The 57,671-nt window shown below is 68.1% G+C and carries 50 protein-coding genes and 1 pseudogene (2 of these 51 running past the window's edge); 22 read left to right on the forward strand and 29 right to left on the reverse strand.

Annotated elements, in window-relative coordinates:
- The 7 genes from gyrA to dnaA form a co-directional block, all read right to left on the reverse strand.
- Positions 1–2,088 carry the 5' portion of a DNA gyrase subunit A gene (gene gyrA / locus OG574_RS24305; protein WP_326774937.1) on the reverse strand. The gene continues 540 nt to the left of window position 1, outside the view, so the window shows 2,088 of its 2,628 coding nt (coding positions 1–2,088); it begins with the start codon at positions 2,086–2,088; the stop codon falls past the left edge of the window.
- Positions 2,089–2,130: 42 nt separating this feature from the next.
- Positions 2,131–4,227, reverse strand: coding sequence for a DNA topoisomerase (ATP-hydrolyzing) subunit B (gene gyrB, locus OG574_RS24310; RefSeq protein WP_326774938.1), 2,097 nt, complete (start codon positions 4,225–4,227; stop codon positions 2,131–2,133).
- A 274-nt stretch (positions 4,228–4,501) separates the two neighbouring features.
- Positions 4,502–5,044 (reverse strand): DUF721 domain-containing protein, encoded by a 543-nt coding sequence (locus tag OG574_RS24315; protein ID WP_326774939.1) that lies wholly within the window; start codon positions 5,042–5,044, stop codon positions 4,502–4,504.
- A complete protein-coding gene (gene recF, locus OG574_RS24320; protein ID WP_326774940.1) occupies positions 5,041–6,165 on the reverse strand; it encodes a DNA replication/repair protein RecF in 1,125 nt (374 codons plus the stop codon). Before recF ends, OG574_RS24315 begins: the two co-directional genes overlap by 4 nt.
- Positions 6,166–6,266: 101 nt before the next feature.
- A complete protein-coding gene (gene gnd / locus OG574_RS24325) occupies positions 6,267–7,142 on the reverse strand; it encodes a phosphogluconate dehydrogenase (NAD(+)-dependent, decarboxylating) (RefSeq protein WP_100597233.1) in 876 nt (291 codons plus the stop codon).
- A 177-nt stretch (positions 7,143–7,319) separates the two neighbouring features.
- Entirely contained in the window at positions 7,320–8,450 is a 1,131-nt protein-coding gene (dnaN, locus tag OG574_RS24330) for a DNA polymerase III subunit beta (protein ID WP_116512073.1), read from the reverse strand.
- A gap of 891 nt (positions 8,451–9,341) precedes the next feature.
- Positions 9,342–11,378 (reverse strand): chromosomal replication initiator protein DnaA, encoded by a 2,037-nt coding sequence (gene dnaA, locus OG574_RS24335; protein WP_326774941.1) that lies wholly within the window; start codon positions 11,376–11,378, stop codon positions 9,342–9,344.
- A gap of 375 nt (positions 11,379–11,753) precedes the next feature.
- Here dnaA and rpmH point away from each other — a divergent pair, with 375 nt between their 5' ends.
- From rpmH to OG574_RS24380, 9 genes are all read left to right on the forward strand, one after another.
- Positions 11,754–11,891 (forward strand): 50S ribosomal protein L34, encoded by a 138-nt coding sequence (rpmH, locus tag OG574_RS24340; protein ID WP_100597229.1) that lies wholly within the window; start codon positions 11,754–11,756, stop codon positions 11,889–11,891.
- Between the two features lie 18 nt (positions 11,892–11,909).
- Positions 11,910–12,281 carry a ribonuclease P protein component gene (gene rnpA / locus OG574_RS24345; protein WP_100597228.1) on the forward strand — a complete coding sequence of 124 codons (372 nt, stop codon included), beginning with the start codon at positions 11,910–11,912 and terminating at the stop codon, positions 12,279–12,281.
- A complete protein-coding gene (yidD, locus tag OG574_RS24350; protein ID WP_100597227.1) occupies positions 12,278–12,637 on the forward strand; it encodes a membrane protein insertion efficiency factor YidD in 360 nt (119 codons plus the stop codon). The genes rnpA and yidD overlap by 4 nt, the downstream gene beginning before the upstream one ends.
- A gap of 3 nt (positions 12,638–12,640) precedes the next feature.
- The gene (yidC, locus tag OG574_RS24355) at positions 12,641–13,930 is read left to right on the forward strand and encodes a membrane protein insertase YidC (RefSeq protein WP_326774942.1); all 1,290 of its coding nucleotides are present in this window, start codon (positions 12,641–12,643) and stop codon (positions 13,928–13,930) included.
- Positions 13,931–13,945: 15 nt separating this feature from the next.
- Positions 13,946–14,461 (forward strand): Jag family protein, encoded by a 516-nt coding sequence (locus OG574_RS24360; RefSeq protein ID WP_100597225.1) that lies wholly within the window; start codon positions 13,946–13,948, stop codon positions 14,459–14,461.
- A gap of 106 nt (positions 14,462–14,567) precedes the next feature.
- Positions 14,568–15,284, forward strand: a complete 717-nt coding sequence (gene rsmG, locus OG574_RS24365) for a 16S rRNA (guanine(527)-N(7))-methyltransferase RsmG (RefSeq protein WP_116512079.1) — start codon at positions 14,568–14,570, stop codon at positions 15,282–15,284.
- Positions 15,285–15,801: 517 nt separating this feature from the next.
- The gene (locus OG574_RS24370; RefSeq protein WP_100597223.1) at positions 15,802–16,878 is read left to right on the forward strand and encodes an AAA family ATPase; all 1,077 of its coding nucleotides are present in this window, start codon (positions 15,802–15,804) and stop codon (positions 16,876–16,878) included.
- On the forward strand, positions 16,875–17,978 hold the full coding sequence (locus OG574_RS24375; protein ID WP_326774943.1) for a ParB/RepB/Spo0J family partition protein: 1,104 nt from the start codon (positions 16,875–16,877) through the stop codon (positions 17,976–17,978). The genes OG574_RS24370 and OG574_RS24375 overlap by 4 nt, the downstream gene beginning before the upstream one ends.
- Positions 17,979–18,299: 321 nt before the next feature.
- Complete coding sequence (locus OG574_RS24380; protein ID WP_326774944.1) at positions 18,300–18,917, forward strand: GNAT family N-acetyltransferase; 618 nt, start codon at positions 18,300–18,302, stop codon at positions 18,915–18,917.
- 107 nt (positions 18,918–19,024) lie between these two features.
- Here OG574_RS24380 and trxA read toward each other — a convergent pair whose 3' ends face one another.
- From trxA to OG574_RS24415, 7 genes are all read right to left on the reverse strand, one after another.
- A complete protein-coding gene (gene trxA / locus OG574_RS24385; protein WP_100597220.1) occupies positions 19,025–19,357 on the reverse strand; it encodes a thioredoxin in 333 nt (110 codons plus the stop codon).
- A 39-nt stretch (positions 19,358–19,396) separates the two neighbouring features.
- Entirely contained in the window at positions 19,397–20,359 is a 963-nt protein-coding gene (gene trxB / locus OG574_RS24390) for a thioredoxin-disulfide reductase (RefSeq protein ID WP_326774945.1), read from the reverse strand.
- A 142-nt stretch (positions 20,360–20,501) separates the two neighbouring features.
- The gene (locus OG574_RS24395; RefSeq protein WP_326774946.1) at positions 20,502–21,458 is read right to left on the reverse strand and encodes an anti-sigma factor family protein; all 957 of its coding nucleotides are present in this window, start codon (positions 21,456–21,458) and stop codon (positions 20,502–20,504) included.
- A complete protein-coding gene (gene sigM, locus OG574_RS24400; protein ID WP_326774947.1) occupies positions 21,455–22,180 on the reverse strand; it encodes an RNA polymerase sigma factor SigM in 726 nt (241 codons plus the stop codon). The genes OG574_RS24395 and sigM overlap by 4 nt, the downstream gene beginning before the upstream one ends.
- Before the next feature lie 28 nt (positions 22,181–22,208).
- On the reverse strand, positions 22,209–23,927 hold the full coding sequence (locus OG574_RS24405; protein ID WP_326774948.1) for a protein kinase family protein: 1,719 nt from the start codon (positions 23,925–23,927) through the stop codon (positions 22,209–22,211).
- A gap of 119 nt (positions 23,928–24,046) precedes the next feature.
- The gene (murJ, locus tag OG574_RS24410) at positions 24,047–26,284 is read right to left on the reverse strand and encodes a murein biosynthesis integral membrane protein MurJ (RefSeq protein ID WP_326774949.1); all 2,238 of its coding nucleotides are present in this window, start codon (positions 26,282–26,284) and stop codon (positions 24,047–24,049) included.
- A 45-nt stretch (positions 26,285–26,329) separates the two neighbouring features.
- Positions 26,330–28,666 (reverse strand): DUF6049 family protein, encoded by a 2,337-nt coding sequence (locus tag OG574_RS24415; protein WP_326774950.1) that lies wholly within the window; start codon positions 28,664–28,666, stop codon positions 26,330–26,332.
- A 193-nt stretch (positions 28,667–28,859) separates the two neighbouring features.
- Between OG574_RS24415 and OG574_RS24420 the strand changes: the two genes are divergently transcribed.
- Positions 28,860–30,311, forward strand: coding sequence for a CCA tRNA nucleotidyltransferase (locus OG574_RS24420; protein ID WP_326774951.1), 1,452 nt, complete (start codon positions 28,860–28,862; stop codon positions 30,309–30,311).
- 104 nt (positions 30,312–30,415) lie between these two features.
- Here OG574_RS24420 and OG574_RS24425 read toward each other — a convergent pair whose 3' ends face one another.
- The 4 genes from OG574_RS24425 to OG574_RS24440 form a co-directional block, all read right to left on the reverse strand.
- Positions 30,416–30,904, reverse strand: a complete 489-nt coding sequence (locus OG574_RS24425) for an LppU/SCO3897 family protein (RefSeq protein WP_326774952.1) — start codon at positions 30,902–30,904, stop codon at positions 30,416–30,418.
- A gap of 114 nt (positions 30,905–31,018) precedes the next feature.
- A complete protein-coding gene (locus tag OG574_RS24430) occupies positions 31,019–32,275 on the reverse strand; it encodes an MFS transporter (protein WP_326774953.1) in 1,257 nt (418 codons plus the stop codon).
- 116 nt (positions 32,276–32,391) lie between these two features.
- Entirely contained in the window at positions 32,392–33,474 is a 1,083-nt protein-coding gene (locus OG574_RS24435; RefSeq protein ID WP_326774954.1) for an inositol-3-phosphate synthase, read from the reverse strand.
- Between the two features lie 43 nt (positions 33,475–33,517).
- Positions 33,518–34,198 carry a PadR family transcriptional regulator gene (locus OG574_RS24440; RefSeq protein WP_326774955.1) on the reverse strand — a complete coding sequence of 227 codons (681 nt, stop codon included), beginning with the start codon at positions 34,196–34,198 and terminating at the stop codon, positions 33,518–33,520.
- Positions 34,199–34,583: 385 nt separating this feature from the next.
- Here OG574_RS24440 and OG574_RS24445 point away from each other — a divergent pair, with 385 nt between their 5' ends.
- Both OG574_RS24445 and OG574_RS24450 read left to right on the forward strand, forming a co-directional pair.
- Positions 34,584–37,319 carry a transglycosylase domain-containing protein gene (locus OG574_RS24445; RefSeq protein ID WP_326774956.1) on the forward strand — a complete coding sequence of 912 codons (2,736 nt, stop codon included), beginning with the start codon at positions 34,584–34,586 and terminating at the stop codon, positions 37,317–37,319.
- 141 nt (positions 37,320–37,460) lie between these two features.
- Positions 37,461–38,972 carry a glycosyltransferase family 87 protein gene (locus OG574_RS24450; RefSeq protein WP_326774957.1) on the forward strand — a complete coding sequence of 504 codons (1,512 nt, stop codon included), beginning with the start codon at positions 37,461–37,463 and terminating at the stop codon, positions 38,970–38,972.
- Between the two features lie 83 nt (positions 38,973–39,055).
- Here the strand turns inward: OG574_RS24450 and OG574_RS24455 are convergent, their stop codons facing one another.
- From OG574_RS24455 to OG574_RS24465, 3 genes are all read right to left on the reverse strand, one after another.
- Entirely contained in the window at positions 39,056–40,087 is a 1,032-nt protein-coding gene (locus OG574_RS24455) for an alanine racemase (RefSeq protein WP_326774958.1), read from the reverse strand.
- Positions 40,088–40,206: 119 nt separating this feature from the next.
- Positions 40,207–41,328 (reverse strand): peptidoglycan bridge formation glycyltransferase FemX, encoded by a 1,122-nt coding sequence (femX, locus tag OG574_RS24460; RefSeq protein ID WP_326774959.1) that lies wholly within the window; start codon positions 41,326–41,328, stop codon positions 40,207–40,209.
- A gap of 116 nt (positions 41,329–41,444) precedes the next feature.
- Complete coding sequence (locus OG574_RS24465) at positions 41,445–41,759, reverse strand: hypothetical protein (protein ID WP_100597204.1); 315 nt, start codon at positions 41,757–41,759, stop codon at positions 41,445–41,447.
- 265 nt (positions 41,760–42,024) lie between these two features.
- Between OG574_RS24465 and rpsF the strand changes: the two genes are divergently transcribed.
- The 4 genes from rpsF to rplI all read left to right on the forward strand — a co-directional run bounded on the left by rpsF (position 42,025) and on the right by rplI (position 43,753).
- Complete coding sequence (gene rpsF, locus OG574_RS24470; protein ID WP_052578287.1) at positions 42,025–42,315, forward strand: 30S ribosomal protein S6; 291 nt, start codon at positions 42,025–42,027, stop codon at positions 42,313–42,315.
- Between the two features lie 75 nt (positions 42,316–42,390).
- Complete coding sequence (locus tag OG574_RS24475; RefSeq protein WP_326774960.1) at positions 42,391–42,993, forward strand: single-stranded DNA-binding protein; 603 nt, start codon at positions 42,391–42,393, stop codon at positions 42,991–42,993.
- Between the two features lie 58 nt (positions 42,994–43,051).
- On the forward strand, positions 43,052–43,288 hold the full coding sequence (rpsR, locus tag OG574_RS24480) for a 30S ribosomal protein S18 (RefSeq protein ID WP_003949403.1): 237 nt from the start codon (positions 43,052–43,054) through the stop codon (positions 43,286–43,288).
- Between the two features lie 18 nt (positions 43,289–43,306).
- Complete coding sequence (rplI, locus tag OG574_RS24485) at positions 43,307–43,753, forward strand: 50S ribosomal protein L9 (protein ID WP_100597202.1); 447 nt, start codon at positions 43,307–43,309, stop codon at positions 43,751–43,753.
- Positions 43,754–43,848: 95 nt separating this feature from the next.
- Here rplI and OG574_RS24490 read toward each other — a convergent pair whose 3' ends face one another.
- A complete protein-coding gene (locus tag OG574_RS24490) occupies positions 43,849–45,186 on the reverse strand; it encodes an MATE family efflux transporter (protein ID WP_326774961.1) in 1,338 nt (445 codons plus the stop codon).
- Between the two features lie 458 nt (positions 45,187–45,644).
- On the opposite strand from OG574_RS24490, the gene dnaB reads away from it, so the two are divergent.
- Complete coding sequence (dnaB, locus tag OG574_RS24495; protein ID WP_266672310.1) at positions 45,645–47,120, forward strand: replicative DNA helicase; 1,476 nt, start codon at positions 45,645–45,647, stop codon at positions 47,118–47,120.
- Positions 47,121–47,232: 112 nt separating this feature from the next.
- The gene (locus tag OG574_RS24500; protein ID WP_326774962.1) at positions 47,233–48,618 is read left to right on the forward strand and encodes a serine hydrolase domain-containing protein; all 1,386 of its coding nucleotides are present in this window, start codon (positions 47,233–47,235) and stop codon (positions 48,616–48,618) included.
- A 120-nt stretch (positions 48,619–48,738) separates the two neighbouring features.
- On the opposite strand, the gene OG574_RS24505 is transcribed toward OG574_RS24500, so the two are convergent.
- On the reverse strand, positions 48,739–49,191 hold the full coding sequence (locus tag OG574_RS24505) for a GNAT family N-acetyltransferase (protein ID WP_326774963.1): 453 nt from the start codon (positions 49,189–49,191) through the stop codon (positions 48,739–48,741).
- 81 nt (positions 49,192–49,272) lie between these two features.
- Positions 49,273–49,731 (reverse strand): MarR family winged helix-turn-helix transcriptional regulator, encoded by a 459-nt coding sequence (locus tag OG574_RS24510; RefSeq protein ID WP_100597198.1) that lies wholly within the window; start codon positions 49,729–49,731, stop codon positions 49,273–49,275.
- Between the two features lie 141 nt (positions 49,732–49,872).
- Between OG574_RS24510 and OG574_RS24515 the strand changes: the two genes are divergently transcribed.
- Positions 49,873–51,087: an MFS transporter gene (locus OG574_RS24515; RefSeq protein ID WP_326774964.1), complete on the forward strand. Its 1,215-nt coding sequence runs from the start codon at positions 49,873–49,875 to the stop codon at positions 51,085–51,087.
- A 93-nt stretch (positions 51,088–51,180) separates the two neighbouring features.
- Positions 51,181–51,603, forward strand: a complete 423-nt coding sequence (locus OG574_RS24520) for a GlcG/HbpS family heme-binding protein (RefSeq protein ID WP_326774965.1) — start codon at positions 51,181–51,183, stop codon at positions 51,601–51,603.
- A 112-nt stretch (positions 51,604–51,715) separates the two neighbouring features.
- Here OG574_RS24520 and OG574_RS24525 read toward each other — a convergent pair whose 3' ends face one another.
- Both OG574_RS24525 and OG574_RS24530 read right to left on the reverse strand, forming a co-directional pair.
- Positions 51,716–52,582, reverse strand: a complete 867-nt coding sequence (locus OG574_RS24525) for a GNAT family N-acetyltransferase (protein ID WP_326774966.1) — start codon at positions 52,580–52,582, stop codon at positions 51,716–51,718.
- A 5-nt stretch (positions 52,583–52,587) separates the two neighbouring features.
- On the reverse strand, positions 52,588–53,121 hold the full coding sequence (locus OG574_RS24530; RefSeq protein WP_326774967.1) for a DUF2269 domain-containing protein: 534 nt from the start codon (positions 53,119–53,121) through the stop codon (positions 52,588–52,590).
- Between the two features lie 77 nt (positions 53,122–53,198).
- Between OG574_RS24530 and OG574_RS24535 the strand changes: the two are divergent.
- Positions 53,199–53,600 (forward strand): annotated as a pseudogene (locus OG574_RS24535) (HAD hydrolase family protein).
- 392 nt (positions 53,601–53,992) lie between these two features.
- Positions 53,993–55,549 (forward strand): globin domain-containing protein, encoded by a 1,557-nt coding sequence (locus OG574_RS24540; protein WP_326774968.1) that lies wholly within the window; start codon positions 53,993–53,995, stop codon positions 55,547–55,549.
- Positions 55,550–55,647: 98 nt separating this feature from the next.
- On the opposite strand, the gene OG574_RS24545 is transcribed toward OG574_RS24540, so the two are convergent.
- From OG574_RS24545 to OG574_RS24555, 3 genes are all read right to left on the reverse strand, one after another.
- Positions 55,648–56,130 carry an NUDIX domain-containing protein gene (locus tag OG574_RS24545; RefSeq protein ID WP_100597192.1) on the reverse strand — a complete coding sequence of 161 codons (483 nt, stop codon included), beginning with the start codon at positions 56,128–56,130 and terminating at the stop codon, positions 55,648–55,650.
- A 115-nt stretch (positions 56,131–56,245) separates the two neighbouring features.
- Positions 56,246–57,151: a LysR family transcriptional regulator gene (locus OG574_RS24550; protein ID WP_326774969.1), complete on the reverse strand. Its 906-nt coding sequence runs from the start codon at positions 57,149–57,151 to the stop codon at positions 56,246–56,248.
- A 234-nt stretch (positions 57,152–57,385) separates the two neighbouring features.
- Positions 57,386–57,671: the 3' portion of a cystathionine gamma-lyase gene (locus OG574_RS24555; protein WP_326774970.1), read on the reverse strand. 851 nt of this gene lie beyond the right edge of the window; the window shows 286 of its 1,137 coding nt (coding positions 852–1,137); its start codon lies off the right edge, out of view; its stop codon occupies positions 57,386–57,388.

Here is a 57,671-nt window from a genome sequence, read left to right on the forward strand (position 1 = left end):
CTTGCTGATGAGCAGCAGGTCGTCCTCGGCGGAGACCAGCTCGGCGCCGATCAGCTCGTCGTCGGAGCCGTCCTCCGTCTCGCGGAGGTTGATGGCGATGACGCCGCCCGAGCGGGGCGAGTCGTAGTCCTTGAGGGGGGTCTTCTTTACGAGGCCGCCCTTTGTGGCGAGGACCAGGTAGGGGGCCGCCTCGTAGTCGCGGATCGCGAGGATCTCGGCGATCGCCTCGTCCGGCTGGAAGGCCAGCAGGTTGGCCACGTGCTGGCCGCGCGCTTCACGGCCGGCGTCCGGGAGCTCGTACGCCTTCGCGCGGTAGACGCGGCCCTTGTTCGTGAAGAACAGCAGCCAGTGGTGCGTCGTCGACACGAAGAAGTGGTCGACGATGTCGTCTTCCTTGAGCTTCGTGCCGCGTACGCCCTTGCCGCCGCGCTTCTGCGAGCGGTAGTCGACCGTCTTGGTGCGCTTGACGTAGCCGCCGCGCGTGATGGTGACGACGATGTCCTCTTCGGCGATCAGGTCCTCAATTGACATGTCGCCGTCGAAGGGCACCAGCTTGGAGCGTCGGTCGTCGCCGAACTTCTCGACGATCGCCGCGAGTTCCTGGCTGATGATCTGACGCTGGCGCTCCGGCGAGGCCAGGATCGCGTTGTACTCGTTGATCTTGATCTGCAGTTCGTCGTGCTCGGCGACGATCTTCTGGCGCTCCAGGGCGGCCAGCCGGCGCAGCTGCATCTCGAGGATCGCGTTGGCCTGGATCTCGTCGATCTCCAGGAGGCCCATCAGGCCCTCGCGGGCGATCTCGACGGTGTCACTGCGCCGGATGAGCGCGATGACCTCGTCGATGGCGTCCAGGGCCTTCAGGAGGCCGCGCAGGATGTGGGCGCGCTCTTCGGCCTTGCGCAGGCGGAACTTCGTACGGCGGACGATGACCTCGACCTGGTGGCTCACCCAGTGACGGATGAAGGCGTCCAGGGAGAGGGTGCGCGGCACGCCGTCGACGAGCGCCAGCATGTTGGCGCCGAAGTTCGTCTGGAGGTCGGTGTGCTTGTAGAGGTTGTTCAGCACGACCTTGGCGACGGCGTCGCGCTTCAGGACGATGACGAGGCGCTGGCCGGTCCGCGACGAGGTCTCGTCGCGGACGTCGGCGATGCCGCCGACGCGGCCGTCCTTCACCAGGTCGGCGATCTTCTGCGCGAGGTTGTCCGGGTTGACCTGGTACGGGAGCTCGGTGACCACCAGGCACTGGCGGTTCTGGATCTCCTCGACCTCGACGACCGCGCGCATCGTGATGGAGCCACGGCCCGTGCGGTACGCCTCCTCGATGCCCTTGCGGCCCACGACCAGGGCGCCGGTCGGGAAGTCCGGGCCCTTGATGCGCTCGATGAGCGCGTCCAGGAGCTCCTCGTGCGTGGCCTCCGGGTTCTCCAGGTACCACTGGGCGCCGGAGGCGACCTCGCGCAGGTTGTGCGGCGGGATGTTGGTGGCCATGCCGACCGCGATGCCCGCGGAGCCGTTGATCAGCAGGTTCGGGAAGCGGGCCGGCAGGACGGTCGGCTCCTGGGAGCGGCCGTCGTAGTTGTCCGTGAAGTCGACGGTCTCCTCGTCGATGTCACGGACCATCTCCATGGACAGCGGCGCCATCTTGCACTCGGTGTAGCGCATGGCGGCGGCGGGGTCGTTGCCCGGGGAGCCGAAGTTTCCGTTCGAGTCCACCAGCGGCATACGCATCGACCACGGCTGGGCCAGGCGGACCAGGGCGTCGTAGATCGAGGAGTCGCCGTGCGGGTGGTAGTTGCCCATGACGTCGCCGACGACGCGGGCGCACTTGTAGAAGCCCTTCTCGGGCCGGTAGCCGCCGTCGTACATCGCGTACAGGACGCGGCGGTGGACGGGCTTGAGGCCGTCCCGGACGTCGGGCAGGGCGCGCGACACGATGACGGACATCGCGTAGTCGAGGTACGAGCGCTGCATCTCGGTCTCGAGCCCGACGGGCTCGATGCGCTGGGCGCCCTCCTCGGGCACCGTTTCGACGCTGACGTTGATCTCGACGCCTTCTTCAGGCGTGGGGGGAGTGTTCTCGTCGGTCATTGCTGGTGAAGATCCTTTCTGATGCGGTCAGCTGAGACCGACTCAGATGTCGAGGAAGCGGACGTCCTTGGCGTTGCGCTGGATGAACGAGCGGCGTGCCTCGACGTCCTCGCCCATCAGGACGGAGAACAGGTCGTCCGCCTGGGCTGCGTCGTCGAGGGTGACCTGGCCGAGCACGCGGTGCTCGATGTCCATCGTGGTGATGCGCAGCTCCTCGGCGTTCATCTCGCCGAGACCCTTGAAGCGCTGGATCGAGTCCTCACGGATCCGCTTGCCCTGCTGGCGGCCGAGCTCCGTCAGGGCGTCGCGCTCACGGTCCGAGTACGCGTACTCGAAGTCCTCACGACCCCACTTGATCTTGTAGAGCGGCGGGCGCGAGAGGAACACGTAGCCGGCCTCGACGAGGGGCCGCAGGAAGCGGAACAGGAAGGTCAGCAGCAGGGTGTTGATGTGCTGACCGTCGACGTCGGCGTCCGCCATCAGAATGATCTTGTGATAGCGGAGCTTCTCGATGTCGAAGTCCTCGTGGACTCCGGTGCCGAAGGCGGAGATCAGCGCCTGGATCTCCTGGTTCTGCAGGATCTTGTCGATCCGCGCCTTCTCGACATTCAGGATCTTGCCTCGGATGGGCAGGATGGCCTGGTACTGCGGGTTACGGCCGGACTTGGCCGAGCCGCCGGCGGAGTCACCCTCGACGATGAAGATCTCGCACTTGGTGGGATCGTTCGACTGGCAGTCGGAGAGCTTGCCCGGCAGGGACGCCGACTCCAGCAGGCCCTTGCGGCGGGTGAGGTCGCGGGCCTTGCGGGCCGCCACGCGCGCGGTGGCAGCCTGGATGCCCTTGCGGATGATGTCCGCGGCCTCGACGGGGTTACGGTCCAGCCAGTCGTTCAGGTGCTCGTAGACCACCTTCTGGACGAAGGTCTTCACCTCGGTGTTGCCCAGCTTGGTCTTGGTCTGGCCCTCGAACTGCGGCTCGCTCAGCTTCACCGAGATGATCGCCGTCAGACCCTCGCGGATGTCGTCACCCGTGAGGTTGTCGTCCTTCTCGCGAAGCAGCTTCTTGTCGCGCGCGTACTTGTTGATCAGCGAGGTCAGCGCGGCGCGGAAGCCCTCTTCGTGGGTGCCGCCCTCGTGCGTGTGGATGATGTTGGCGAAGGAGTACACGCCCTCGGTGTAGCTGCTGTTCCACTGCATCGCGACCTCGAGGGACAGGAGCTTGTCCTTGTCCTCGGCCTCCAGGTCGATGACGGAGGGGTGCACCACGTCTCCCTTGCGGGAGTTGAGGTACTTCACGAAGTCGACGATGCCGCCCTCGTAGTGGTACTCGACGGCCTTGACCTCGGGCTTCTCGTCGGCGCCCGCCTCGTCCGCCCCGGCGACGGCCTTCGCCGACTCACGCTCGTCGGTGAGTTTGATCCTCAAACCCTTGTTGAGGAACGCCATCTCCTGGAAGCGCCGCGACAGCGTCTCGAAGGAGTACTCGGTGGTCTCGAAGATGTCCGGGTCGGCCCAGAAGGTGACCGACGTGCCGTGCTCGTCCGTGGCCTCGTGCTGCACGAGCGGGGCCGTGGGGACGCCCAGCTTGTAGTCCTGGGTCCAGCGGTGGCCGTCGGTCTTGACCTCGACGGCGACCTTCATGGACAGCGCGTTGACGACGGAGACGCCCACGCCGTGCAAACCGCCGGAGACCGCGTAGCCGCCGCCGCCGAACTTGCCGCCCGCGTGCAGCACGGTCAGCACGACCTCGAGGGCGGGCTTGCCCTCGGACGGGACGATGCCCACCGGGATGCCGCGGCCGTTGTCCACGACGCGCACACCACCGTCGTGCAGGATCGTCACGTCGATCGTGTCCGCGTGGCCCGCCAGCGCCTCGTCGACGGAGTTGTCGACGACCTCCTGCACCAGGTGGTGCAGGCCGCGCTCACCGGTCGAGCCGATGTACATGCCGGGCCGCTTGCGGACCGCGTCCAGACCCTCGAGGACTGTGATGGCGCTGGCGTCGTAGGCCGAGGTCACCTCGCCGGAGGACTGACTGGCCTCCGCCGGGGCCTGGCCGACGGCGTCGGCGGCAGTGGACGGGATGTTCTCGTTGGGGTTGCCGGAATCGGCCACGAAGCGCCCTTTCTGGCACAGCACAAGCCAAGCTCCCGGCGGTGGCCGGAGCGGCTGCGTCGTTCAGCGATAGTCAGCGTTGCTCGGTTGTCCCACAAGTGGGGCGGGATTAGCTCTCAGTCTACCGGTAGCGCCGACAGTGATGGGGGTTTGCCGGTACCTGAGTCCGCATGTGCCGCCCTGAACCGGCCTCTGCCGACTCCCCATATGCGTCCCGGGGCTCCAAGAGGCTCACAGCGGCACTCAGCGCTTCCGGGCGTCAACCGGGTGTCAACCCCCGGTCGGCAGCTCCCCCGACTCACCCGTAGGTGTCGCCGGGACCCTTGCTTCCTGGGGCGCGCAGGGGGCCGAAGCGGCGTGCGGGAGCGTTGGGCCCAAGGATCTTCAGAAGCCGTACGGTGCCGTGCCCGAGGTCCTCGTTGAGCCGCGCCACCAGCGTCGGAGCCAGGTAACGCAGCTGCATCGCCCAGGCCGTCGAGTCGCACTGGACGGTCAGGACACGCTCGTCCTCGTCGTACTTCAGGGGCTCGGAGTGCTTGGCGAGGTCCTCGCCCACGATCTCCGGCCAGCGGCCCATGACACCGCCGACAGCGGCCGGTGCCTCCCAGCCGCGCTCGGTGATCAGCCGGTTGATGGCCGCGCCGAACGCGACCGGGTCGCGGCCATCGGCGCGCGCCCCGGACCTCAGTCCGCCGCCTCGCCGGGCCTGCTTCTTCTGCTGGTCGGCCACTCCTCGCGCGCGTGCCTGCTCCTTCGCGGCGCGCAGGGCCACGCGCGCGAGGTCGACGCCGGACGGCTCGGGGGCCTTCTGGGGGGCGTCGCCGGATGTGTCCTCGGTCATACCCGCTCCACCGTTCCTTCGGACACCGCGTACCGCGTGCCCGCCAGGACGCCCGGCACATCGTCGTCCACCGCGGCCGTCACCAGGACCTGCTCGCCGGGGGCGACCAGCTCGGCGAGACGCTCCCTGCGCCGCGCGTCGAGCTCCGCGAAGACGTCGTCGAGCACGAGCACCGGCTCGTTCCCCTCGGCCCGCAGCAGGTCGTACGAGGCCAGGCGCAGAGCCAGCGCGTACGACCAGGACTCGCCGTGGCTGGCGTACCCCTTCGCAGGCAGCTGGCCGAGCTTGAGTATCAGGTCGTCGCGGTGCGGTCCGACGAGGGTGACGCCCCGCTCGATCTCCTGTTTGCGGGCCGCTTCGAGGGCGGCCATCAGCTGCTCGTAGAGCTCTTCGCGCGCGTGGCCGTCGATTTCGGGCGAGGACGGCTTGTAGTCGAGGGCGAGCGGGCCGCCGCCGGGCGCCAACTGCTCGTACGCCTTGTCGGCGAGCGGCTGGAGCGTGGCGATCAGGTCGAACCGCTGCGCGAGCAGCTCGGCGCCCACGCGCGCGAGGTGCTGGTCCCACACGTCGAGGGTCGACAGGTCCATTGACCGGCCGCCGTGCCTGCGGGCGAGCGCGGCCGACTTGAGGAGCGTGTTGCGCTGCTTGAGTACGCGGTCGTAGTCGGACCGCACGCCGGCCATGCGCGGGGAGCGGGCGGTGATCAGTTCGTCGAGGAAGCGGCGGCGCTCGCCGGGGTCGCCCTTGACGAGCGCGAGGTCCTCCGGCGCGAACAGGACCGTGCGCACGATGCCCAGCACGTCACGAGGTCTGACCTGCGAGGATCGGTTGATCCTGGCGCGGTTCGCCTTGCCCGGGTTGAGCTCGAGCTCGATGAGCTGCTGGCGCTCGCCCTGCCGGACCGCGGCCCGGATGACGGCGCGCTCGGCGCCCATGCGGACCAGCGGCGCGTCCGAGGAGACCCGGTGGCTGCCGAGGGTGGCGAGATAGCCGACCGCCTCGACGAGGTTGGTCTTGCCCTGCCCGTTCGGACCCACGAACGCGGTGACGCCCGGATCGAGAGGGACTTCGACCCGGGCGTACGAGCGGAAGTCGGCCAGCGACAGATGCGTCACGTGCATGGTCGTTCGCCGACCTCCCCCAAGGTGTGGAGCGGGTGTGGATGACTTCTTCGTGGAGCTTCGTGGAGCTTCGTGGACGAGGTGTGGGTTCGCTTTGTGGATTAGCTCTTCTCGACGGCGTGGCCGCCGAACTGGTTACGCAGGGCCGCGATCATCTTCATCTGCGGCGAGTCGTCCTGGCGCGACGCGAAGCGCGCGAAGAGGGAAGCGGTGATCGCGGGCAGCGGCACCGCGTTGTCGATGGCCGCCTCGACCGTCCAGCGGCCCTCTCCGGAGTCGGCGGCGAAGCCGCGCAGCTTGTCCAGGTGCTCGTCGTCGTCCAGCGCGTTGACCGCCAGGTCGAGCAGCCAGGAACGGATGACCGTGCCCTCCTGCCAGGAGCGGAAGACCTCACGCACGTCGGTGACGGAGTCGACCTTCTCCAGGAGCTCCCAGCCCTCGGCATAGGCCTGCATCATGGCGTACTCGATGCCGTTGTGAACCATCTTCGCGAAGTGGCCCGCACCGACCTTGCCCGCGTGGACGGCGCCGAATTCGCCCTCCGGCTTGAGGGCGTCGAAGATCGGCTGGACCTTGGCGACGTTCTCCTTGCTGCCGCCGTACATCAGCGCGTAGCCGTTCTCCAGGCCCCAGACGCCGCCGGAGACGCCGCAGTCGACGAAGCCGATGTCCTTGATGCCCAGCTCGACGGCGTGCTTCTCGTCGTCGGTCCAGCGCGAGTTACCGCCGTCCACCACGACGTCGCCGGGCGAGAGGAGGTCGGCGAGCTCGTCGACGGTGGCCTGGGTCGGGCCGCCGGCGGGCACCATCACCCACACCACACGCGGGGCCTTGAGCTTGCCCACAAGCTCCCCGAGGCTGTGGACATCCGCGAGGTCGGGATTGCGGTCGTATCCGATGACGGTGTGGCCGGCGCGGCGGATGCGCTCGCGCATGTTGCCGCCCATCTTGCCGAGACCGACGAGACCGAGCTCCATCAGGTGGTTCCTTAAGTTGCGACCGGGCGTGAGGTGGTGCGTGAGGCACTCCCGCACCTGTGTTCCGAGCCTAAGCCTGGGGGTACCACCCACGCCTTTCGGGCAGAGGGGGAGTTCACGCACACCTGTGGGCATAGCCGCTCAGGCGAACGCCCGGCGGCCATGCCCTGTGGAGCGTCAGCCCGACAGCCGCACCGGCATGATCAGGTACTTGTACGCGTCGTCCGCCTCGGCGTCCACGGCCGGCCTGCCGCTGAGCAGCGCCGGCTTCGTGGAGGTCGTGAAGGAGAGCTGGGCGACCGGGGAGTCGATCGCGCTCAGACCGTCCAGCAGGAACGTCGGGTTGAAGGCGATCGAGATGTCGTCGCCGTCGAGCTGGGCGTCGACCCTTTCCACAGCCTGTGCGTCGTCGCTGGAGCCGGCCTCCAGGATCAGCACGCCCTGCTCGAAGCTGAGCCGCACCGGGGTGTTGCGCTCGGCGACGAGGGCCACACGCTTGACGGCCTCCACGAAGGGGGCGGTCTCGATGACGGCCACGGAGTTGAACTCCGTCGGGAACAGGGTGCGGTACTTCGGCAGGTCGCCCTCGAGTAGACGCGTCGTCGTACGGCGGCCGGCGCCCTCGAAGCCGATGAGACCCTCACCGGCGCCGGAGCCCGACAGGGCCAGGGTGACCGTGTCACCGCTGGTGAGCGCCTTGGCGGTGTCCAGGAGCGTCTTGGCGGGCACCAGGGCGACCGCGGACGCCTCGGGGTCTTCCGGCTTCCACAGGAACTCGCGGACCGCGAAGCGGTAGCGGTCGGTGGACGCCAGAGTGACCGTGTCGCCCTCGATCTCGATGCGCACACCCGTGAGTACCGGCAGGGTGTCGTCACGGCCCGCGGCGATGGCCACCTGGGCCGCGGCGGAGGCGAAGACCTCACCGGGGACGGTGCCCGTCGCGGTCGGCATCTGCGGCAGCGCCGGGTACTCCTCCACAGGCAGGGTGTGGAGTGTGAATCGCGAGGAGCCACAGACCACGGTCGCTCGTACACCGTCTGTGGAAATCTCCACCGGACGGTTCGGCAGGGCACGGCAGATGTCTGCCAGGAGCCGGCCGGAGACGAGGACCGTGCCCTCTTCGTCGATCTCCGCGTCGACCGAGACCCGCGCCGAGACCTCGTAGTCGAAGCTCGACAGGCTCAGTGCGCCCTCCTCGGCCTTCAGGAGAAGGCCCGCGAGGACAGGCGCAGGCGGTCGGGCCGGGAGGCTGCGCGCCGCCCAGGCCACTGCCTCCGCGAGTACATCGCGTTCCACCCGGATCTTCACCGTAAGCCGCCTCCTGCTGTTGCTGGCTGCTCTCGCCCTGCGTTGGTCTTCGGTCTTCGTCGTGTGACTCGGTGTCGCTCAGCCGCCACATGGGAAGGACACCGGGGAACAGTCTGACGTACGGCGCTGACAGTCGTTGCCGCTCGGGGTCAAGTCGTGCCGACCCGCTGTCGGGCACCGGACCCCGAGTTGTGCACAGCCCCCACTTCAATCCTGATTCCCAGCTATCTCTAGTTGGGAGTAGTAGTAGGGGCTGTGGAAACCGTGGATAACTGCCTTTTCGCAGGTCAGAGTCGGTTTTTTGTCCACCGGGCCTGTGGGCGCGAGCGGTGGACAACCGGGGTTCTCTGTGGACGGGGAAAAGTTCTGCACACCCGATGCACAGGCCGGGGCCACTTCTCCCCAGGGCTGTCCCCAGCTTTTCCCCGGTTCCCCACAGCCCAATCACACGCCCTGATGTGACGCCTTTCACTCGGCACGGTGATTCCACGCGTTCTGTTGCCGAACAGTGGACAGCTGTGTGGAGAAGCCGCCCGCAGCTGTGCACAAGGGCCTCTGACCTGTGGGTCGACGGTGGACAACGAAACCCACACCCTGTGGAGGAAGATCTTGTCCACAGCCTGTGGAGATCTTTTGTCCACGAATCCACAGCCGTCTGACCTGGTCTGATGGTCATTCAGCGCGGGGCCCTGTGGACACAGTCTGGACAACTTGGCAGTCCCCAGGGTGTGGACGCAAGAAAGTCCGCACATCTGTGGAGAAGACCCGTAACCAGGGACCGGAATCGAACATCGCGTCCGGCCGCCCCGTCCCGCCGCAACGAAGAAGGGCGCCCCAGGAGTTGTCCCGGGGCGCCCTTCGACGTCGTACAGAGGGGTCTGAAGGCCGCTGTCAGCCGTTCTTGATGCGGTTGGTGAGCTCGGTGACCTGGTTGTAGATGGACCGCCGCTCGGCCATCAGCGCACGGATCTTGCGGTCCGCGTGCATGACGGTCGTGTGGTCGCGGCCGCCGAACTGCGCCCCGATCTTCGGCAGGGACAGGTCGGTGAGTTCACGGCACAGGTACATCGCGATCTGGCGTGCCGTCACCAGGACGCGGCTGCGCGACGATCCGCACAGGTCCTCCACCGTCAGGCCGAAGTAGTCGGCCGTCGCCGCCATGATCGCCGTCGCCGTGATCTCGGGGGCCGAGTCCTCGCCGCCGGGGATCAGGTCCTTGAGGACGATCTCCGTCAGACCGAGGTCCACCGGCTGCCGGTTCAGCGACGCGAAGGCCGTGACCCGGATCAGCGCCCCCTCCAGCTCGCGGATGTTGCGCGAGATGCGGGACGCGATGAACTCGAGGACCTCCGGCGGAGCATTCAGCTGCTCCTGCACCGCCTTCTTACGAAGGATGGCGATACGGGTCTCCAGCTCGGGCGGCTGGACGTCGGTGATCAGACCCCACTCGAAGCGGTTGCGCAGCCGGTCCTCCAGGGTCACCAGCTGCTTGGGCGGCCGGTCACTGGAGAGCACGATCTGCTTGTTCGCGTTGTGGAGCGTGTTGAAGGTGTGGAAGAACTCCTCCTGCGTCGACTCCTTGTCCGCGAGGAACTGGATGTCGTCGACAAGAAGGATGTCCATCTCGCGGTACCGCTTGCGGAAACTGTCGCCCTTGCCGTCGCGGATCGAGTTGATGAACTCGTTCGTGAACTCCTCCGAGCTCACGTAGCGCACGCGCGTACCCGGGTACAGACTGCGTGCGTAGTGCCCGATCGCGTGCAGCAGGTGGGTCTTGCCGAGCCCCGACTCTCCATAGATGAAGAGGGGGTTGTACGCCTTCGCCGGCGCCTCGGCGACGGCGACCGCGGCCGCGTGGGCGAAACGGTTCGAGGCACCGATGACGAAGGTGTCGAACAGGTACTTCGGGTTCAGTCGCGCGGTCGGCTCGCCGGGGCCCGTCGCGGGCGCGGGCTGCGCGGCGAGCGGTCCGGGGGCTCCACTGGGGACACCGCGTCCCGTGCGCCCGTCCTGCCCGGGGCGGCCCCCCATGGGACCGTCGTTGAGATCACGGCGCTCGTGCCGGCCGTGCCGCCCCTGACGGTCGGACATCTGCTGCTCGTACGACGACCGCTCGGACTGCTGCTCGTATCCGGAGCGCTCGACCTGCTGGTCGTAACCATTGCGGTCCGACTGCTGGTCGTATCCCGTCCGGTCCGGTTGCTGGTCGTAGGGCGACCGCTCCTGCTGCTCATAGGGAGAGCGTTCCTGCTGCTGTTCGTAAGGGGAGCGCTCGTTCTGCTGCTCGTAGGGGGAGCGTTCCTGCTGCCGGTAGTCGTGCTGCGGCTGCTGGGGCGGGTTCGCGTACGGGTCGCGCTCGGGGAAACCGAGCCGCGGCTGCTGCCAGCTGTACTCGTCCTGCGACCGCGGCCAGGCGCCCGGTTCCGGACGCTGATAGTCCGGGTACGCGGGGCGGGCGGTCGGGAGCTGGTCGGCGCGGGCGCCCTGGGACTGATCACCGCGGGGGCCCTGCGCATGGTCGTCAGAGCGGCGGCCGTACGGGTCGTACGGCTCGTGGGCCTGGTTCTGGCCCTGGTTCTGGGCCGGCGGCAGCTCGGGCTCTTCGTAGCGGTGCTGCGGTACGGGGGGTGCGGACGGGACGGGCTGTTCACCGACGGAGTCGTCGACCGTGATCGCGATCCGGATCGGGCGGCCGCACTCGCGGCTCAGCGTCTCGGCCACGACCGGCGCGAGCCGTCCCTCGAGTACGCCCTTCGCGAACTCGTTCGGAACGGCGAGCAGCGCGGTGTCGGCGACCAGCGCGAGAGGCTGGCAGCGCCGGATCCAGTGTTCGTCCTTCGTCTCGACGCCCTGCCCACGGCCCTCCCCGAGGAGCTGCTCCAGAACTCGTGGCCACACTGCGGCAAGATCGGCAGGTACGTCAGCCACAAGGCACGCTCTCTCGCAGGTCCCACGAAGGTGTGGTTCTGGGACGGGTCGGAAGAAAATCGGGGTGGTGCGGTGAGAAGGGAACGAATCGGAGTTCAGCCACGGTAGTCAGGGCAACCGGTGCGGTTCAAGTTGTTGTCCACAGGCTGTGCACAGTGTCCCTCACCCGATGCCGGTTTGACCGGATGGACTAGCCGCGCGTACCGTGACCAGGTCGAGTTGTCGATGGCTGCTGCCGCCTGCCTCCGATGGGCAAAGATCACGATCTGTGATTGTGAAGCGGTGCACTCGGTGCGTATACGCGAGCTTCTCGTGGGCGCACGGTGACAGCCAGGCGATGTCCCGCCACTACACGATCATTTCTGGAGCCCCCGAGTGAGCAAGCGCACCTTCCAGCCGAACAACCGTCGTCGCGCCAAGACCCACGGCTTCCGCCTGCGGATGCGTACCCGTGCCGGCCGCGCGATTCTCGCGAACCGCCGTGGCAAGGGTCGCGCCGAGCTGTCCGCCTGATCGCGTACAGGTCATGACGTGCTGCCTTCCGAGAATCGGCTGAGGCGGCGCGAAGACTTCGCGACCGCGGTACGCCGAGGACGTCGGGCCGGCCGCCCGCTCCTTGTCGTCCATCTACGTAGCGGTGCAACGGACCCGCACGCGCCTGGGGAGAGCGTTCCCCCGACGCGTGCGGGTTTCGTCGTCAGCAAGGCAGTCGGTGGAGCTGTCGTACGTACCGCGGTGAAGCGCAGGCTTCGCCACCTCATGCGCGACCGACTCGCACTTTTGTCCCCCGGTAGCCTGGTAGTCGTACGTGCGTTGCCCGGCTCGGGTGACGCCGACCATGCAGAGCTGGCCCGAGACCTGGACGCCGCCCTTCAGCGGCTGCTGGGAGGGGGCGCGCGATGAAATACCCGTTGCTTGCTTTGATCAAGCTCTACCAGTGGACCATCAGCCCTCTGCTGGGGCCTGTGTGCAAGTACTACCCGTCGTGTTCCCACTACGGCTTCACAGCGATCGACCGCCATGGTGCGATCAAGGGAACAGCTCTCACCGCCTGGCGCATCCTCCGGTGCAACCCGTGGTCGCTCGGCGGTGTCGACCACGTTCCGCCGCGCAAGCGTCCGCGGTGGCACGAAATGCTGCGTAACGCCTGGCGCGAACGCAAGGGCGGGCCTTCCGCCGCCGGCGCGCCTTCAGAGTGTGGCCACACCAGCCCCTCGAGCCCCGCCGCCGAGACCCCGTCCCATGCTCAAGGAGCTTGATTAGTGGACACGATTGCCGGTTTTTTCAGTTTCATCACGACACCAGTTTCGTGGGTCATCGTCCAGTTCCACTCGTTGTACGGGGCGATCTTCGGCCCGGACACGGGCTGGGCCTGGGGCCTGTCCATCGTGTCCCTGGTGATCCTGATCCGTATCTGCCTGATCCCGCTCTTCGTGAAGCAGATCAAGGCCACTCGGGCGATGCAGACACTGCAGCCCGAGATGAAGAAGATCCAGGAGCGCTACAAGAACGACAAGCAGCGCCAGTCCGAAGAGATGATGAAGCTGTACAAGGAGACGGGTACTAATCCGCTCTCCTCGTGCCTTCCCATCCTGGCGCAGTCCCCGTTCTTCTTTGCCCTGTACCACGTGCTCAACGGCATCGCGACGGGCACCACGATCGGTGTCATCGACGACAACCTGCTGGCGAGCGCGCGTAAGGCGCACATCTTCGGCGCCCCGCTCGCGGCCAAGTTCACGGACTCCGCGGACAAGGTCGCCTCGCTCGGCGCCACGCTGACCGACGTCCGCGTCGTCACCGCGATCATGATCGTCCTGATGTCGGCGTCGCAGTTCTACACGCAGCGCCAGCTGATGACGAAGAACGTCGACATGACGGTCAAGACGCCGTTCATGCAGCAGCAGAAGATGCTGATGTACGTCTTCCCGGTCATGTTCGCCGTCTTCGGCATCAACTTCCCGGTCGGTGTTCTCGTCTACTGGCTGACCACCAACGTGTGGACCATGGGCCAGCAGATGTACGTCATCCGCCAGAACCCCACCCCGGGCAGCAAGGCCCAGGCCGCCCACCTGGAGCGCCTGCTCAAGCACGTCACGCACGCCGAGAAGACCCGCAACCGTCGGGAGCGCGGCATCGTGAAGGCGATCGTCGCCAAGGGCCGCGACCGCAACGAGTTCGAGCGCAAGTTCATCAACGGCCTGACCAAGGTGAGCCTCGCCGCCCAGGCGGACGGAACGGTCATCAAGAGCGCGGCCGGCACCCTGACCGAGGACGAGGACGGGACTCAGACGACGGGCGGTACGCCGAAGCGGCAGCAGCCCAAGCGCCAGTCCAAGTCGCAGCGCCAGCACGGCACGGCCCAGGGCGCAGCCAAGGACGAGTCCGAAGCGCCCGAGCCCATGTCCCTCGAGAAGAAGGACGAGGCGGAAGACGCCAAGCCGGAGGCCAAGCAGACCGGTGGCAAGCCCGCTTCCGGCACCCCTGCCCGCAGCAAAGCCAAGTCCGGACAGCGCAAGGGCCCGCAGCGGCCCAAGTCCCCGTCCAAGAAGTAAGAAGGAGTCCATCCCGTGACGGAAGGCACCACCACCTCCGCCGCTCCTGAGGGCAGCGACACCCTGACTCGCCTCGAGCAGGAAGGCGAGATCGCGGCGGACTACCTCGAGGGTCTGCTGGACATCGCCGACCTCGACGGCGACATCGACATGGACGTCGAGGCCGACCGCGCCGCCGTCTCGATCGTCAGCGACTCGTCCGGCCGCGATCTGCAGAAGCTGGTCGGCCGCGACGGTGAGGTCCTCGAGGCCCTCCAGGAGCTGACCCGCCTGGCGGTCCACCGGGAGACCGGGGACCGCAGCCGCCTCATGCTGGACATCGCCGGATACCGCGCGAAGAAGCGTGCGGAGCTCTCCGAGCTGGGCGCCAAGGCCGCGGCCGAGGTGAAGAGCAACGGCGAGCCGGTCAAGCTCGACCCGATGACGCCCTTCGAGCGCAAGGTCGTCCACGACGCGGTCAAGGCCGCCGGCCTGCGCAGCGAGTCCGAGGGCGAGGAGCCGCAGCGCTTCGTCGTCGTGCTCCCTGCCTGAGCGGTACGTCGCTCTACGGCCCCGTCTGTTCGCAGGCGGGGCCGATCTTTGTCAGCCTGATAGTCAGCCACCCAACGCGGTAGCGCGGTACGGAAGGACGGTCCACGTGACGGAGGCAGCAGAGCTTCCCCCGGCTCCTGAACAGGCCCGAGCGGTATTCGGCGAGCGCTACACGGACGCGGTCCGGTACGCGGAGCTGCTGGCCGACGCGGGGGTGCAGCGTGGTCTCATCGGTCCCCGGGAAGTGCCCCGGCTGTGGGAGCGGCACATCCTGAACTGCGCCGTGCTGTCCGAGGTCGTGCCGGAGGGCGTGACCGTGTGCGACGTGGGCTCCGGCGCCGGGCTGCCCGGTATCCCGCTGGCCCTGGTCAGGCCCGACCTGAAGATCACGCTCCTGGAGCCGCTGCTGCGGCGCACGACCTTCCTCACCGAGGTCGTCGAGCTCCTCGGACTCGATCATGTGACCGTGGTCCGCGGCCGCGCCGAGGAGGTTCTCGGCAAGCTGACTCCCGTCCATGTGGTGACGGCGCGCGCTGTCGCTCCGCTGGACCGCCTCGCGGCGTGGGGCGTTCCGCTGCTGCGGCCGTACGGCGAGATGCTTGCCCTCAAGGGGGACACCGCCGAGGAAGAGGTCAAGAGTGCGGGGGCCGCCCTGAGCAAGCTCGGTGCGGTGGCCACCTCGGTGCTGCATGTCGGTGAGGGCGTGGTGGATCCCCTCTCGACCGTGGTGCGCGTCGAGGTCGGCGAGAGCCCCGGCGGTGTGCGGTTCGCGGCGAAGCGCGCCAAGGCGGCTCGCGTCGGGCGGGTCCGGCGTCGACGCTGACGTCGCTCCTCGTCTACGAGGCGTCCGCTGTGTTCTAGGCGACAGTTCGCTTCTTGCGGTGATGGCCGCTCGGGTCTATGAGACCCGAGCGGCCACTGCTTTTTGGGTGATGCTTGTCTCGTGGTTCTCCTGCGTCTGGTGCCGGGGGTGTGTGTCTCCTGCCGCCGGCTCGTGCGCCGGTCGGCTCTGAGGAGCGAGGGTTGGCTGACTCCGAAGGGCGTCAGTGGACTGCCACTGATCCGTCTGCACTGATCCGTCCTGACGGCGACTCGCACTCCGCGAAACCTGCCAAACGTATGTATGTCGGGGTGTCGCACGGGTGCCGACCGGGCTGCGGTGCATCGTGTTTCACGTGAAACGTCGCTCACTGCTGCATGGCATCATCAGTCGCGGTCGCGCCGCGGCTGCACCCCGCGACCGCAGGCCTCTCGGATCCCTCGAATCGGGCACGGAGTTGTCCACAGAGGCCGTTTCCTCCACAGAAGACAGGGCCTCGCTGGTTCACGACCCCGAAAGCATGGGAGGCTCTGTTCATTGCGAGCCTGAAGTCGAGGAGAGTGAATCCTTGCGGTCCGACGCCAACATCGCGGGACCGATGACCGATCCGGTCCCCGGTCCCCGTACCGAGTCGGTGGGGGAGGATGTTTCACGTGAAACACCGCCTCCGATGGACGACACCCCTATCGGTCGTGCTGCCCAGCTGGCGGTAGAAGCTCTTGGTCGCGCAGGCGAGGGCCTGCCGCGACCTGAGCAGACCCGCGTCATGGTGGTTGCCAACCAGAAGGGCGGGGTCGGCAAGACCACCACAACGGTCAACCTTGCCGCTTCGCTGGCACTGCACGGTGCCCGCGTCCTGGTGATTGACCTGGATCCACAGGGCAACGCCTCCACGGCTCTGGGTATCGACCATCATGCCGAAGTACCTTCGATCTACGACGTGTTGGTCGAGAGCAAGCCGCTCTCCGAAGTCGTACAGCCCGTGGTCGATGTGGAGGGCCTCTTCTGCGCCCCCGCCACCATCGACCTCGCCGGTGCGGAGATCGAGCTGGTCTCGCTGGTGGCCCGCGAGAGCAGACTGCAGCGCGCGATCCAGGCGTATGAGCAGCCCTTGGACTACATCCTCATCGACTGCCCTCCATCGCTCGGCCTGCTGACGGTCAACGCTCTGGTCGCCGGCGCCGAGGTGCTGATCCCGATCCAGTGCGAGTACTACGCGCTGGAGGGCCTGGGGCAGCTCCTGCGCAACGTGGATCTCGTGCGCGGGCATCTGAACCCGGATCTGCATGTGTCGACCATCCTGCTCACGATGTACGACGGCCGCACCCGGCTGGCGTCGCAGGTCGCCGACGAGGTCCGGAGCCACTTCGGCGAAGAGGTCCTACGGACGAGCATCCCGCGCTCCGTGCGGATCTCCGAGGCCCCGAGCTATGGGCAGACCGTGCTCACCTACGATCCGGGATCGAGCGGTGCGCTCTCCTACCTCGAGGCGGCGCGGGAGATGGCGCTGCGCGGGGTCGGTATCCGCTACGACGCTCAGCACGCCCATACGGGCACTCAACTTGACCAGCACAGCACGGTGGAGGGTATCCAGTGAGTGAGCGACGGAGGGGACTGGGCCGTGGCCTCGGCGCACTGATTCCAGCAGCCCCCACCCCCGACAAGACGGCACCGGCCAGCGCGATGGGAGGTGCCTCCAGCTCGCCCTCCGCCGGACCCGTCCTGACGGCGGAGCGCGGAGTGGCGGCGGCGAAGGTTGCCTCCCTTCCGCAGCCCCAGGTTTCACATGAAACAGGGGACTCGTTCGGCGGCTCTGTGGAAGCTCCGGAGACGTCGGCGGGAGCGTACTTCGCCGAGCTTCCGATTGACGCCATCACGCCCAACCCGCGGCAGCCGCGCGAGGTTTTCGACGAGGACGCCCTCGCCGAGCTCGTCACCTCGATCAAGGAAGTCGGGCTTCTCCAGCCCGTCGTCGTACGGCAGCTGAGCTCGTCGCGCTTCGAGCTCATCATGGGCGAGCGTCGCTGGCGCGCCTGCCGCGAGGCCGGTCTGGAGCGCATTCCGGCGATCGTCCGGGCGACGGACGACGAGAAGCTTCTCCTCGACGCGCTCCTGGAGAACCTGCACCGCGCTCAGCTGAACCCGCTGGAAGAGGCAGCCGCCTATGACCAGTTGCTGAAGGATTTCAACTGCACGCACGACCAGCTGGCCGACCGGATCGGCCGTTCGCGGCCGCAGGTCTCCAACACGCTGCGGCTCCTGAAGCTCTCTCCAGCCGTTCAGCGCCGGGTGGCCGCGGGCGTGCTTTCGGCCGGGCATGCGCGTGCCCTGCTCTCTGTGGAGGACTCGGAGGAGCAGGACCGTCTCGCTCACCGGATCGTCGCCGAAGGGCTCTCGGTGCGGGCCGTCGAGGAGATCGTGACCCTGATGGGCTCACACCCGACGAGCACGGCGCGCGCCAAGGGTCCGCGGGCCGGAGCTCGTCTCTCGCCGGCGCTCAGCGAACTTGCCACGCGGCTCTCCGACCGGTTCGAAACGCGGGTGAAGGTCGACCTCGGGCAGAAGAAGGGCAAGATCGTCGTCGAGTTCGCCTCGATGGACGATCTGGAGCGCATCCTCGGTCAGCTCGCTCCGGGTGAGGGGCCCGTCCTCCAGCATGGAGCGGCGGCGGACGAGGACCAGGAGAACGAGGTCTAGGGGAACGGGGGTTGGTCCCGTTCGACGTACGTCTCAGGAGAGCAGGCCGTGTCCGGTGTGTACCGGAACACGGCCTGCTCTTTGCTTTCTGGCGGTATCGATGGAATCGCTTCGTGGATACGATGCGACGGGGTAGAGCGCACCCCTCAAAGTCACCTCATGCGGGAGGCGGGTCATGCAATCGGTGAGTCGTGCCGGGCTGATGACCGCGGGTCTCGGGCTGGGCGCGGTCGGCGGGTTCGTCGGCAGCCTGCTCAGGGAACGGAGCGCTCTGACAGCCGCCCGTGACGCGGCGGGCGAAGGAAGTGAGGATCTGCCTTCATGGGGCGTCGGCTCGTACCGCTCACACTGGACAACCTTCCGGACCTTCCCAAGCGTTGCCGGTCGTGTGTCTTCTGGGAGCTGGATCCGGTCAGCGGCCAAGCCGCGATAGAGGCAGGCACTCCGGAGCTGGAGAAGGAGGCCTGGATCTCGGCTGTCCTTCTGGAATGGGGTTCCTGCGGACGGGTCGTCTACGTGGACGATGTTCCGGTCGGCTTCGTGCTCTACGCGCCGCCGGCGTACGTCCCCCGCTCGACCGCTTTCCCCACGAGCCCGGTCTCCCCCGATGCCGTGCAGCTGATGACGGCGTGGATCATGCCCGGCTATCAAGGGCAGGGGCTCGGCCGGGTGATCGTGCAGACCGTCGCCAAGGATCTGCTGCGCAGGGGGTTCAAGGCGATCGAGGCGTTCGGCGATGCGCAGTGGAAGGAGCCTGCCTGCATGCTGCCCGCAGACCATCTGCTGGCCGTGGGCTTCAAGACCGTGCGTCCTCACCCCTCTTATCCGCGCCTCCGCCTTGAGTTGCGTACGACGCTCTCGTGGAAGGAGGACGTCGAGCTCGCCCTGGACCGGCTCCTCGGAGCGGTGCAGAAGGAACCGGCACTCCGTCCTCTGTGAGTCCCGATCCATCCGCTGCGGTCACGCAAACGGGCCAACCCGGTTGGGCTGGCCCGTTCGTGTTTCACGTGAAACATCGCCGCTCCGCCGTGGAGCCGCATCGCCGATCAGTTGGCGATGAAGTCCTCGAGGTCGCGCACGATGGCGGCCTTCGGCTTGGCGCCGACGATGGTCTTGGCGACCTCGCCACCCTGGTAGACGTTCAGCGTCGGGATCGACATGACGCCGTACTTCGCGGCGATGGCCGGGTTCTCGTCGATGTTGAGCTTGACGACCTCGATCTTGTCGCCGTACTCGGCGGCGATCGCCTCGAGGGACGGCGCGATCTGGCGGCACGGTCCGCACCAGGCGGCCCAGAAGTCCACCAGTACGGGCTTGTCGCTCTTGAGGACGTCCTCGTCGAAGGAAGCGTCGGTCACGTTCTTGAGGTTGCCGGCCACGGCAGGCTCCTTAGCTACTTTGGTGATGAGGGTGTGAGTTCAGACGGCGGCGGCCGCGGCGGACTCGCTGTCGGTGAGAGCGGCGAGGAAGCGCTCGGCGTCGAGTGCGGCGGAGCAGCCGGTGCCTGCCGCGGTGATCGCCTGTCGGTAGGTGTGGTCGACGACGTCACCGGCACCGAAGACACCGGTCAGGTTCGTCCGGGTGGAGGGGGCCTCGACCTTCAGGTAGCCCTCGTCGTCCAGCTCGAGCTGGCCCTTGAAGAGCTCGGTGCGCGGGTCGTGGCCGATCGCGATGAACAGGCCGGTGACCGGGAGCTCGGAGGTCTCACCCGTCTTGACGTTGCGCAGCGTCAGGTGCGAGAGCTTCTGGTCGCCGTGGACCTCGGCGATCTCGCTGTCCCAGGCGAACTTGATCTTCGGGTCGGCGAAGGCGCGCTCCTGCATGGCCTTGGAGGCACGCAGGGTGTCGCGGCGGTGGACGATCGTCACGGACTTGGCGAAGCGGGAGAGGAAGGTGGCCTCCTCCATCGCGGTGTCACCGCCGCCGATCACGGCGATGTCCTGGTCCTTGAAGAAGAAGCCGTCGCACGTCGCGCACCACGAGACACCGCGGCCGGAGAGAGCGTCCTCGTTCGGCAGGCCGAGCTTGCGGTGCTGGGAGCCGGTCGTGACGATGACGGCCTTCGCGCGGTGCACGGTGCCCGCCGTGTCGGTGACGGTCTTGATCTCGCCCGTCAGGTCTACGGAGATGACGTCGTCCGGGACCAGCTCGGCTCCGAAGCGCTCGGCCTGGGCGCGCATGTTGTCCATGAGCTCGGGGCCCATGATGCCGTCCTGGAAGCCGGGGAAGTTTTCCACCTCGGTGGTGTTCATCAGGGCACCGCCGGCGGTGACAGCACCCTCGAACACCAGCGGCTTCAGCGACGCGCGTGCGGTGTACAGGGCCGCCGTGTAACCGGCGGGCCCGGAGCCGATGATGATCACGTTACGGACGTCGCTCACGGCTTGATTCCTCGTCTCTGCGGGACTGCTGCGTACTGCCGGGGGAGCCCGTCTCCGGACTCTCACCCCACCCAACGGATCCTACGGGGCGCGCATTCCCGCCGTGTCCGGGAGCACACGCGAAGTGTGCCCCCGTGTGGAGTCAGCGCCGCGCGTAGGAGTGGGTCAGCAGCAGTTTGCCGGGAGCCGAGGACGGCTGCTTCACACATGTCGCGTCGATGACGTAGGCCGAAACCTGGGCAGGATCCGACTGGTGAGGCAACACGACGAGGTAGGCGGTGGTGCCCTTGTAGTCTCCTCGCTCCATGGCGAGGGCGGGCGTCTCACGGCCGGTGCCCCGCTGTATGCAGTCCGGCACCACGATGGTCTTCCCTCGCATCGGGGAGTTCGTCCGGGGGGTCTTCGGTCCGGACTGCTCGATGTCGAGGGACGGCTTGGACGTCGACGAGTCGGACGGCGCGGAGGATTTCTCCGTCAGAAGGCTCTGCACCTGGTTCTCGAGCTTGCTCTCGGAGAAGGAGAGTGCGGAGCTCGCCTGACGGGGCGTGCCGGTCTCGGGAGCACCGGTGGGTGTGCTGCCCCCGTTCTGCAGGAGTAGGACTCCCAGGCCGATCGAGGCCGCCGTGAAGACGGCTCCGAGCGCGGCGCCCCGACGGCGCCGGTTGCGCGTCCGGCTGCCCCGCCCTGGACCTGTCGTGGCATGGGGATGACCGGAAGGGCGGTCCGCGGGGGCGGTCGGCGAGTCGGCCGGCGTCGTCTCAGGCGTTGTTTCACGTGAAACAGGCGCCGCGGCCTGTGCTTCGGCTTCCGCTTCGGCCTTGTGCTCGGTGTAGGCCGGTGCCTGCGTGTCGAGTAGTGCCTCCGCGGCGAGCGCGGCGTCGATGCGGCCCGCGATGTCGGCAGGCATGTGCGGCGGGCCTGGAAGCGTGCCGAGCGTGCCACGGATCTCCTCCAGGGAGGCGTAGACGTCGGCACACAGCTCACAGCTCTTCAGGTGCTCCCGTACCTGCTGTGTGCGGGAAGGAGAGAGGAGGCCCTCGGTGAGTTCGGAGATCTCGGCGATCTCGGGGTGCTCGGCCGTGTCGGTCGTGGATGTCACGCTCGCCCACCTCCGCCCTTCACGGCAGCTGAATCATTTGGTCCTGCCCCGTCCCGGGGCCCTGCTGCCGGTGGGACGGATGTCCCCTGCGTCCGGTTCCTTCCGGGCGCTTCCGGGGGCGGGTTCCTGCCACTCTCGCTCTCGCCGTTGTCGGTCCGCAGATGGGTGACCAACGGCAGGAGTCTGGCTCTGCCGCGCGCGCAGCGGCTCTTGATCGTGCCGGTGGGAACGCCGAGAACGCGGGCCGCCTCGGCCACCGGGTAGCCCTGCATGTCGACCAGGACGAGCGCGGCCCGCTGGTCGACGGGAAGGGTGCCCAGCGCTTCGAAGAGCTCGCGGTGGAGGTCGTTGCGTTCGGCGGGAGCGGCCGCGGACTCGTGAGGTTCGAGGAGCTGCTCCAGGCGCTCCGCGTCCTCGACCGGAGAGGTCTTCCGCGATGCGGCCTTGCGGGCCCGGTCGAGGCAGGCGTTCACAGTGATGCGGTGCAGCCAGGTCGTGACGGCGGACTGTCCGCGGAAGGTGTGCGCCGCCCGGTAGGCGGAGACCAGGGCGTCCTGGACGGCGTCGGCGGCTTCCTCCCGGTCTCCCAGGGTGCGCAGGGCCACGGCCCAGAGCCGGTCACGATGGCGGCGCACGAGCTCGCCGAAGGCGTCCTTGTCACCCGCGACATGGCGGGTGAGGAGGTCCTGATCGCTTGCTTCGCCGTAGGTGGCGTCGTCCACTTTCGAACCCCCTCCCCCAGGTGAGCCCTCAGCCGGTGAACTTCACGTCGGTGAGAGCCTGCTTGTAACCCGCGCCGTAGTAACCGTCGGATCCGGACTGCGGCAGGGCAGTCATCCACAGGAGCACGTACCGCGTCTTCACCGGCTTGTCGGCCTCGATCTTGGCGGTGGTGCCCGTAGTGGTGTCCGTACCGATGCTCTTCATGGAGTCGATCGATGTCGTGGGCGACAGCGAATCGGTCGCGTACAGGGAGACCGTCGTGTGGTCGCCGCCGTACTGAAGAGCTATCGACGCGGCCGAGACGTCCTTGGCCGAGCCGAGGTCGTAGACGATGCCGACGCCGGGCTTGTAGGGCGCCAGCTTCGGGCCGTCGTTGTAGGTCTTGGTACGCCAGAAGGTCTTGCTGTCGCCGTCGTAGGTCTTCGCCACCTCACCCGGGGCCTGTGCCTCGCCCTTGACGACGTACTCCCTGGCGTCCTCGATGGCCATCGGCTTCGTGGGCTTGTGATCGCCGCCCTTGTTGTTGCCGTCGGTGTTGTGCGACGTGTTGGAGTCGCCCGACGTGCGGCGGTCCATCAGGGCTTCCGCGAGCTGCCAGCTGCCGAGGCCGAGGGCCACGATGAGCAATGCCGACACGGCCCACTTGAGCGCCTTGCCCGTCCGGCTCTGCAGCGGCGGCGGAGGCGCGGCCGGCATGGGCTGTGCCACGCCGGGACGCGGGGCCGGACGGCCGTAGGTGCCCTGCTGGTAGGTCGTCCGCTGGTACTCCGCGGGGGCCGTGAAAACGGGCTCCGGGGGCCGGATGCGGGGCATCTCGCCGACGGCCTTCACCAGGTCCTCGGTCGTGGTGCACGGCGGATCCTGCCGCGACGCCGTTGCACCCTCGTTGACGAGCGCACGCATGGCCAGCTCGGACAGCCCGCGGTGCACTCCGGCCCGCACCTGGTCGGGCGCGATGAGGCCGATGTCCTTGGGCAGCCCGGACAGGCCGTACGCGTCGTCCTCGTAGGGCCAGCGTTGCGTCAGGGCGGCGTACAGGAGGGCACCGATCGCCTCGGTGTCCGTGCGCTGCGGTGTTTCCGAGATGATGCCGCGCAGGGCGGCGTTGACGGCGAGGCCGCGGATGCGCCACTGGCCGGTCGAGGTGCGCAGCACCGCGCTCGGGGTGAGCCGCAGATGCGCGAGGCCCTCGCGGTGCGCGGCGGCCATCGCATGGGAGACCTGGTTCACGAGTTGGTACGCCTCGTGCACCTCGAGGGGGCCCGAGGCGAGCAGCGCGGTCAGTTCCGTGGCATCGGGCAGCCACTCGTGCACCACGTAAACAAGGTCGTTCTCCTCAACCGCGTCCAGGACCTGGACGAATCGAGGGTCGCCGAGAAGCGCCGATGAGCGGGCCGCCGCGAGGACGGACCGTGCCCGCGGGTGGTCCGCGGGGAGCAGGTGCACCCCGACGGCCCGGCGGAGCTTCTCATCCACCGCGCGCCAGCTGCTGAATCCGTCCAGCCGGGTGACGCACTCCTCCAGGCGATAGCGTCTGGCGAGTTTGTGACCGCTGTGCAGCTCGGGGGGAGTGGACGAGCCGGGGCTCGTCGACCCGTCGGTGTCCTCCGCGTCCTCGTTCGCTGCCGTGTCCCGCTCCCGGGTCTGGGCCACCCCGTCGGCCGTGGTCTGCTCCGCTTTCGCGGTCAGTGGCTCGTCACCACTGTTGTCTGCCACGTCGACGGCAGCCGTACTCCGTTCCGCCACCGTCGTTCCTGCCTCCCCATCCGTTGCGCGCTCTGCGACGCCAAAGCCAATTGTGCCCACAGTCCGGCGATAAGCACGACACGCGGCAGCCCGCGATGGTTGTGCGGCCCGCCGGTCCGCTAGCGGCCGAGGCGCCCGCGGACCATTCCGACCATCGAGTTGAGCTCTTCGATCCGCATGCGCCGGGCGGCGACATAGAAGACGCCCAGCAGTACGGCCCCGCCCACGACCAGTGCCGCGAGCGAACCCCCCGTGCCGCTGCCGAGTGCCCCGGTGATCAGGAAACCGACCGCGCCACCGGCGATCGCCCCCGGGATCGCGGCCATGCCGAGGCGGGCGTACGTACGGATGACCTGAGAGCCGTCCAGGTCGCCGCCGAGACGCTTGCGCAGGCGTTGCCAGGCGACGCCCACACCGATCGCATACGCGAGCCCGTACGAGGCGGCCATGCCGACCACGGCCCACTGGGCGGGCAGCAGGAGGTAGGCGATCCCCGACGCGGCCGCGTTGACGGCGGCCACGATGACCGTGTTGTAGAAGGGCGTCCGGGTGTCCTCGTACGCGTAGAAGCCGCGCAGCACGACGTACTGCACGGAGTACGGGATCAGGCCGAGGCCGAACGCCATCAGGATGTAGCCCATGGACCGGGCGCCATCGGCGCCGCTCGAGCCGAAGAGCAGGGTGCACATCGGGACGCCGAGGGCGACGAACATGAAGGCGACCGGGACGATCGCGACCGCGGAGGTGCGCAGCCCCTGCGAGATGTCGTCGCGGACCGCTCCGGGGTCGCCGTCGTGGGCCGCGCGGGAGATCCGCGGCAGCATCGCCGCCATGACGGAGACGGTGATGATGGCCTGCGGCATGCCCCAGATCAGCTGGGCGTTGGAGTAGCCCATGATGCCCGCGCCGGCTTCACCGGACGCCTTGCCGGCGGCGGTCGCGAGCTGGGTGACGACGAGGACGCCCGCCTGGTTGGCGAGGACGAACAGCACGGTCCACTTGGCGAGCTTGACCGCCTTGCCGAGGCCGTGGCCCTTCCAGTCGAACCGCAGCCGGAACCGGAAGCCGGTTTCGCGCAGGTACGGGATCATCGCCAGCGCCTGCACCGTCAGACCGAGCAGGGTGCCGATGCCGAGCAGCCGGACACCGTCCGCGGGGATCGTGTCGACGTGCAGCTGCGAGTCCGCGGCCGTGCCGTAGACGTAGATGAACATGCCGAACGTGAAGATCATGACGATGTTGTTCAGGACCGGGGTCCACATCATCGCGCCGAACTTCCCGCGGGCGTTCAGGATCTGGCCCATGACCACGTGCACGCCCATGAAGAAGATCGTGGGCAGGCAGTAGCGGGCGAAGGTGACAGCGACGTTGTTCGCGTCCGGACTATTGGCGATGGAGGTCGACATCAGCCGGATCAGGAGCGGCGACGCGAAGACCGCCGCGGCGACGATCACGCCGAGCGCGACCATGACGAGCGTGAGCAGCCGGTTGGCGTAGGCCTCGCCGCCGTCCTCGTCTTCCTTCATGGACCGCACGAGCTGCGGAACGAATACCGAGTTGAGGCCGCCGCCGACAGTCAGGATGTAGATCATCGTCGGCAGGGTGTACGCGACCGTCCACGCGTCACCGAGCGTCGCGGAGCCGAGGGCCGCGGTGATGACCACGGTGCGTACGAAACCGGTGAGGCGTGAGACCAGGGTGCCCGCCGCCATGACGGCACTCGACTTCAGGAGGCTCGACGCGCGGCCCCCCTTCGACGGGGCGGGGGCAGGTGCGGGCGGGCCGTCCTGGACGGGAGGCTGCGCCGGTCCGGCGGTGGGCGCCGGAACACCGGGGGCGTCGGCCGGCGGACGGCCGCCGCCGTTGCTCTGCTGGTCGCGGAAGAGATGAGCGAAGGCGTCGGGCTCGTGCTGCTCCTCGCCGGCCTGCGTCATCAGATCGTCGACCCCCACGAACTGTGTGGTCCTGGCGTCGTCACCGTACGGAAGGTGCCGCGTCGGGCCCTCCGGCTCAGGAGCCGGCGTCTGGGCCCACACGCGCGGGTCCGGGGGGTACTGGGCCGCGGGCGGCGGGTCGTAGAGCGGCTGAGGTGCCTCGTAGGTGCCAGGAGGCGGCGGAGGGTGCGCGGCACGGTCGTAGAGCGCCTCCGTCACCGGATCCTGGGCGGTGAGGTCCTGGGCCCGGTACGGATCCTGGTCGTAGGCGTCCTGGAAGTACGCGTCCTGCGGATACGCGTCCGGGGCGGGGTGGGACGGCGGGACCTGGCCGGGCGCTCCCTGATGACCGGGGGGCGGGCCCCCGGCCGAGGCTGAGCCGCCCGGGTCCTGGCCACGGTCACCGTCGTACGGCGCGTTCATGGTTACCCCACCTCATAGTCCCCGGGCCCACGGCCACGACATCGCTCAACGGTCCACTCTCTCACCCGTGCCGGACGGGTCCGTGCTTTCCGGAGCGGTGTCCGGTGTCGGGTCACTCGGCTGCTCGGGGTCGCCTTCCCCGGGCTCGGAGCCCGACTCCCCGTTCGTACCGTCGTCAGGCCCTTCCTCGGCGCGTTGCGCGGCGGCGCGCTTGCGCTGTGTGTACATGCGGAACCCGGCGAGGACGAGGAGCAGGACGCCGCCGGCCATGACGAGCATCACGGTAGGCGTGATCTCCGTGACGTTCACGTCGAACCGGACCTCGGGGCCGTAGGGCTGGCCGTTCTCCGTGTACAGCTGGGCGAAGACCGGCACCCTGCCGTTGGCGTTGGAGGTGGTCGTGAACTTCACCGACTGGCTATGCCCACCGGCGACCTTCACCTGCCGCTCGTCGTACGGTCCGTCGCCGATCTTGAGGCGGGTGCCGTTCGTCGACGTGAGGCGCAGGACGAGGTGCTCGACGCCCTGCACCAGGTTGTTCTGGACCGTCACCGGGATCGTCGCGCTGCGCCCGGAGAGCTTCGCCTCGGACTTGTCGATGAGCCTGACCTGCTTGGTGAGCGCCGAGAGGTAATCGGCGACGCCGTCGCGGTACGCCTGCGCCTCGGCGGGGCGACCCCGCCAGGACGTGGACATCTGGCGGTCCATGGCCCGTCCGAACGGCGTCACCACACGCGACGGGTCGGAGAGGATCACCTGGAAATTGGTGAGCTTGGTCTGGGTGTCCTGGATCGCCTGGAAGGCCGACTGGGGCAGTTCCTGCTTGCGCAGGTACGAGGGGTAGGACCGGGAGGAGGGGACCCGGGTCGTCGCTTCGGGGTCGGGCTTCGCCTTCGTGGCGGCGGCCAGGTCCTCGGACTCCGACCAGCTGCTGCCCTGCTCGGCCTTGATCGCCTGCGCCATGGACTGCGCCTGGCTGGCGGACGGCATGCGCTGCGGCGCGACCACGATGCTGCGCTCGTTGTCCGGCTCCTGAAGGTTGATCGTCAGACTCTGCGCGAGGAACTGCTGCACGGCGAGCGTCGAGTTCTCGGCCTTCGTCATATCGCCCTGGAAGGCCTCCGACAGCCGTGCGTCCGTCACCACGGCCGTCGTGCCGCTGCCGATGGGGCGGGCCGCCGACGGCGTGTACGGCAGGCCGCTGGGCTCCTGAAGGCTGTCACTGCGGGCGATCACCTTGTCGGCCCCGGCGGACTTGGCGACATTGACGATGCTGGGGTCGATCGCGCCGTCCGCGGGCCAGGCGTAACTGGTGTCCGGCTTGACGTGGAGCACTGTCTCCACGGTCGTGGTGGCCGCGTCGGTGGCGTCCTTGAGGTGCCCGAGGGAACCGGTCACCTTCGTGCCGTTGTGGGCCAGCGACGCGAGATCCGGATCGGCGAAGGGGAGGGCGACGACCTTCTGGTCGGCGACGGCGTTCTTCAGATCGTTCAGCCACTGCTTGGCGACCGCCTGGTTCCTGCCGTTGATCTCGGTGCCGTCCGGCTCCCTGATCTTGTACGGCCGCGTCATGGCGTCGACCGAGGCCAGGAGATCGGGGTCGACCACCCAGGTCACGTCGAGGGCGGTACCCAGGGACAGCATCTGCTGGAGGCGCCCGCCCGGAGCGATCTCCTTGGCGAGGCTGTCGTCGTGGAAGATGCGCGTCTGCTGCTCGTCCGATCCCGTCTCCGCCGTGAGGTGGGTCTGCGAGATGAGCGGCCACAGGAACGTCGTCTTCGTCTTCGTGTCCGCGGCCTCGGGCTGCCAGGGGAGGAAGGTCCGCTGGATGCCCAGCGTCTGCTGGTACGGCTGCGTCGCCGTCTGGCCGGTCAGCGCGACACCGAGCGGGTAGACGCCGTCGGCGCCGAGATCCATCTCCTTGACGGGGACGGAGAGGCTGAAGCCCTGCGTCGTGCCAGGGGCCAGCTTGGAGATCTTCTTGGCGTACTTGCCGCCGATCTCCGTGCCGTCCGGCACTCCTCCTGCCGCGTGCCGGGAGGTGTTGTCGATCGAGGCCCGCCCGCCGAGCGCGGAACCGAGGCGGAGCGCCACGTGGGCGTTCGAGACGGTCTGCTTGCCGTCGTTCGTGAGTGTGCCGGTGACGGTGACCGTGTCGCCGTCCACCGGTGCGCTCGGAGTGAGCGAGTTCACGGCGACATCGACGGTGCTCGTGCCGATCGCGTCGGCCGCAGGTGCCTGCGGGGAGGCATATCCGGGGGAGCCGCCGAACAGGGTCAGGGCGGCCAGCAGAGGCGCTCCGGCGAGCAACGCCCCCGTGCGCCGCCACCTTCGACGGGCAGGTGAGGGAGTCATCCCTTGGAAATCTGCCGCCTCGGCCACGCGCTCGCCCGTCCCTCGTCGTCGTCAGTGGTCGTCGGATAGTCCACGCATGGTAACGAGGTGCGCTGTGGCGAAGTGCCGCGGACTGCTCCACATGATCGGAAGACAGGGTAGGGGGCATCCGGCACGGCTCGCGCACACCCAGGAAAAACGGGGCGGAACCCTGGGCTCGGGCCACGTACCCTTTTCTGTTGTGCCGAACGCCAATGAAGACAATCCCAGTGCCCTGAGCCAGGTGCAGCGCCGCGCGGTGAGCGAGCTGCTGCGGGTGGCCCCTGTCGCCGACGACCTCGCCCGTCGATTCCGGGAGGCGGGGTTCTCCCTCGCCCTGGTAGGCGGCTCGGTCAGGGATGCGCTCCTCGGCAGGCTCGGCAACGATCTGGACTTCACCACGGACGCGCGTCCCGAAGATGTGCTCAAGATCGTCAGGCCTTGGGCGGATGCCGTGTGGGAGGTCGGGATCGCCTTCGGGACGGTCGGCTGCCAGAAGGACGGCTACCAGATCGAGGTCACCACGTACCGCTCCGAGGCGTACGACAGGACCTCCCGCAAGCCCGAGGTCTCGTACGGCGACTCCATCGAGGAAGATCTCGTGCGTCGCGACTTCACCGTGAACGCGATGGCCGTGGCCCTGCCGGAGAAGGAGTTCATCGACCCGCACGGCGGTCTCGACGACCTTGCCGAGCGCGTGCTGCGTACGCCCGGAACCCCCGAGGAGTCCTTCTCCGACGACCCGCTGCGGATGATGCGGGCCGCGCGGTTCGCCGCGCAGCTGGACTTCGAGGTGGCCCCCGAGGTCGTCAAGGCGATGAAGGACATGGCCGACCGCATCGAGATCGTCTCCGCGGAGCGGGTGCGGGACGAGCTGAACAAGCTGATCCTCTCCGCACACCCGCGCGAGGGCCTCACCCTCCTCGTGGACACGGGCCTCGCTGCCCATGTCCTGCCCGAGCTGCCCGAGCTGCGCCTTGAGCGGGACGAGCACCACCGGCACAAGGACGTCTACGACCACACGCTGATCGTCCTCGAGCAGGCGATGGCGCTGGAGTCGGACGGCCCGGATCTCGTGCTCCGTCTCGCGGCGCTGCTGCACGACATCGGCAAGCCGAAGACGCGGCGCTTCGAGAGCGACGGCCGGGTCTCCTTCCACCACCACGAGGTGGTGGGCGCCAAGATGACGAAGAAGCGCATGACGGCGCTGAAGTACTCCAACGAGCTCGTGAAGGACGTCTCGCGACTGGTCGAGCTGCACCTGCGCTTCCACGGATACGGCACCGGCGAGTGGACCGACTCCGCCGTCCGCCGCTACGTCCGTGACGCGGGTCCACTGCTGGACCGCCTGCACAAACTGACCCGCTCCGACTGCACGACGCGCAACAAGCGGAAGGCGAACGCGCTGGGGCGTGCGTACGACGGCCTGGAAGAGCGCATCGCGCGGCTCAAGGAGCAGGAGGAGCTGGACTCGATCCGCCCCGACCTCGACGGCAATCAGATCCAGGAGATCCTGGGCATCAAGCCGGGGCCGGCGATCGGGCAGGCGTACAAGTTCCTGCTGGAACTGCGGCTCGAGAACGGGCCGATGGAGCATGACGCGGCGGTGGCGGCGCTCAAGGAGTGGTGGGCGGCACAGCAGAACGCCGAGTGAGTGAACCGGGTCCATGTTTCACGTGAAACATGGACCCGGGACGGAGATGCCGAAGGGCGCTGTTTCACGTGAAACAGCGCCCTTCGGCATGGTGATGCGAGGTCTTACTTGGTTTCCTTCAGGCAGAGCACCACGTCGTGGCTGCCACCGCTCTGGTAGTAGGAGACCTCGGTGCCCTGGACCGAGTTGCACTTGTCGACATCGCTCGTGCCGTCGAACTTCTCGATGACCTTGTACTCGGAGTCGCTCGAGGAACAGTCGACGTCCTTCAGGTCCGGAGCGGACGTCGTGCCGTTGTTGTGCAGGCAGCTGCCGACCGCGGTCGTTTCGGCGTCGCTCTGGCCGAGGTACCACTTCACGCCGTAGAGCGCGATGGCAACCACGATCAGCGCGACGATGCGCAGGGCCTTCTTCTTGCCGCCACCAGCCGGCCGACCGGGCGGGATGGGCGTGCCCGGGGCGTTCGGCGGGTACGGCTGCTGGGGAACCCCGGGCTGGCCGGCGACCGGAGCGTACGGACCGCCCTGCGGCGGGCCAGAGGGCTGCTGGCCCTGGGCGAACGGATTCTGGCCCTGCGGCGGCGGAGTGGTCACTTTGGGGGTCCCCCTCGAACTTAGGCGCGATGGCGCGGATAAGACGCCCGTAAGTTATCCGTACCGACTGACAACTCTGAAGTCGGGAGGGGCTCTGTGTCATTGATGTGACACTTACTGGGTGTTGAATCGGGCCATAGCGCCAGCAATCGCCGCGTAGATCAGGGCCACGGTGAGCACCAGCGGGACCGACTGTCCGTCGGGAGGCAGCATCAGCGCGGCCACTGCGGCCGCGCCGACGAACGCGACGTTGAACAGCACGTCGTAAACGGAGAAGATCCGGCCACGGAAGCCGTCGTTCACCGAGGACTGCACGACCGTGTCGGTGGCGATCTTCGAGCCCTGGGTCGTCAGGCCCAGGACGAAGGCGGCGGCCATCATGGGGGCCGGCGCGAACGGGAGCCCGAGGGCGGGTTCGAGGACGGCTGCCGCCCCCGCGCAGACGATGATCCACCCGGCGGGGCCCAGCCGCCCCGCGGCCCAGGGTGTGACCACGGCGGCGGCGAAGAATCCCGCCCCCGAGATCGCCACGGCGACACCCAGCAGGGCCAGTCCGTCGGACTCCGTGGACGACCAGGAGTATCGGCAGAGCATGAGGACCATGACCGTCAGCGCCCCGTAGCAGAACCGCATCAGCGTTATGGCGGCCAGGGCGCGGGCGGCCGGGGGGCGGGCGGCCAGATGGCGCACGCCCGAGACCAGCCCCTGTGTCGTACCGCTGAGCGCTGTCCGCAAGCCTGGCCGCACCAACTCCGGGTCCGGACCGAGCAGTTCCGCGGACATGGGCAGGGAGGCGAGCGCCGCGCACAGGTAGAGGGCCGCCCCGACGAGCACCACGAGGGCGTCGGAGTCCGAGATGAGCAGCCGCACGGCGAACGCGAGTCCGCCGCCCAGCGTTGCGGCGAGGGTGCCCGCGGTCGGCGAGACGGAGTTCGCCATCACCAGGCGCTCGGCGTCGACCAGGCGAGGCATGGCGGCGGAGAGCCCGGAGAGGATGAACCGGTTGACGGCGGTGACGCACAGGGCGGAGGCGTAGAAGAGCCAGTCCGGCGCATCGATGAGCATCATGACGGCCGTCACGGACGCCAGGACGGTCCGCAGGAGGTTGCCGTAGAGGAAGACCTGGCGGCGGCGCCAGCGGTCTAGGAGGACGCCCGCGAACGGGCCGACGACCGAGTACGGGAGAAGCAGCACGGCCATGGCCGAGGCGATGGCGCCGGCCGAGGTCTGTTTCTCCGGCGAGAACACAACATAGGTGGCCAGTGCGACCTGGTAGACGCCGTCCGCGCCCTGCGAGAGCAGCCGCAGCGCCAACAGGCGCCGGAAGTCCCTCAGGCGCAGGAGTACCCGCAGGTCACGGACGACAGCCATGGGGCACAGCCTCACACACGGGAAAGGTCCCCGGGTGCACGCCAGGTGCATCCGGGGACCTCAACAGCCCACAAGGAGAGGCGCGTTACCACTGGTGCGCGCCGCACTGTGTGTGGTTAGCGCTCGACCTCGCCCTTGATGAACTTCTCGACGTTCGCGTAGGCCTCGTCGTCGAAGTACTGAACCGGCGGGGACTTCATGAAGTACGACGACGCGGAGAGGATCGGGCCACCGATGCCGCGGTCCTTGGCGATCTTCGCAGCGCGCAGGGCGTCGATGATGACACCCGCGGAGTTCGGGGAGTCCCAGACCTCGAGCTTGTACTCCAGGTTCAGCGGAACGTCACCGAAGGCGCGGCCCTCGAGGCGGACGTAGGCCCACTTGCGGTCGTCGAGCCACTGGACGTAGTCCGACGGGCCGATGTGGACGTTCTTCTCACCCAGTTCGCGGTCGGGGATCTGCGAGGTGACGGCCTGCGTCTTCGAGATCTTCTTGGACTCCAGGCGCTCGCGCTCGAGCATGTTCTTGAAGTCCATGTTGCCGCCGACGTTCAGCTGCATGGTGCGCTCGAGACGGACACCGCGGTCCTCGAACAGCTTCGCCATGACGCGGTGCGTGATGGTGGCGCCGACCTGGGACTTGATGTCGTCACCGACGATCGGCACGCCCGCCTCGGTGAACTTGTCCGCCCACTCCTTGGTGCCGGCGATGAAGACCGGAAGGGCGTTGACGAAGGCGACCTTGGCGTCGATGGCGCACTGCGCGTAGAACTTCGCGGCGTCCTCGGAACCGACGGGCAGGTAGCAGATCAGAACGTCGACCTGCTTGTCCTTGAGGACCTGGACGATGTCGACCGGGGCCTCGGCGGACTCCTCGATGGTCTGGCGGTAGTACTTGCCCAGGCCGTCGTGGGTGTGGCCGCGCTGGACGGTCACGCCCGTGTTCGGCACGTCGCAGATCTTGATGGTGTTGTTCTCGCTGGCACCGATGGCGTCGGAGAGGTCGAGGCCGACCTTCTTCGCGTCGACGTCGAAGGCGGCGACGAACTCGACGTCACCGACGTGGTAGTCGCCGAACTGGACGTGCATCAGGCCCGGGACCTTGGCGTCCGGGTCGGCGTCCTTGTAGTACTCGACGCCCTGGACCAGCGAGGCGGCGCAGTTGCCCACGCCGACGATGGCTACGCGAACCGAACCCATTCCGGTTGCTCCCTGTGTGTATCGGTGAAACCCCGAATGGGCCTCACGTGGCGGTGTCGTCGGACGGATCCGGCCGGGTGCTGTCCCGGTGCCGGGGCAGGCCGCCCGTCTCTCCAGATGTGTCCTGCTGAGCTGCGTCGGAGGGGTCGGATCGCCGCTGATCCCGCCCCGCCCGCTCGCTCTCGATGAGCTCGTTCAGCCAGCGCACTTCGCGCTCCACGGATTCCATTCCGTGCCGCTGGAGCTCAAGGGTGTAGTCGTCAAGGCGTTCCCGGGTGCGGGCGAAGGAGATGCGCATCTTTTCGAGGCGCTCCTCGAGACGGCTGCGACGGCCTTCGAGCACGCGCATGCGCACGTCACGCGAGGTCTGCCCGAAGAAGGCGAACCGGGCGGCGAAGTGCTCGTCCTCGTAGGCGTCGGGACCGGTCTGCGAGAGCAGGTCCTCGAAGTGCTCCTTACCTTCCGCCGTCAACCGGTAGACGATCTTGGCGCGACGCCCTGCGAGTGGTGCGGCGAGGGCGTCCTCGGGTGTGCTCCCCGATTCCTCGATCAACCAGCCGCTTGCGACCAGCGTCTTGAGACAGGGGTAGAGGGACCCGTAGCTGAAGGCGCGGAAGACCCCCAGCGATGTATTGAGTCGTTTCCGCAGCTCGTAGCCGTGCATCGGGGACTCGCGGAGCAGCCCGAGGACGGCGAACTCGAGGATGCCGGAACGTCGGCTCATCGTCGCCTCCTCCTCTGCCGCGATCGGTGTCACGACCTCTTACGGACTCTTTATGCCGAGCTGATGTATCGACTCGATACATCACGACGATAGAACGGCCCCACGGATGGGACAAGAGGGATCACGGTGAACGGCGTCACATCACCGATTCATACCAAGCGAGTTGCCTGATTTGGGGTGAACTTCGGCCCTAGGTGGGTTTTGACGGTGCGTAGTCTGTCCGCCATGCAGACCGCCGGGAACCAAGTGACGCCTGTGGGCGTCGTTGTCCCCGGTGCATTGCGGGTGAGTGCCAGAAGGGGCGCATCCGTATTTCGGGGGGACCGGAAACCAGCCGCCGTTTCCAGGCGCGTGTCACAGCGCCTGCCCGAGGAGTAGTCGTTCGATGAGCGAGCACCGTCGCAAACCGCCGCAGCCACAGGGCGGCGGACGTGCCGCGGCCCGTCGCGGCACGTCCGGCGCATCGCCGGGCCGTCGCGCGGCACCGCGTGACGCCACCGGATCACCTTCTGACGCATATGGAGCACCGGGGTCCACAGGATCGTCCGGCTCCATGGGCGACGATCGCCCGTACGGAGGCCGCGCGGAAGCGCGCCGAGCCGCACAGCGCAGCGCCGGAGGGAGCCGCAGGAAGGCTCCCTCCGGCGGCGGTGGCCGCGGAGGCGGCCCCGAGGGGGCGGGCGGGCCCGGGCGCGGCAGGGGCCGCGGACCCTCCCGGCCGCCGCAGAAGAAGAGGTTCATCGACTACCCGCGCTCCGACAAGTACGGAGTGCACCGCTGGCTGCCGTCCTGGCGCCTGGTGACGGGTCTGTTCGTCGGTCTCTGCGGCAGCCTCATGATCGCGGCGGGCATCGGGTACGCCGTGGTGGACGTCCCGAAAACGGCGGACACGGCCAAGGCCCAGAACAACGTCTACTACTGGGCCAATGGCAAGCCGATGGTCGCGACCGGTGGCGAGACGAACCGGCAGATCATCAAGTACGAAGAGATCCCCGAGGCCATGCGGTACGCCGTCATGTCCGCCGAGAACAAGACGTTCGAGACGGACAAGGGCGTCGACCCCATGGGCATCGCTCGCGCGTTTGTGAACATGGCCAAGGGCGGCCAGACGCAGGGTGGCTCGACCATCACGCAGCAGTATGTGAAGAACGCGATGCTCGACGATCAGTCGCAGACGATCTCGCGCAAGGTCAAGGAACTGTTCGTCTCCATAAAGGTGGGCCGTACGGAGCCCAAGGAGAAGGTGATGGCCGGCTACCTGAACACCGCGTACTACGGGCGCGGTGCCTACGGGATTCAGGCGGCTGCCCGCACGTACTTCAACAAGGACGCCTCGGAGCTGAACGCGAGCCAGTGCGCATTCCTGGCCTCGGTGCTCAAGGGCGCCACGTACTACGACCCGGCTGGTGCAGTCGCGATCGATCCGGTCGAGGCGACGCCCGCAAAGAACAGGGCGCGCGCGGAGAAGCGCTGGAGCTGGATCCTCGACGAAGAGGTCAAGGACAAGCGTCTGAACGCCGCGGACCGGGAGAAATTCAAGGCAGAAGGCTTCCCCACGCTGCAGAGCCCGCGGGCCAACGGCAAGCTGGGCGGCCAGGTCGGCTACCTCGTGGACCTCGCCAAGGCCTACGTCATCAACAACAGCAATGGCAGGATCACCGCCCTCGACCTGCAGAAGGGCGGCTACGAGATCCACACCACCTTCGACAAGAAGAAGGTGGACAAGCTCGAAGCGGCCGTGAAGAAGGTCCGCAAGGAGAACATCAAAGAGAAGCTCCGCCCGAAGACGGACAAGTACGTCCAGTTCGGCGGCGCCTCGGTGAACCCCGCGAGCGGCGCGATCGAGGCCATCTACGGCGGTGAGGACGCGACAAAGCACTACACGAACAACGCTGACCAGACCGGTGCGCAGGTCGGCTCGACCTTCAAGCCGTTCGTGCTGGCCGCCGCAATGAGGGACGGCGTGCGCGACCCCAAGGGCATTGAGGACCAGGGTGACGAACAGCGCACCCCGGTCTCCCCGAAGAGTCTCTACAGCGGCCAGAACAAGCTGAAGATCAAGAAGTACAACGGCGAGGTCTGGACGGACAAGGACGGCAAGGAGTGGCTCCAGAAGAACGACGGCGGGGAGTCCTACAACCGGCCGACCTTCCAGATCGACCTTCGTGAGGCGATGCGGGAGTCCGTCAACTCCGCCTATGTCCAGTTGGGCATGGATGTCGGCCTGGACAAGGTGAAGCAGGCCGCGAAGGACGCAGGCATCAAGGACAACAGCTTCGCCAGCGCCAACTACCCGTCCTTCTCCCTCGGTACCTCCGACCCGAGCGCGATCCGCATGGCCGGCGCCTACGGCACCTTCGCGGCCAGCGGGCAGCGGAACGATCCGTTCTCGGTGACGTCGGTCGACCACGCAGGTGAGACGGTCTACCAGCACGAGAAGGAGCCGGTCAGGGCCTTCCAGCCGGCGGTCGCCGACAACGTCACCGACGTCCTGAGGACCGTCGTCGACAAGGGAACGGGTACCAACGCGAAGCTGCCCGACCGCCCGGTCGCGGGCAAGACCGGTACGACCGACGGCAACAAGTCCGCCTGGTTCGTGGGGTACACCCCGCAGCTGTCGACGGCCATCACGATGTACCGGATGGACGACAACGAGAACAGCAAGAAGCGCCAGTTCTTGGAGATGTACGGCACGGGCGGCCAGGAGAAGATCCACGGTGCCTCGTTCCCGTCCGAGATCTGGCACGACTACATGATGGAGGCCCTCAAGGGAGCGCCGGTCAAGGTGTTCCCCACTCCCGAGCCCATTGGTGAGATCGTCGGAGCCACTCCGAGCCCGAGCATCACTCCCTCGGCGACTCCTTCCCCCTCGGATTCGGCAACGGTGGAACCGTCGCCCAGCCAGTCCTCCCCCGGCCCGTCGCCGTCGACCAGCGAGTCCTGCAGCAGCTGGTCGTGGAACTGCAACGACAACGGCGGAACGTCGAACGGTGGCACCGGTGGGACACCCACGGGCGGCACAGACGGTGGCGTGACCAGCTCGCCGTCGGACCCAGGGGGCGGCAACGGCGGCAGCAACGGAAACGGCAACGGAGGGATCTTCGGAGGCCCAGCGGGCTAGTCGGAGCTGAGCTCACGCCGCCTGTTTCACGTGAAACGCTGCGTGTTCCACGTGAAACAGCGCGTGACCCAAGCCAAGTGAGGGCCGCCGCACCGATCAGGTGCGGCGGCCCTCGCCCCGTTCTCAGGCGCGTACGGCAGGATGTGCGGCATGCCCAGTGCAGAGACGACGCGCACCCATGTGCAACAGCCGGACCCGGTACGGCCGACCAAGGAGGACGAGGTCGCCGCAGCGGGGAGCGAGCTGATCGGCGGACCCATCGGACGATGGGCGCTGCTCGGGAGCTCCTGGTGGACCCCTGTACGCGTCATCGCGCTGGTGATGATCGGCATGTTCGCGCTGGGCATGGTGCAGAAGTTGCCCTGCTACGACGGCGCGTGGTTCTTCGGTGCCAGCTCGCAGTACACGCACGCCTGCTACTCGGACATCCCGCACCTCTATCAGGGGCGGGGCTTCGCCGACGGCCTGGTGCCGTACTTCGACAAGCTGCCCGGCGACATGGACTACCTCGAGTATCCGGTGCTGACCGGTGTGTTCATGGAGGTCGCGTCCTGGCTGACCCTGGGCGGCGGTTCCATCCAGCACCTGGAGAAGGTCTACTGGATGGTCAACGCCGGGATGCTGATGATCTGCGCGGTGGTGATCGCCATCTGCGTGACCCGCACCCACCGGCGACGCCCCTGGGACGGCCTCCTGGTCGCCCTCGCGCCCGCGTTCGCGCTGACCTCCACCATCAACTGGGATCTGCTCGCCGTGGCCCTCACGGCGGCCGCGATGCTGATGTGGTCGCGGGGCCGGTCGGTCGCCTTCGGTGTCCTGCTGGGCCTGGCCACGGCCGCGAAGTTCTATCCGTTCCTGGTGCTCGGCCCGCTGCTGTTGCTCTGCTGGCGCGCCGGACGCTGGCGCGACTTCGGGAAGGCCCTGGCCGGCTCGGTGGGCGCGTGGCTCGTCGTGAACCTGCCGGTGATGCTGCTCGCCCCCGAGGGCTGGTCGAAGTTCTACCGCTTCAGCCAGGAGCGCGGCGTCGACTTCGGGTCCATCTGGCTCATCATCCAGCAGCGGTGGGACGCGCAGATCAGCCCCGACGACGCCAACACCTACGCGATGGTGCTGATGGTCCTGGCCTGTCTGGGTATCACCGCGCTCGCCCTGACGGCGCCACGCCGGCCCCGCCTCGCACAGCTCGCCTTCCTGGTCATTGCCGCCTTCATCCTCACCAACAAGGTCTACTCGCCGCAGTACGTCCTGTGGCTGATCCCCTTCGCGGCCCTCGCCCGGCCGCGCTGGCGGGATTTGCTGATCTGGCAGGCGTGCGAGGTCGCGTACTTCCTAGGGATCTGGATGTACCTCGCGTACACCACGAGCGGTGACAAGCACCGGGGGCTGCCCACGGACGGCTACCACCTCGTCATTCTCATCCACCTGCTGGGCACGCTCTATCTGTGCGCGGTGATCGTGCGCGACATCCTGATGCCGGAACGGGATGTGGTCAGACGCTCCGGGGACGACGACCCGTCGGGCGGTGTCCTGGACGGAGCGCCGGACGTGTTCGTGCTCGGATACGCCGCCCATCCCCCACGGCACGCGGTGCACAGCGAGGAGCGGCCACAAGTGAGTTGGGGCTGGGGCAAGGACGAAGAGCGTTCGCTCTGAGCGAACGCATGGAAAGGGCCGGACACCGTGATGGTGTCCGGCCCTTCCGTTTGTCCGTGCGACCCGGCCTGTTCAAGCCTGGGTCAGCGGTCGAGGATCCGGTCGAACTGCGTGGTGGTGTGCCGCAGATGGGCCACCAGCTCCTCGCCCACCCGGGGTTCGGGGGCGTCGGACGGCACGAAGAGGATCGAGACCTGCATGTGCGGGGGCTCCGCGAACCAGCGCTGCTTACCGCCCCAGACGAACGGCGACAGGTTCCGGTTGACGGTCGCGAGGCCCGCGCGGGCGACGCCCTTGGCGCGCGGCATGACGCCGTGCAGCGCCTTGGGAGCCTCCAGGCCCACGCCGTGCGACGTACCGCCGGCGACGACCACGAGCCAGCCGTCCGAGGCGACCTTCTGCTGGCGGTAACCGAAGCGGTCACCCTTGGCGACGCGGGTCACGTCCAGGATCGCGCCGCGGTACTCGGTAGCGTCGTGGTCGCCCAGCCAGAGCCGCGTTCCGATGCGCGCCCGGAACCGGGTCTGCGGGAACTGCTGCTGAAGGCGGGCGAGTTCCTGGGCCTTGAGATGGCTGACGAACATCGTGTGCAGCGGCAGCCTGGCCGCGCGCAGACGGTCCATCCAGCCGATGACCTCCTCGACGGCGTCGGAGCCGTCGGTGCGGTCCAGGGGCAGGTGGATCGCGAAGCCCTCGAGCCGGACGTCCTCTATGGCGGAGTGGAGCTGGGGCAGTTCCTGCTCGCTCACGCCGTGCCGCTTCATCGAGGACATCACCTCGACGACGACACGGGCGCCGACGAGGCCGTGCACGCCGTCGACGGAGGAGACGGAGCGGATCACACGGTCGGGCAGCGGCACGGGCTCTTCGCCCCGCCGGAACGGGGTCAGGACCAGCAGGTCACCGCTGAACCAGTCCTTGATCCGGGCGGCTTCGTAGGTCGTGCCGACGGCGAGGACGTCCGAGCCGAAGCGGGTGGCCTCGTCCGCGAGCCGTTCATGGCCGAAGCCGTAGCCGTTGCCCTTGCAGACGGGGACTATCCCCGGAAACTGCTCGAGCACGTGCTTGTGGTGTGCCCGCCAGCGCGCGGTGTCGACGTAGAGCGTGAGCGCCATGGCCGGTCCCGGAACCTTTCTCGTGGCTGCGGTGTATCAGAGGTATGAAGAAGCTTTGGAGCTACGTGAATTGTGCAGGGTCCGCCCGGGCCGTGTGGGCCGGGCGGACCGGGAGGGGCTCAGCGCCGCGACATGTAGATGTCGAGGGCCTTGTGCAGCAGCTTGTTGAGCGGGAAGTCCCACTCGCCGAGGTACTCGGCAGCCTGCCCACCGGTGCCCACCTTGAACTGGATCAGACCGAAGAGGTGGTCCGATTCGTCGAGCGAGTCGCTGATGCCGCGCAGGTCGTAGGCCGTCGCGCCGAGCGCGTAGGCGTCACGGAGCATCCGCCACTGCATCGCGTTCGAGGGCCTGACCTCACGGCCGATGTTGTCGGAAGCTCCGTAGGAGTACCAGACGTGCCCCCCGACCACCAGCATCGTCGCCGCCGACAGGTTCACCCCGTTGTGGCGGGCGAAGTACAGCCGCATGCGGTTGGGGTCCTCACTGTTGAGGGCCGTCCACATGCGCTGGAAGTACGACAGCGGGCGCGGCCGGAAGTGGTCGCGCACAGCCGTGATCTCGTAGAGACGCTGCCACTCGGCGAGGTCCTGGTAGCCGCCCTGGACGACCTCGACGCCGGCCTTCTCGGCCTTCTTGATGTTGCGGCGCCACAGCTGGTTGAAGGCCTTGTGCACGTCCTCGAGGGAGCGGTTGGCCAGCGGCACCTGGAAGACGTAGCGGGGCTGTACGTCGCCGAAGCCGGCGCCGCCGTCCTCGCCCTGCTGCCAGCCCATGCGGCGCAGCTTGTCGGCGACCTCGAAGGCGCGCGGCTCGATGAAGTCGGCCTCGATGTCGCGCAGGCGCTTGACGTCCGGGTCCTGGATGCCCTTCTTGATCGATGTGGCCTCCCAGCGCCGGATGATCACCGGCGGGCCCATCTTCACGGAGAAGGCGCCCTGCTGCTTGAGGTGCGCCAGCATCGGACGCATCCAGTCGTCGAGGTTCGGAGCGAACCAGTTGATGACCGGGCCCTCGGGGAGATAGGCGAGATAGCGCTTGATCTTGGGCAGCTGCCGGTACAGGACCAGGCCCGCGCCGACCATCTCGCCGTTTCGCTCGTCGAACCATCCCAGGCTCTCGGAGCGCCACTCCGCCTTCACATCAGCCCATGCCGGGACCTGCATGTGGCTAGCCGAGGGCAGGCTCTGGATGTATGCCAGATGCTGCTCTCGGCTGATGGTCCTCAGGGTCAGGCTCATTCGGGGCGCTCCTCGGGCTGGTGTGTCCCCATGGGTACAAGGGCTCCGGCTCTCGCGCCGAAGCCTACTGCGCCCTGGGAGCGCCCCGAATGGGCCTATGGGAGCTTCGCGGGCCGTCAGCCGATGACACCGCCGAACAGACCCCCGTGGGCCATGCCGATGAAGAGGCCGATCGCGGAGGCGCCGAGGCCCAGGATGAGACCGAAGCGCTCACGCGTCGTCACCGAGATGAACTGGCCGTATGCGGCGGTCAGGACGCCGATCAGCCCCGCCCAGGAGCTGAGCAGGTGGAGGCTGCTGAAGAGCGAAGAGATGATGGCGATCGCCCCGAGAACCATTGCCACCGCGACCAGCGAGTCCTGGAGGGGATGGGGCTTCCCGTCCGTGGCGAGGAGGGATGTCGCGGTGTTGGGTCGCATTGCCTGTGCCATGTGGCACCTCCTGCGGAAGGCGGCGCATCGTAGCGCCATACACACCCGATGTGTACAGATTGTGCCCTCTCGCGGTCGGATTTCAACCGGAAGCCGTGGTGCGGGTAGTCTGTACCGTCTGCACCGGTGTCTGCTCACGCCCTGACCAGGGATCCCCGCCAGCGGGGCCCGATTGTCAGTGGTCGCCGATACCGTTGCGTACGCATCACGACCCTCCTGCCACGGAACGACCGTGGCCGCTGAGTCCAAAGGAGGTGGGTTCCACATGCGTCACTACGAAGTGATGGTCATCCTCGACCCCGATCTCGAGGAGCGCGCTGTCTCCCCGCTGATCGAGAACTTCCTCTCCGTTGTCCGCGAGGCCAACGGAAAGGTTGAGAAGGTCGACACCTGGGGCCGTCGTCGTCTCTCGTACGAGATCAAGAAGAAGCCCGAGGGCATCTACTCGGTCATCGACCTGCAGGCCGAGCCTGCGGTCGTCAAGGAGCTCGACCGCCAGATGAACCTGAACGAGTCGGTCCTCCGGACCAAGGTCCTCCGTCCCGAGACCCACTGAGCTTCCTAGCTCAGCGGCACTCGGGTTTCGAGTAGCAGCAAGCAGCCAGCAGCAAACCCGCCGAGAGGTTCCCCCATGGCAGGCGAGACCGTCATCACGGTCGTAGGCAATCTTGTCGACGACCCCGAGCTGCGCTTCACCCCTTCCGGTGCGGCGGTCGCGAAGTTCCGTGTCGCGTCCACTCCCCGCATCTTCGACAAGCAGACCAATGAGTGGAAGGACGGCGAAGGCCTGTTCCTCACCTGCTCGGTCTGGCGTCAGGCGGCGGAGAACGTCGCGGAGTCGCTCCAGCGAGGCATGCGCGTCATCGTGCAGGGCCGGCTGAAGCAGCGGTCCTACGAGGACCGTGAGGGCGTCAAGCGCACGGTCTACGAGCTGGACGTCGAGGAAGTCGGCGCCAGCCTGAAGAACGCCACGGCCAAGGTCACCAAGACCACCGGTCGCGGTGGCCAGGGCGGATACGGCGGCGGTGGCGGCGGCCAGCAGGGCGGCGGCAACTGGGGCGGTGGCTCCGGTGGCGGTCAGCAGCAGGGTGGCGGCGGCGGTGCTCCCGCCGACGACCCCTGGGCGACCGGTGCGCCGGCCGGCGGCGGCCAGCAGGGCGGCGGAGGCGGCTGGGGCGGAAGCTCCGGCGGTTCCTCCTCCGGCGGCGGCTACTCGGACGAGCCCCCCTTCTAGGCCTCAGGGCCAAGAGGTGGGCCGTACCCACACTTCTTGATCACACAGGAGAAACACCATGGCGAAGCCGCCTGTGCGCAAGCCTAAGAAGAAGGTCTGCGCTTTCTGCAAGGACAAGGTCACGTACGTGGACTACAAGGACACGAACATGCTGCGGAAGTTCATTTCCGACCGCGGCAAGATCCGTGCCCGCCGCGTGACCGGCAACTGCACGCAGCACCAGCGTGACGTCGCCACGGCCGTGAAGAACAGCCGTGAGATGGCGCTGCTGCCCTACACGTCCACCGCGCGATAAGGAAAGGGTGACTGAAGAATGAAGATCATCCTGACCCACGAGGTCTCTGGCCTCGGCACCGCCGGTGACGTCGTCGACGTCAAGGACGGGTACGCCCGCAACTACCTGGTCCCGCGTGGTTTCGCGATCCGCTGGACCAAGGGTGGCGAGCAGGACGTGGCGCAGATCCGCCGCGCCCGCAAGATCCACGAGATCGCGACCATCGAGCAGGCCAACGAGATCAAGGCCCGCCTCGAGGGTGTCAAGGTCCGCCTGGCCGTCCGCTCCGGCGACGCCGGTCGTCTCTTCGGTTCCGTCACCCCGGCCGACGTCGCTTCGGCGATCGAGGCTGCCGGTGGTCCGAAGATCGACAAGCGCCGCGTCGAGCTGGGCTCGCCGATCAAGACGCTGGGCGCCCACGAGACGTCCGTGCGTCTGCACCCCGAGGTTGCCGCCAAGGTCAGCGTCGAGGTCGTCTCCGCCTAAGCACTGCGCTTGGCAGAGCTGAAGCAAACGTTGGGCCGCACCCCTCGGGGTGCGGCCCAACGCGTTTCACGGTCACCGTTTCACGTGAAACCGGGTCAGCGCGTGGCGCCCGTGACGATCCAACGGCCCGAGCGCGAGCGCAGCCACAGGGTCACCATCCGCACGGTCATCATCAAAGTCATCGCGCCCCACAGCGCGGTGAGCCCTCCGCCGAAGGCCGGCACCAGCAGGGCAACCGGCGTGAAGACCGCCAGGGTCACGAGCATCGCCCAGGCGAGATACGGACCGTCTCCCGCTCCCATCAGGACCCCGTCGAGAACGAAGACGATGCCGCAGATGGGCTGGGACAGCGCGACCATCAGGAGAGCGGGCAGTGCCACGTTCTGCACCACCTGATCATTCGTGAACAGTGGAATGAAGAGCGGTCGGGAGACGATCACCAGGAGTCCGAGGACGACTCCCGCGGCGATGCCCCACTGCACCATGCGGCGGCAGGCATCCCGTGCGCCCTGGGCGTCGTCCGCTCCGAGGTAGCGCCCGATGATGGCTTGGCCCGCGATGGCGATGGCGTCGAGGGCGAAGGCCAGCAGGCTCCACAGGGAGATGATGATCTGGTGCGCGGCGATGTCCGCGTCGCCGAGCCGGGCCGCAACAGCGGTGGCGATCATGAGGATGGCGCGCAGCGAGAGGGTGCGGACGAGCAGCGGCACGCCTGCCTGGACGCAGGCTCGTATCCCGGCGGCGTCGGGACGCAGGGAAGCGCCGTGACGACGGGCCCCGCGTACGACGACGAAAAGGTAGACGGCGGCCATGGCGACCTGGGCGATGACGGTGCCCCAGGCGGATCCTGCGATGCCCAGGCCGGCGCCGTAGACGAGCCCCGCGTTGAGCGCGCCGTTGGCGACGAAGCCTCCGACCGCGACATAGAGCGGGGTCTTGGTGTCTTGGAGGCCACGCAGGACTCCTGTCGCGGCGAGGACGACGAGCATCGCGGGGATGCCGAGCGAGGAGATCCGCAGATAGGTGATCGCGTAGGGCGCCGCGGTGTGCGAGGCGCCGAAGAGCTCGACGAGCGCGGGAGCGGTGGGAAGGACAATGGCGATGACCGCGGCGCCGAGCAGGAGGGCGAGCCAGATCCCGTCCATGCCCTGACGGATCGCGGACTGCAGATCTCCGGCGCCGACGCGGCGGGCCACCGCGGCCGTGGTCGCGTAGGCCAGAAAGACGAAGACGCTGACGGCGGTCATCAGGAGCGACGAGGCGACAGCGAGGCCGGCCAGCTGGGAGGTGCCCAGATGGCCGACGATGGCGCTGTCGGCCATCACGAAAAGAGGCTCGGCGACGAGCGCGCCGAAGGCGGGGACGGCCAGCGCGACGATCTCGCGGTCATGCCGACGCCGGGCGGTCTTGGTCGCCGCGGGAGCCTGTGTCATGAGCACCAATGTAATCTTCCACAGGTAAGAGATGCAACCGCCTTTGAGTCCTTACTTCTGTGCCTCTCGGGCGTGGCGTCACGCACCGTTTACAGCGATCTTGGGCTGACCGGGAAAGTATTTTTCCTGCACAGCCGGTGGACGGGAACGTCGCAGGTCAGGCACGTTTCTGCACGTCTCTTGAGGGCTTGTTCACAGGGCTGTCCACCGTGTCGTGCACAGGTTTTGCGGAGTTCTCCACAGCGAGAGGCCCTTCATCCACACCGCCTGTGGATAACCAGATTGGCTGAAGGTGCCGAGGGGCCTACCGTGGTGCGGCGCCCGCCACGATTTCAGGCCTCGGAAACGTCATGAACCGACGCCTCAGAACCGGAGTCGGGTCCCCATATTTGTCAGTGTCGTGCCGTAAGAAAGAGGGCACGGCGAGGTCCGCCCGGCGGACTGGAGGAGGTGGCCCGGTGAGTATCTCCGAGCCTTTGGACGACCCCTGGGCCGACAGCGGTCCCAGTGACCGTCTGCCTGCCTCCCGCCAGCGTGGCAGTGGCGGGCGGGGGCGCGAGGAGCAGCACGACCGCGGTGGCGACGGCGGCTGGGACGACGGAGCTCCGTCCTTCGAGCGAGTACCGCCCCAGGACCTCGATGCCGAGCAGTCCGTCCTCGGCGGCATGCTCCTGTCGAAGGACGCCATCGCCGACGTCGTCGAGGTGATCAAGGGCCACGACTTCTACCGCCCCGCGCACGAAACGATCTTCACCGCGGTTCTCGACCTGTATGCGAAGGGCGAGCCGGCCGACCCGATCACGGTCGCGGCCGAGCTCACCAAGCGTGGCGAGATCACCAAGGTCGGTGGCGCATCGTATCTGCACACCCTCGTCCAGACGGTTCCGACGGCGGCGAACGCCGAGTACTACGCCGAGATCGTCCATGAGCGTGCGGTCCTGCGCAGGCTCGTCGAGGCGGGCACGCGCATCACGCAGATGGGATACGCGGCCGACGGCGACGTCGACGAGATCGTGAACAGTGCGCAGGCCGAGATCTACGCGGTCACCGAGCAGCGCACCAGCGAGGACTACCTCCCGCTCGGCGACATCATGGAGGGCGCGCTCGACGAGATCGAGGCGATCGGCTCCCGCAGCGGCGAGATGACCGGTGTGCCCACCGGGTTCACCGACTTCGACTCCCTGACGAACGGCCTGCACCCCGGCCAGATGATCGTCATCGCTGCCCGTCCCGCCATGGGTAAGTCCACGTTGGCGCTCGACTTCGCCCGGGCCGCGTCGATCAAGCACAACCTGCCCAGCGTCATCTTCTCCCTGGAAATGGGCCGGAACGAGATCGCGATGCGTCTGCTGTCCGCGGAGGCGCGGGTCGCGCTGCACCACATGCGCTCCGGCACCATGACGGACGAGGACTGGACCCGGCTCGCGCGCCGGATGCCCGAGGTCTCGGCGGCGCCGCTCTACATCGACGACTCGCCGAACCTGTCGATGATGGAGATCCGCGCGAAGTGCCGTCGCCTCAAGCAGCGCAATGACATCAAGCTCGTGATCATCGACTATCTGCAGCTGATGCAGGCCGGTGGTTCGAAGCGCTCCGAGAGCCGTCAGCAGGAGGTCTCGGACATGTCGCGAAACCTGAAGCTGCTGGCCAAGGAGCTGGAAGTGCCGGTCATCGCGCTCTCCCAGCTGAACCGTGGCCCCGAGCAGCGCACGGACAAGAAGCCGATGGTGTCCGACCTGCGTGAATCCGGCTCGATCGAGCAGGACGCGGACATGGTGATCCTGCTGCACCGTGAGGACGCCTACGAGAAGGAGTCACCCCGCGCCGGCGAGGCGGACATCATCGTGGGCAAGCACCGTAACGGTCCGACGGCAACGATCACGGTCGCCTTCCAGGGTCACTACTCGCGCTTCGTGGACATGGCGCAGACCTGATCCCGTACGACCCGCTCCCGCACGACCGCAACCGCACGGCATGGACGTGCGACCTGGAGCTGTCGGCCTAAAAGCGGTCGACGCCTGGCGGCCGGCAGGGTGGACTTGGGGCATGACGTCATCCCCTGAAGAGCTGCTGCCCACGACGCGCCGAGCCCTCTTGCGCCACATTGCCACCGCGCAGGCGGAAGGCCGTTCCCCTTCGCTGGTGGCCGCGGTCGTTCGCGACGGTGAGCTGGTGTGGAGCGGCGGGCGCACCTGTGTGGACGGGCATGCTCCGGACGAGCACGTGCAGTACCGGATCGGCTCGATCACCAAGACGTTCACAGCCGTGCTGGTGCTGAGGCTGCGGGACGAGGGAGTGCTCGACCTCGGGGACCCGTTGGAGAAGCATCTGCCGGGCACCGGCGCCGGCCAGGTCACCATCGCCGAACTTCTGGCGCACACCAGTGGGTTGGCGGCCGAGACTCCTGGTCCTTGGTGGGAGCGTTCGTCGTCCTCGCTGCGTCCCGAGCTCGCCGATGTGCTGGGCGAGAAGCCGTTCAGGCATCCGGTCGGCAAACAGCATCACTACTCCAACCCCGGCTACACGTTGCTGGGTTCGCTGGTCGAGGCGTTGCGCGGTGCTCCGTGGGAGGACGTCCTGCGTCGTGAGGTCCTGGAGCCGCTCGGTCTGGACCGGACGAGTGGGCAGCCGCAGGCCCCGCATGCCGGTGGCTGGGCCGTGCATCCCTGGGCCGATGTGATGATGCCGGAGCCCGCGGAGGATCTGGGTCTGATGGCTCCTGCCGGGCAACTCTGGTCGACGGCAGCGGACTTGGGGCGGTTCGCCGTGTTCCTGATGGAGGGCGACGACCGGGTTCTGAGATCGCAGTCCGTACGCGAGATGCGCACGCCCGCCGCGCCCACGCTGTCGGGGGACTGGGACTCCTCGTACGGCCTCGGTCTTCAGCTGGTACGGCGGGATGGCCGGGTGCTGGCCGGACACGGTGGTTCGCTGCCCGGGTTTGTGGCGGGTCTGTGGCTGAGCGAGGAGGACGGTCTGGCCGCGGTCACGCTCGCCAACTGCACGTCGGGCGTGCCCGCATCGACGGTCAGCACGGACCTTCTCCGTATCGTCGCCGAGGCCGAGCCGCGCATCCCCGAGCCGTGGCGGCCCCTGCCGGACGTCGATGCAACGGTGCTGGAGCTCGCCGGGCCCTGGTACTGGGGTACGCAGAGCACGGTGCTGCGGCTGACGGCCGACGGGGGAGTCTCGCTCGGACCGCTGACGGGTGGGGCGCGGGACTCGCGATTCCGCCCGAACGGCGACGGCACCTGGACCGGGCTGGACGGCTACTACGCGGGGGAACTCTTGCGCGTCGAGCGCCGGACCGGCGGGTCGGTGAGCCATCTCGATCTCGGATCGTTCGTCTTCACGCGTGAGCCGTACGAGAAGGGGGCACCGGTTCCCGGCGGCGTGGACCCGGAGGGCTGGCGAGGGCTTCCCCGGTCCTAGCCGGTCTTGTTCCCAGTCAGGATCGCTCCCGTCCGGCCTGGTTCCTGGTCGGGATGCTGAAAGGGCCGGGTGGTCGTCTGTTTCACGTGAAACAGACGACCACCCGGCCCCTCGGTGTTGTCAGAGCTGGAGCTTGAAGCCCACATGTGAGGCTTCGAAACCCAGTCGCTCGTAGAAGCGATGGGCGTCGCTCCGGGTGGCGTCGGAGGTCAGCTGCACCAACTGGCAGTTCTGACGGCGGGATTCATCCACGGCCCACTCGATGAGCAACGTGCCGAGCCCGCTGCCACGCTCGTCCGCGTGGATGCGGACGCCCTCGATGATCGAGCGCGTGGAGCCCTTCCGGGAGAGCCCGGGGATGACGGTGAGCTGAAGGGTGCCGACAGTGCGCCCCTCGCGCACGGCGACGGTCAGGTGCTGGTTGGGGTCCCCGGCGATGCGCGCGTGCGCCTCCAGGTATGGCGTGAGGTCGTCCGGGGACTCGCGGCGGGCGCCCAGGGGGTCGTCCGCCAGCATCTCCACGATGGCCGGGATGTCGGCGGCCACGGCAGGCCGTATCTCAAGATCTCCCATGGCCGCAGCCTACGCGGCCATGGTGTCGTCAGTCCTTGACCGCCCGGCGCCGGGCGTCCCCCGGCCTTTCGAGGTGACGGCTCAGGCGGGGACGCGTACGGCTTCCACCGCGCGGACCAGCGGGGCGAGTTCGGGGTTCCTGGCCGCCTCGTCGAGTGCCTCGCGCAGGGCGGTGTCATTGGTGGGCCGCGCATCGGCGAGCAGAGCCAGCCCCGTCTCGCTCACGTCCGTGTAGATGCCGCGACGGTCGGTGGGGCAGAGGTAGCGGGCGAGCAGACCGCGGTCCTCCAGACGCGTCACCAGGCGCGTGGTGGCGCTCTGGCTGAGGACAACGGCGTCCGCGACCTGCTTCATCTGCAGGTGACCGCCTTCACCGTCGTGCTGGCGGCTGAGGACATCGAGCAGCGAGTACTCCCGCACGCTCAGGTCGTGCTTGGCCTGCAGGGCGCGCTCGATGTGGGTCTCGATCTTCCCGTGGAGCAGGGAGAGGGCGCACCAGCCCTGGGCCAGGGCGATGAGTGCGGGGTCTGTGGCGGTCATGGCTCTAGTTCCTCCGTCCCGAAGCGGCTGAACCCAGGATAGTCCACACGTGAAATTGTCGGCGCTTGCAAGTAATGCGCGTCTGCAAGTATTGTGAACGCACGCAAAGCGCATCTGCAACAGTCTGGGAAGGTGAACCCTATGCCTCTCGCGCTTCTGGCTCTCGCGATCGGGGCCTTCGGGATCGGAACCACGGAATTCGTGATCATGGGGCTGCTCCCCGAGGTCGCGGGTGACTTCGGCGTCTCCATCCCCACGGCCGGATTTCTGGTCACCGGCTACGCCCTCGGCGTCATGTTCGGTGCCCCCCTCATGACGATTCTGGGCACCCGCATCTCGCGCAAGCGGATGCTGCTGCTCTTGATGGGCCTGTTCATCCTGGGCAACGTGCTCTCCGCGGTGGCGCCTGTCTTCCTCGTCATGGTGATCGGCCGCGTGGTCGCCTCACTCGCGCACGGCGCCTTCTTCGGAATCGGCGCAGTTGTCGCGGCCGAGCTGGTCGCCCCCGAGAAGAAGGCCGGAGCCATCGCCATGATGTTCACCGGCCTGACCGTCGCCAACGTCGTCGGCGTGCCCCTGGGCACGCTCATCGGCCAGAGCGTCGGCTGGCGCGTCACCTTCGTGGCCGTTGCGGCGCTCGGAGTCGTCGGACTGCTCGGCATCGCCAAGCTCGTCCCCGACATGCCCAAGGCCGAAGGCGTCCACCTGCGGCACGAACTCGCCGCCTTCAAGAACGTCCAGGTCCTGCTGGCGATGGCCATGACCGTGCTCGGGTTCGGAGGAGTCTTCGCCGCCATCACTTACATCGCACCGATGATGACGAACGTCGCCGGTTACGCCGACACGTCGGTGACCTGGCTCCTCGTCCTGTTCGGCCTCGGCATGGTCGCCGGCAACCTGATCGGCGGCAAGTTCGCCGACCGCAAGCTCATGCCGATGCTGTACGTCGCACTGAGCGGGTTGGCCGTCGTGCTGGCTCTGTTCACGCTGACCGCCCACAACAAGGTCCTGGCGGCGATCTCGATCGCGCTGATCGGCGCTCTCGGTTTCGCCACGGTGCCGCCGCTGCAGAAGCGGGTCCTCGACCAGGCCCACGGCGCCCCCACGCTGGCCTCCGCGGTCAACATCGGCGCCTTCAACCTCGGCAACGCTCTCTCGGCCTGGCTCGGCGGCATCGTCATCGCGGCCGGCCTCGGCTACACGGCCCCCAACTGGGTCGGCGCTGTCCTCGCCGCCGCCGCACTCGTCCTGGCCGTTGTGTCCTCCGGCCTTGAGCGCCAGTCCAAGGCCTCGAACCCGGTCGTCGCAAACGCGACTCCCGAAGGCGCCCGGCAGGCGGAACCCGCTCATAGCTGAGCGGCCCTCAGACCCTCATTTCACCCCCACCCCAGGGGCCAGCGTCGTCCCCGCACCCGTTCCACCGCACATCCCCGCAAGGAGAAACCCTTCATGAGCACCACCACGGCTGTCGCACCGCTGACCATCCAGGACGCGGAGATCCTCGTGACCGCCGCCCGTCGTGCGGCCGAGTCCGCCGGAGTGAACGTCAGCGTCACCGTCCTCGACGCCGGCGGACACCTGCTCGCCTTCCGGCGCGACGACCGGGCCGTGCTGATCTCAGGCGAGACCAGCACCCGCAAGGCGTACACCGCCCTCCAGCTGAACGCGCCGACCGCGGACCTCGTCGAGCTGGTCAAGCCGGACGGTCCGTTCCACAGCCTGCCCACCGCTTTGGACCGGCCGTTGCTCTTCATCGCGGGCGGCATCCCCGTCCACCGCGACAGTCACCTCATCGGCGCGGTCGGTGTCGGCGGCGGCGCACCGGAGCAGGACCACGGGTTCGCCACGGCAGCCGTGGCAGAGCTCGTCTGATGCTCAACGAGGCCTGAGCGCGACGCGCCTCCCCACACAGAAGTCCGCCCCTGGATGCCGTGATCCCACGGTGTTCAGGGGTGGACTTCACCGCATGCGCTGCCCGGTCAGGTCAGCCCGCGGCGACCGTCAGGGGCGCGAAACGGCGCGTCCAGTCGCCGGGGAGGTCGGGGGCGCCGTAGGTCATCACGGCGTTGAAGGCCTGGGACTCCACCCCCCGTTCCTTGATCCACGCCAGCAGTTCCTCATGGCGCACGTCGATGTCGGTACGCAGGGGGCGATCCGTACCGGCGGCGAGCGAGGTGACGAGAGCCTTCGCCGTCTCGGTGTCGCGGGCGATCAGCGGGCCGATGACATGGGTGTCCATGTTGGGCCAGGCGGCCGCGAAGCCGATGAGTTCGCCTCCGTCCTCGGCCACGCACAACTGGTCTGCGAAAGCCGGGAGTCGGGTCAGGACGTGGGTGCGGTCGAGGCCGAAGACCTCTGCGTCCAGGTGGAGCATGGCCGAGAGATCCTCAGCGGTCGCGGCGCGCGTGGCCACGGACGGCGTCGGTCCACCGGGGGTGAAGTGTCCCCGCACCATCTCCGCACGCCCGGTGACCTTGAAGCCCAGCCCTTCGTAGAGCGGGCGGCCGTACGGGGTCGCGTGCAGGGTGAGCGGTGTGGGGTCCGCCTGCTCGGCGACGTACTGCATGAGGCGGCGGCCGATGCCGCGGCGAGCGTGGCGTTCGGCGACGAGCACCATGCCGATGGCGCACAGCGCGGGCCGGCTCGGCGGGCCGTAGTCGGTCACCACGCAGGCGCTCACCAGGCCCCCGTCGGGGTCGTCGATGCCGTAGCCGGTGCCGGCCGCGAGCAGTAGGCCCCACTTGTGTTCCTCGCGGGGCCAGCCGCGGTCCTCGGAGAGATCGGCGCACGCCGTGAGGTCGCGCGGGGTGAGCCGGCGGATGGGCAGATCGGAGAGGAGAGGTGTCGACACGCAGGTCAGGCTGACTGACGCAGCCGGTCCGCGTCCACCGCTTTGCGGGCAGCATGCTGCTTTCGGCCACGTCGTGTCAGTCCCCATGGCTTGAGCACCGAGATCACCGTCATGAAGAGATAGGCGGTCAGGGAGACGATGGGGCCGGCTACCAGATCGCTCGGCCGGGGCAGCGGAGTACCTGCCATGACCGTCGCGACCGCGGCGTTGACGCCGGGACGCAACGCGAAGATCGAGGCGGCGGTTGTGGCGAGCGTGAGCCAGAACTTGGCATAGACCCAGCGGTGCCGGGCGAGGCCCCAGGGGGTGCCCAGTGACAGCAGCAGGCCGCTCAGCAGAGTGAGCAGAGCGAGCGGGATCACCAGCCAGTCCGTGAAGACCTTCATGGCGCGGCAGGCGGCCTCGACCATCGGGTCGGAACCCGTGGTGATCGCCGTGACGGCGAGCGCGAGCAGGCCGAGTGTGAGCCCCAGCCAGCAAGCGGAGGACGTCACATGGACGACGAGGGTGGCCCGGCGAGCGGGACGGCGAAGTTTCACGTGAAACACCGTGCCGGGAGTGCCCCCTCGAGGGCGTCCGACAGAGGGAGTAACCCCGGGTACTAGCCTCGGCGTACATGGCGAGACTGCATCTCTTCGATCTGGACGGAAGCGCTGCTGCACGGGACGTCGGTGCCCGTGGAAATCTCGCGTCAACTGGGGCTCGAGGCCGAGATGGTGGCCCTGGACCGTGAGATCGGCGCGCAGCGCATCGGACCGCCGGAGTACGCGCGGCGGGTGCATGCCCTGCTCAGCACCGCGGCGAAGGTGAAGATCGCGGACCGGCTCTGTGAAAAGTTCGGGGTGTCACGGGCCGCTTGCATGGCCTGCGGCGACTCGTTCTCCGATGGGAGCTGTTCGGCGTCGTGACGGTATCGGTTGCGATCAATGTGGATCAGCACGTCGCGGGTCTGGCGACGCACTCGTACGCCGGCCGCGATCTGCGGGAGGCATGCGAATTGGTGCGGCACGCCCGCTAATTGAGGGATTGCCGGGGCATATCCCCTGTCGAATTCCTTGCAGGGCAAGGGGGACTTGTGCGTTTGGTGGGTGCCGGTATGGTCGACTCCGGTCCGAGGCTACCGCGCTCGGCGCAGCCCGGGCCATGCACGCAGGCCAAGTAGACAGCCTAACGGGACGGAGAGATCAAAGACCTGCTATTTCCGCTATGCGGCTTGCGGGGTCGCGCCGGATGGCACGCTGCGGTGAGGAACTGCGGGCAATGTCACATTGCTCCCTTACTTGTCCGTAGCGGACCGGAATGCGGGTTCACTTGGGCCGCCGCATTCTGCCGCGGCAGAACGGGGAAAGAGCGACTTCCGATCGCGGGAGTACGCAGACCGACCGAAAGATGTTCGAGGCGAGGCACAGCATGGACGCTCCGACCACTACGTCGGCCGACTCCGGTTCCGGCGGCGGGGGCGGTTGGTTCACTCCGCGCAAGGCGCCGCCCACCGGCCCGGGCACGAACCAGGACACGCCGTCAGAGGGGCGCAAGGTCACGCCTATACGGCCCGTGGGCCGGCCCGAGCGAATATCGGACGACCACGCGGAGACGGTGCCCTCGCAGAGCCCCGCCCCGGCGGCGGAGGCCGCACCCGCACCTCAGTACGTGTCGGCCCCTGGCCAGCGCCCTCGCCAGGCCGCCCCCAGCGGGAACGCGCGTCCTACCCAGCCCGGCCCGGACGCGACCGCGCGCCCCCACGCCGCCCAGCAAGGACAAGGGTCGAGCCCCGCGCACCCGCCGCACTCCGCGCCCCCGGCACCGGAGCCCACGGCAGACGCCACCCCCCGACCCGTTCCCGCTCCCGAAGCCTCCCCCGACGCGCGGCTCATCCGTCGCACGCTGGAGGAGGTCGGCCCCGACGCCGACAAGGTCACCTCGTACTTCTACGCGCTGCTCTTCGTGCGCCACCCCGAACTCCGGCCCCTGTTCCCCGCCTCGATGGACACCCAGCGCGACCGGCTCCTCAAGGCGCTGCTGACGGCGGCCGAGCACGCCGACAACAAGAGCGTCCTCGTCCCGTACCTGCAGAACCTGGGCCGTGGGCACCGCAAGTACGGCACGCAGCCCGAGCACTACCCCGCGGTCGGCGAGTGCCTGATCGGCGCGCTGACCCGGTACGCGACGACGACGTGGGACCAAGAGACGGAGGCGGCCTGGGTGCGCACGTACACGACGATCTCCCAGGTCATGATCGACGCGTCGGCAGCGGACGAGCTGCGCGCGCCCGCGTGGTGGTACGGCGAGGTGGTCTCGCACGACCTGAGGACCCCGGACATCGCCGTGGTCACGGTCCGGCCCGACCAGCCGTACCCGTTTCTCGCCGGGCAGTACACGAGCCTGGAGACGCCTTGGTGGCCGCGGATCTGGCGGCACTACTCCTTCGCCTCGGCGCCCCGTTCCGACGGGCTGCTCTCGTTCCATGTGAAGGCCGTCCCTGCGGGGTGGGTCTCCAACGCGCTCGTGCACCGCGCCCGTCCCGGCGATGTGATCCGGCTCGGCCCGCCCTCCGGTTCGATGACGGTGGACCACAGCTCCGACAGCGGGCTGCTCTGTCTCGGCGGAGGCACCGGGATCGCGCCCATCAAGGCCCTCGTCGAGGACGTCGCCGAGCACGGCCAGCGGCGTCCGGTCGAGGTGTTCTACGGGGCTCGCACCGACCACGACCTGTACGACATCGACACGATGCTGCGGCTCCAGCAGACCCACCCGTGGCTGGCGGTCCGCCCGATCGTCGATCAGCAGGCCCATCTGCAACTGCCCGACGCGGTACGTGAGTACGGCCCCTGGAACGAGTACGACGCCTATCTGTCGGGCCCGCCCGGCATGATCCGCAACGGGGTCGACGCCCTGCGGGACATCGGGATCCCGGTGGACCGGATCCGCCACGACTCCGTTGAGGAGCTCGTCGTGACCGGCAACTGACGCCGGCAGCTGAGTGCCGGGCCCGACGAAAGCCGCGTACAGCAGGCGTCCCCGGACCAGGCCCGTGGCTCTAGCCCTGAAGCCCCAGCCCTGCCCCGTCAGCCCAGGTCAGGCGCGTGCATGGCCCGTACACCCTCGATGTTGCCGTCCAGATAGTGCCGCAGGGACAGCGGGACGAGATGGACCGAGGCGATACCGACGCGGGTGAAAGGCACCCGCACGATCTCGTACTCGCCGCACGGCTCCTCGATCTCGGGGCCGTGCCGCTGACTGAGGTCCATCGACTCGAGGCGACAGACGAAGAAGTGCTGGACCTTCACGCCAGTGGCGCCGCCGTCCTCGCCGATGTGCTCGACGGTGTCCACGAAGCAGGGCACCACATCGAGGATCTTGGCGCCGAGCTCCTCGTGCACCTCGCGGTGCAGGGCGTCGACGACGGTCTCGTCCTCGGGTTCGACCCCGCCGCCAGGGGTCAGCCAGTACGGATCCAGGCCGGGCTTGGTCCGTTTGATCAGGATCAGGTCGTCGCCGTCGAGCAGGACGGCGCGTGCGGTGCGCTTGACCACGGGTCGGACGGTCATGGGAGAAATGTGGCCCCGCCGGTTCCACGTGAAACATTCCGTACCGACCTGGCCTCAGGCCAACGCCAACTGATCAGCGCTAGTTGATCACCAGGAATCGGTCGGCACGAACGGATCAGCACCAATCGACGGCGGTGCGCAGCAGCCACTCGTGCGCCCGCGCGATGTGCGGCATGGCCAGCGTTCCCGTGCGCACAACGAGGAAGTACGTCCGCAACGGGGGCACCGGAGGATCGAGCAGGGCCACGACCTCGCCGCGCTCCAGGGCCGGCGCGCAGAGGTAGCGCGGCAGCACCGAGAGCCCGGCTCCGGCGATGGTGCAGGCGAGCACCGCGCGTAGATCCGGCACGATGACCGTGCCCGACGTGGCCGGGCGTGAGTCGAAGACAGCGGCCCAGTAGCGGGCGACGAACGGCAGCGACTCGTGCGCCTCGACCAGCGGCAGATCCTCCAGCGCGGCCGCGCCGTTGCGGCGCAGGGTGCCGGGCCCTATGCGGGCGGCCCACCGCGGAGAGGCAAGGAGGACGTGCTCCTCGTCGCAGAGCGCAGTCGCGGTGAGCAGGGCGCCGCGCGGGCGGGCCGTCGTGATGGCCAGATCATGATGTCCGGCGCCAAGCCCCTCCAGGACTTCCTCGGCGTTGCCGAAGGAGGCGCGCAGGGCGAAGCTCTGGCCGTCGTCACGGGTGAGCGCGGTGAGGGCGGGCAGCGCACGCTCGGCGGTGAATTCCGGAGGCCCCGCGAGGTGCAGCGTGCGCACCGGCGACTCCTCGTCGATGCCGGTCTCGGTGATCTCCACGAGGGCGTCGAGGTGCGGAGCGGCTTTGTGTGCGAGTTCGTCGCCGATGGAGGTGGGGGTCACGCCACGCGCCTGGCGCAGGAACAGGGGGCGGCCCAACTGCCGCTCCAGGGTGCGGATCTGAGATGTCACCGCGGGCTGCGAAAGGCCGAGCAGCGCGGCGGCCCGGGTGAAGGAACCCGCACGGTGCACGGTCACGAACGTGCGCAGCAGGGCGAGATCCATGGCGGTGTCCTCCCCTCTCGGCCTCCGGGTCGGCCTCAACTATAAATATGTCGATAGGTCTCTGTCGCTACCGTGATTGGACACTGACACAGAGTCAACTAGCCTTATGCGCGCGGTTCTTAGCGCGCAGGAACCGGGGACGGTCCGAGCCACGAGGGGGGAGGCTCGGGCCGTCCATTGTGCGTAGCCGGTGATGAGACCGAGGCCGCGGCCGGCAGTGGCCCGTGAGGGGCCCTAGATGGCCGCCTCGTCGAGCGCGCGCAGCACATCGGCCACCAGGTCGTCCGGATCCTCGGCACCGGCGGAGAAGCGGATGAAGCCCTCTGGGACATCGTCCCCGCCCCAGCGGCGACGGCGCTCGGCGGTGGACCGCACGCCGCCGAAGCTCGTCGCGTCGTCCACCAGCGTCAGGGACTCCATGAACCGCTCGGCACGCGCGCGCGTGGGCAGCGTGAAGGAGACCACGCACCCGAAGCGCCGCATCTGCTGAGCGGCGATCTTGTGCGAGGGGTCGTCGGGC

The sequence above is a fragment of the Streptomyces sp. NBC_01445 genome (assembly GCF_035918235.1).
Classification (GTDB): domain Bacteria; phylum Actinomycetota; class Actinomycetes; order Streptomycetales; family Streptomycetaceae; genus Streptomyces.

What these genes read in the sequence shown, in the direction of transcription:
- OG574_RS24510 (WP_100597198.1), bottom strand. Translation starts at nt 49,731, where the DNA reads ATGACCGCCACAGACCCCGCACTCATCGCCCTGGCCCAGGGCTGGTGC.
- OG574_RS24380 (WP_326774944.1), top strand. Translation starts at nt 18,300, where the DNA reads ATGGGGCGTCGGCTCGTACCGCTCACACTGGACAACCTTCCGGACCTT.
- OG574_RS24500 (WP_326774962.1), top strand. Translation starts at nt 47,233, where the DNA reads ATGACGTCATCCCCTGAAGAGCTGCTGCCCACGACGCGCCGAGCCCTC.
- OG574_RS24445 (WP_326774956.1), top strand. Translation starts at nt 34,584, where the DNA reads ATGAGCGAGCACCGTCGCAAACCGCCGCAGCCACAGGGCGGCGGACGT.
- yidD (WP_100597227.1), top strand. Translation starts at nt 12,278, where the DNA reads ATGAAATACCCGTTGCTTGCTTTGATCAAGCTCTACCAGTGGACCATC.
- OG574_RS24315 (WP_326774939.1), bottom strand. Translation starts at nt 5,044, where the DNA reads ATGACCGAGGACACATCCGGCGACGCCCCCCAGAAGGCCCCCGAGCCG.
- OG574_RS24550 (WP_326774969.1), bottom strand. Translation starts at nt 57,151, where the DNA reads ATGGATCTCGCCCTGCTGCGCACGTTCGTGACCGTGCACCGTGCGGGT.
- OG574_RS24430 (WP_326774953.1), bottom strand. Translation starts at nt 32,275, where the DNA reads ATGGCTGTCGTCCGTGACCTGCGGGTACTCCTGCGCCTGAGGGACTTC.
- OG574_RS24465 (WP_100597204.1), bottom strand. Translation starts at nt 41,759, where the DNA reads ATGGCACAGGCAATGCGACCCAACACCGCGACATCCCTCCTCGCCACG.
- OG574_RS24455 (WP_326774958.1), bottom strand. Translation starts at nt 40,087, where the DNA reads ATGGCGCTCACGCTCTACGTCGACACCGCGCGCTGGCGGGCACACCAC.
- OG574_RS24450 (WP_326774957.1), top strand. Translation starts at nt 37,461, where the DNA reads ATGTGCGGCATGCCCAGTGCAGAGACGACGCGCACCCATGTGCAACAG.
- recF (WP_326774940.1), bottom strand. Translation starts at nt 6,165, where the DNA reads ATGCACGTGACGCATCTGTCGCTGGCCGACTTCCGCTCGTACGCCCGG.
- OG574_RS24540 (WP_326774968.1), top strand. Translation starts at nt 53,993, where the DNA reads ATGGACGCTCCGACCACTACGTCGGCCGACTCCGGTTCCGGCGGCGGG.
- rpsF (WP_052578287.1), top strand. Translation starts at nt 42,025, where the DNA reads ATGCGTCACTACGAAGTGATGGTCATCCTCGACCCCGATCTCGAGGAG.
- murJ (WP_326774949.1), bottom strand. Translation starts at nt 26,284, where the DNA reads ATGAACGCGCCGTACGACGGTGACCGTGGCCAGGACCCGGGCGGCTCA.
- OG574_RS24370 (WP_100597223.1), top strand. Translation starts at nt 15,802, where the DNA reads ATGGGAGGCTCTGTTCATTGCGAGCCTGAAGTCGAGGAGAGTGAATCC.
- OG574_RS24440 (WP_326774955.1), bottom strand. Translation starts at nt 34,198, where the DNA reads ATGAGCCGACGTTCCGGCATCCTCGAGTTCGCCGTCCTCGGGCTGCTC.
- OG574_RS24490 (WP_326774961.1), bottom strand. Translation starts at nt 45,186, where the DNA reads ATGACACAGGCTCCCGCGGCGACCAAGACCGCCCGGCGTCGGCATGAC.
- gnd (WP_100597233.1), bottom strand. Translation starts at nt 7,142, where the DNA reads ATGGAGCTCGGTCTCGTCGGTCTCGGCAAGATGGGCGGCAACATGCGC.
- OG574_RS24505 (WP_326774963.1), bottom strand. Translation starts at nt 49,191, where the DNA reads ATGGGAGATCTTGAGATACGGCCTGCCGTGGCCGCCGACATCCCGGCC.
- OG574_RS24545 (WP_100597192.1), bottom strand. Translation starts at nt 56,130, where the DNA reads ATGACCGTCCGACCCGTGGTCAAGCGCACCGCACGCGCCGTCCTGCTC.
- OG574_RS24515 (WP_326774964.1), top strand. Translation starts at nt 49,873, where the DNA reads ATGCCTCTCGCGCTTCTGGCTCTCGCGATCGGGGCCTTCGGGATCGGA.
- femX (WP_326774959.1), bottom strand. Translation starts at nt 41,328, where the DNA reads ATGAGCCTGACCCTGAGGACCATCAGCCGAGAGCAGCATCTGGCATAC.
- rpsR (WP_003949403.1), top strand. Translation starts at nt 43,052, where the DNA reads ATGGCGAAGCCGCCTGTGCGCAAGCCTAAGAAGAAGGTCTGCGCTTTC.
- OG574_RS24435 (WP_326774954.1), bottom strand. Translation starts at nt 33,474, where the DNA reads ATGGGTTCGGTTCGCGTAGCCATCGTCGGCGTGGGCAACTGCGCCGCC.
- rplI (WP_100597202.1), top strand. Translation starts at nt 43,307, where the DNA reads ATGAAGATCATCCTGACCCACGAGGTCTCTGGCCTCGGCACCGCCGGT.
- OG574_RS24475 (WP_326774960.1), top strand. Translation starts at nt 42,391, where the DNA reads ATGGCAGGCGAGACCGTCATCACGGTCGTAGGCAATCTTGTCGACGAC.
- OG574_RS24520 (WP_326774965.1), top strand. Translation starts at nt 51,181, where the DNA reads ATGAGCACCACCACGGCTGTCGCACCGCTGACCATCCAGGACGCGGAG.